This window comes from Streptosporangium sp. CA-115845 (assembly GCF_050943795.1).
GTDB lineage: Bacteria > Actinomycetota > Actinomycetes > Streptosporangiales > Streptosporangiaceae > Streptosporangium.
This window is the reverse complement of record NZ_CP191988.1, coordinates 7979483-8036109: the sequence shown is the minus strand read 5'-3', so window position 1 is coordinate 8036109 and position 56627 is coordinate 7979483. Positions and strand designations below refer to the sequence as shown.

The window sequence follows — 56627 nt, the reverse complement described above, 5'->3', positions numbered from 1 at the left end:
AATTTCCCCCCGGGGCGCCCGGGGCGCCTGAGCTCCTGGTGCGGCCCAAGGTCGTCGACGCCGTGAACACTCTGCCCGGCGCGGTGCTGCAGTACCAGTGGACCGTCAGTGCGATCGTGATCGCCGTGCTCACCGTCGTCTCGGTGGTCGCGGGCTGGTGGCTGGCCGGACGGATGCTGAGCCCGCTGCGGCACATCACCGCCACCGCGCACCGGCTCTCCCTGTCCAACCTGCACGAGCGGATCGCGCTGGCCGGTCCCCGCGACGAGCTCACCGACCTCGCCGACACCTTCGACGCGATGCTGGAACGGCTGGAACGGTCGGTGGACAGCCAGCGCCGTTTCATCGCCAACGCCGCCCACGAACTGCGGACCCCGCTGGCCGTCCAGCGGGCCGCGATCCAGATCGGGCTGGAAGACCCGCTGCCGGGCCGGCTGGTCCCGGTACGGGAGAAGCTGCTGACCGCCAACCGGCGGACCGAGCGGCTGATCGACTCGCTGCTCCTGCTCGCCCAGGCGGAACACGGTCTGGACGGCATGGAGCCGGTGGCACTGGACTCGCTGATCCGCCAGACGGTCGAGGAGACGGCCGCCGACGGTGTCGTCATGGGTGTCGTCATCACCGTGGACACCCGGCCGGTCGTCGTGGCGGGCGACCCGGTGCTGCTCGGCAGGCTCCTGACCAACCTGCTGCAGAACGCGGTCCGCTACAACCGTCCCGGCGGGACCGTGCACGTCGGCCTCACCGCGACGGGCGTGCTGACCGTCCGCAACACCGGCCCGGAGGTACCCGCGGAACGGATCGCCGAGTTGTTCCAGCCGTTCCGCAGGCTGCACTCCCGGACCAGGACCGCCGACGGCGCCGGTCTCGGCCTGTCCATCGTGCTCTCGATAGCCCGAGCTCACCGTGCCGACCTCACCGCCCGCCCCAACCCCGGGGGCGGGCTTGAGCTGACCGTACGGTTCCCCGTCCGCACCGGTACGGAGCCCGGCGACCACCGGGCTCCGTGATCGGTGCGGGCCTACTTCAACAGGGTCAGGGCCTTCGCGACGCCCGGGTCGCGTCCGGCGGACAGGTCCGCGGAGGTCGTCGGGGCCTGGTGGTCGGGGGCGACGCCGATGGTGTTGACGACCTCCCGGTTCGCCCCGATCTCATGGATCTTGGGCAGGATGAGGATGCTGCCGTCGTCGAGCAGGTAGCCGGCTCCGGGGCCGGACACCGCGCCGGCGGTACGGGTGCCGACCAGGGTGCCGAGATGGAGGTCCTTGACCGTACTGGTGAAGGAGTCGCACGCCGAGGCGCAGTTGCGGTCGGTGAGCGCGACCAGGGGCAGGCCCAGCAGCGGCACGGTGTCGTCGCTCCGGTTGGCGGTGCAGCGGTCGCGCACGTCGCACCAGTAGCTGGTGGCCTTGCCGTGCGACCAGGCGCCGAGCAGCCTGGCGACCTCCTGCGGGCTGCCGCCGCCGTTGCCGCGCAGGTCCAGCACCATCCCGCGCAGGGTCGTCTTCTCCCGCAGGGAGGCGATGGCCTGCAGGACCTTGTCCGCCGCGCCGGGGAAGAAGGCCGGCAGCCTGACGTAGGCGACGGAGCCGGACAGCAGCCTGGACTCGACCTTCGGCTCCGGTCCCGAGACGGGCGCGGGCGTCACCGAGGCGGTGACGGTGCCGCCGGTGGAGGGACGGCGCAGGGTGAGCCGGATCGCCTTCCCCGCCGGGGGCGTGATGATCCCGTCAAGGACCCCCTGGGAGAGCACCCCGTTGACGAAGAGCGGCACCTCGTCGACCGCGACGAGCTCGTCGCCCGGCCGGATCCCCGCCTTGGCGGCCGGGCCGTCAGGAAGAACGTCGGTGACGAAGGCCGGCGGGGTGGCCGCCGGATCGGCCACTCCCGGAGGACGGATGCCGGAGAGGCGGGCGCCGAGCGACACTCCGCGCGGGGTCGGACGATCCCAGTTCGCGTGGTTGTCGTCGAGGCTCCTCACCATGCCGCGCATCGTCGCCTCCGCGACCGCCTGCCGTACCTCGGGAGCGGCCGGCAGCGTGTCGACGACCTTCTGGTAGACGGCGCGGAACGCGGCCCAGTCGGCGTCCTTGCGGCCGGTGAGTGCCGGCAGGGTGGCGTTCGGCCGGTCCAGCCCGCGACGTTGCAGCTCCTGGGTGAGTACGGCGAACGCGGGCACCAGCAGCGTGCGGGAGTCCAGGATCGGGCCGCTGTAGTAGTTGGCGAAGACGCAGCGGTACGCCTGTTCGATGGTGGTGACGGTGGTCGGTTTCAGCGCCGGAGGTCCGGACGGGCCGGACGGAGGCGTGCACGCCGGTGGCCGGTCGACGGCCGCGCGGTCGGCGCTCGCGCCGGCGGCCCCGGAACCGATGAGAGCGGCCAGCGCGACCGCGACGACGAACGATTTCCTGTTTCTCATGCCGCCGAGCATCGCGATCATGCTGTTGCCGGGAGGTGAACGCGAACGTTAACGCCGCCGTAGCGGTCCCCCTGGTAGGGAGCAGGCCCGCCGGCCGCGGCGGTTCAGTCGGGAGCCTGACCGAGGGCGGTGGCCAGTTCCTCCCCGGCCCATCCGGTGCCGTCTCTCCAGATCGTCGCGATGTCGAAGGCGGTGCTCAGCACCGCCGGCGCCCACGCGGGCTCGGGGGCCTGGGGGAGCACGAGGAAGAGGTGTTCCGCGCGGTCCCCGCCGACGTGCTCGACCTCCATGATCCGCAGTACCGCCTCGCGCATCCGCTCGTAGGTGTGCCCGCCCTCTCCCAGCACCTCGTACAGGACCGCTCCCCGCGGGCCCTTGCAGACGATGTCGGCGAGAGGGGACTGCGAGGGGGCGAGCCTGGCCCCGTGCAGTTCGGCGATGAGCCGGTAACGCACCTGCTCGTGGACGTGGCACTGCCTGTCGGCGCCGACCCGCTCCTCCAGCGAGGAGACGAAGGACCGGAAGCTCTCATCCGTGGCCGGGGTGTCGGGCCTCATCGTGGTGTTCTCCTCGGCGGTGGTGGGTTCCTCCGGTACGGGAGGTGTTGAGGTGGTGGGTTCCTCCGGTACGGGGAGTGCCGACCCGTTCTGCACCGTGATCGTGGAAGTAGCCGGTTCTCCCGGTGCCGCGAACGCCGGGGCCTCCGGTCCGCCCAGCACCGCGGGGAGCGGCGCCGCGTGGACGACGGTGAGCGACTGGGTGCACCTGGTGATCGCCACATAGAGCCGGCGCGGCCCCGCGGGCCCCTGGTCGGCGATGGCGGCGGGTTCGACCACCACGACGTGGTCGAACTCCAGGCCCCTGGCCATGGTCGCGGGCAGCACGCTCACCGGCGGTACGTCGTCCGCCGCGACGGCTCCCTGCAGCGCCGCGACCTTCCGCTCCAGCTCCTCCAGCAGCGCGGTGCCGTCGGGGGCGATCAGCGCGACCGACCGTGACCGCTCCAGGTCGGCTGTGGCGAGATCCAGCGCCCGCGCGAGGGCCTCGTCCGCCAACCGCTCGGGTCCGGTCCGCGTGATCGTCAGCGAGGTCTCATCGGCGGGGCGTACCGACACCGGGACCGTGGTGGACAGGGACACGGCCCTGGCCAGCGGCGCCGCGAACCGCATGACCTCGTCGGGGACCCGGTAGCCCACGGCCAGCTCGGCCAGGTGCCAGCCGTCGTGCCCGCTCAGGATCCCGGCGAGCCGTCCCCACACGTCGTACTGGCGGGTGCCGGTGGTCTGGGCGAGGTCGCCGAGCACGGTCATCGAACCGCCGGGGCAGCGGCGGGCGATGGAGCGCGCCTGCATGGGGGTGAGATCCTGGGCCTCGTCCACCACGATGTGCCGGTAGCGGCGCGGCTCGTCCCCGGACAACAGGTGGCGCAACTCCTCAAGGCAGACGAGGTCGTCGAGAGTCCAGGGCTCCTCGGAGGCACGGCCCACCCGGGGGCGCAGCACCGCCTCCCGCTCCTGTTCGGTCAGCACGCCGGGAGCCGCCGCGTGGATCGCGTCCGGGTCGTTCAACGTCCTGCGCAGGATGGTCTCGGCGTTGAGCGCCGGCCACACCGCGTTGATCAGAGAGGCCACCCGGCCGTGCTTCTCGATCCCGGACCGCAGGGTGCCGTCCGGGCGCTGCCCGGGAAGCGCCTTGGCGTACCTGCTCAGCAGGCGGTCGACGAACGTGTCGACGAACTTGCGGCGGCGGACCAGGTAGGGGCCGCTGGAGTCGCGCGCCTCGACGGCGAGCGCCTCGATCTCGGCGCCGGGAAGCGTCAGCGCGGCTCCCCGGTACGGGGTGCTGAAGACGTCGTCGCTGATGTGCGAGGCCGGCGCCTCGGGCCGGATGCCGCTCTCGACGACGCGGCGCAGCACCTCGGCCATCCGCTCGTCCGACTTGACCAGGTGCGCCGCGGGAGTGTCGACGGCGCGGACCTCGCCGTCCCAGAGCCGCGCCACCTCCACCGTCGCCACCCCCCGGCTGCCGAGCCTCGGCAGGACCTGGCTGACGTAGCGGAGGAACCCCCGGTGCGGTCCGATCACCAGGACGTCGTCCGGGGCGAGCCCCCGGTTCGTCGGATCCAGCAGCCAGACGACGCGGTGCAGGCCGACCGCGGTCTTGCCGGTCCCCGGGCCGCCCTGCACGACCAGCACCCCCGGCCGTCCGTCGGAGACCAGGTCCAGCTGGTCTCGCTGGATGGTCTCCACGATGTCGCGCATCAGCCCGTCGCGGGCCCGGTCGAGGTCGGCGAGGAGGAAGGCGTCGGCGTTCTCGCCGGGCGGCTCCTCGGTGGGGGAGACGGCCTCCGGGACCTCCTGGAGTCTGCGGTTCGCGACCCGGGGCCGGATGTCGTCGAGGTAGTCGGTCACCGTGCGCCCGTGCAGGCGCAGCTTGCGGCGGAGCCGGATCTCGCCGGGGCGGGAGGCGCGGGCCTTCATCCAGCGGACCGCCTGCTCGGTGGTCCAGCTGATCACGACGAGGTCGCCCTCGGCGTCGCGGACCGCGCGGCGTCCGATGCGCCAGGTCTCCCGGCCGTCCGGGTCGTCGGCGACGTCGACACGCATGAAGACGAGCGGCTGCTCGCCGAGGTCGTCCTCCACCCCGAACTCGGGGGGAACGTCCGGGACGAAGGGGAGACCGGCGTCGGGGTGCTCCTGGCCGTGCGTGCTCCTGACCCGGTCGGCGCCGAGCCGCCTGCGCTCGACGCAGTCGTAGGCGTGGTCGACGGCGCGCTGCTCCTCGGCGATCACGGCGATGCGCTCCTCGTGCGGGATCACCAGGGCACGGATGCCCGCGCCCGTCCCGGCTGTCCGGTCGCCACTCGCCGCTCCGGCGGCGCGGTCACCACTGGCCGCCAGGGCGACGGGGTTGCCGCCCCGGGTCAGGGTGGCACGGTCGACGCTGCCCATGTTTCCTCCGAGGTCGGTGCCCGGCGGCACTGCTGGACTGGGGGTTTCCCTCGACGGGACGCGCGGCCCGAACCGGACCGGAGCGAGGGGACTCCGCTCGGTAATCCGATCGAGTGTGCGCCGCGTCACACTCATGGACCGTAGACCATTGTCCAACAAATGTGAACTGAACGCACAAAGATTTTTTATGTGAATCTGAGTTCTCGGTTTGATCTTCGCGGTGGAAGAGCATCCCGGACCGGACACCGGTTGTGCGGCGTCCCCCCGCGAAACGACCGTGGTCGTCCACCGCGTACGGACCGGACCGTGACCGCCGAGTCGCTCAGCCGCGTGGCAGCCGCCGGAGAGTTACCTTGAAATCATGACGAACTCCTCGATGCAGGACACGCGGTTACGTCGATACTGGGACCGGCAGGCCGACTCGTACGACCGGCGGATGGAGTTCGTCGAGCGCCGGTTCTTCGCCGGTAGCCGCCCGTGGCTGTGCGGGCAGGCGTCCGGCGACACCCTGGAGGTGGCGGCCGGCACCGGCATGAACCTCGCCCACTATCCGGACGACGTCCGGCTGACCGGGGTGGAGTGGAGCGCCGACATGCTCGCGGTGGCCCGGCGCCGGGCCGGGACTCTCGGCCGGGCGGCCGACCTGCGGCAGGGCGACGCGCGGGCGCTGACCTTTCCCGACGAGAGCTTCGACACGGTCGTCTGCACGTTCTCGCTCTGCGGCATCTCCGACGAGCGGGCGGCGTTGGAGGAGATGGCCCGGGTGCTCAAACCGGGCGGCCTGCTGCTCCTGGCCGATCACGTGGCCTCGTCGTCCTGGCCGCTGCGGCTGGCGCAGCGGCTGGTCGACCTCTTCAGCGTGCCGATGGCCGGCGAGCACTACTGTCGCCGGCCACTGCCGGGGGTGCGCGAGATGGGATTCGCGGTGGAGCGGCACGAGCGTTTCAAGCTCGGCACCATCGAGCGGTTCGCGGCCAGGAAACCGGCCGCCGGTTGACGTGCTCCCTGGCCTGAAGGACCCTGTTGCCCAATTCGTTTCGATCTCCGCGACCCGCGCGTCCGGCGCCGGATAACGGCGCCGGACGTCGACCGGCGGCAACGCGCCGGCCCGCAATCCGGTAGCGGCTTCCGCTCAGCCGAGCGCGTGGCCGACGGTGGCGTCGATGTGGCCGGGAATCGGGTCGTGCCGGTCGCCGACCGACGGGGTGCCGGTCGGTTCGAACATCAGGATCGAGGCACCCCGCGCCGACGACGGCCGGTGCTCGACACCGCGAGGTACGACGAACACCGCGCCCTGTGGCAGTGTGACGACGCGTTCACCGGTGTCGGCATCGCGCAGCGCGATGGACAACTCGCCGTCGAGCACCAGGAAGAACTCGTCGGTGTTCTCGTGGGCGTGCCAGATGTGCTCGCCGGACACCTTCGCGATCCGGACGTCGTAGTCGTTCACCCGGGTGACGATCCGCGGGCTCCACAGCCTGTCGAAGCCGGCCAGCGCGGTCCGCAGGAGGACTGGTTCATTGTTCATGAGGCCATCGTGGTGGGTGGCGCCCGGGCGGCGTGAGTGCTAGGAATCGCATATGTCGCATGGATCCTCGCAGGGGCACCGGGTGACCGTGATCGTCGACGACGGCTCGAACCCGTTCGAGCTGGGCGTGGCGACCGAGCTGTTCGGGCTGCGCCGCCCCGAGATCGACGTGCCGTGGTACGACTTCACGCTCAGCGCCGCGCTGCCCGCCGTCCGCATGCACGCCGGAATGTTCACGCTGTCGGACGTGGCCGGGCTTGACGCGGTCGACGGGGCAGACACCGTGATCGTGCCCAACCGGCCGGATCCGCTGGTGGAGCCGGCCCCGGAGGTGCTGGACGCCATCCGGCGCGCCGCCGGGCGGGGCGCCCGGCTGGTGAGCTTCTGCACCGGTACGTTCACCCTGGCCGCGGCGGGCGTCCTCGACGGTCGCAGGGCCACCACGCACTGGCGCTGGGCGGAGTCGTTCACCGCCCGCCACCCCGAGGTCCGGCTCCAGCCCGACGTGCTGTTCGTCGACGACGGCGACGTGCTGACCGCGGCGGGCAGCGCGGCGGCGCTGGACCTCGGCCTGCACCTGATCCGCCGCGACCACGGCGCGGAGGTGGCCAACACGGTGAGCCGTCGCCTGGTGTTCGCGGCGCACCGGGACGGTGGTCAGCGGCAGTTCGTCGAACGGCCGGTACCCGCCGTACCCGACGCCTCCCTCGGCGCCGTGCTCGCCTGGGCGCAGGAACGGCTGGACCGGCCGCTGACCGTCGCGGACCTGGCGGCACGCGCGGCGGTCAGCTCCGCCACCCTGCACCGGAGGTTCGCCGCCCAGCTCGGCATCACCCCCCTGGCCTGGCTCACGGCCGAACGGGTGGCGCTGGCCTGCCGGCTGATCGAGCGAGGCGAGCTCCGGTTCGACATGGTGGCCCGGCTCAGCGGGCTCGGCACCGCGTCGAACCTACGGACCCGGATGCGGCGGCAGACCGGGCTCAGCCCACTGTCCTACCGGCGGCGGTTCGGGACGGACGCCGAGCCGGCCCCGGCGGGCTGAGAACCTCGGTCAGTTGGTACGGGTGTTGGGGAGGTGCTCGCCCAGGTAGCCGATCCAGATCCTGCCGGTGGTGCCGGCGGAGTCGTCGTGGAAGTACATCCGAGGGGCCGGGTACCCGACGGACCGGAGCTTGATGTGCGACTCCATCAGGATCTGCCCGCTCGGATGCACCTCGGGCGGGACGGCGAACCTGCGGGGGGCGCTGAACTTGGCACGGGTGACCACGCTCTTCGACTCGCGCATGGAGAGCATCCCGGTGGGGATGGTGCGGCGACCGGGAGAGTCACCGGCGCACCAGTCGTAGAAGCCGCCCGCGAACCTCCCGCTGGACCGCGCCCCCGCGAAGTCGTCCAGGGCGCGCAGCGCGTCCCACGCCTTCGCCGCCCAGGTACGGCACTGGATGTGATGCTCCAGGTCCAGCCGGGCGGCGGCGCCGTCGGTGTCGCCGACACCGATGTGCCGCAGGCTCTCGCGGGCCTCGGCCAGCACCTCGGCCAGGCCGCCGGGTTCGAACACCGGATCGTCCTCGGTCATCCCGTACACCGGCTCGCCCGCCTCGGCGAGCCTGCGCTCCAGCCAGCGGACCCGCTCGGCGAGCTTCCTGGCGCTCGTGACGGCCTCGGCGTACTCCTCGTTGAGCAACCGGTGCTCGTCGCGGAGGCTCCTCTCCGTCTCGCCGGCGGGCCCGTCGCCGCGCCGTTCCGCGACGAGGTCACGCAGGCCGGAAAGGTGCGCGCCGAGCACCCGGATCTCGCGGAGCACCTGGCCGGAGTCGCCCGCGACCTGCGACGAGGTGGCGAGTCCCAGCGCCGTCTCCAATTCCCCGCGCAGCTCCTTGACCACCATGTCCGCGACACTCTGGGCGGTCTCCACGGTCGTCCTCGTGGCCTCCACGGTGGCCTCCACGGTGGCCTCCACAGTGGTTTCCACGGTGGCCTCGACGGTGGCCTCGACGGTGGCCTCCGCGGCGATCTTCGCGGGGGCGACGGTTTCGGCCTTCGGGACGGCAGGACGCCTGGTCATGGCCATCATCCGCCGCCGCATCTCCTCACGGGCGAAGTCGACCTTCGAGGGCCGGGGCGCGGCGGCGTCGGCGATCTCGCCCAGTTCGGCCCGTCCGGCGAGTACGCGGTGCACGACATCGAGCGTCCGCCGCACGTCGTCGGGGACCTTGCGATGTGCGGTCTCGCCGATCACCCCGTCGACGATCCGGTCGAGGGCGGCGGCGCCCCGGCCGCGGATCGCGGCGTCGCCCATGGGCGGGTGCCGGCGGGGGTAGTGCTCCCCGGCGGGATCGAAGGGGGCGAAGTAGGTGCGGATCGCCCCGCCGAACACGCCCAGCTCCGGGCCCATCGCCTCGTTGAACCGGTCCTGGGCGCGTAGGTCGGCCAGCCGTACGACCAGGCCCGCGCCGGCGACGCCGTCGGCCAGATGATCAGCGCGCTCCCGCGCCACCTCGGGGTCGCGAGGGTCCGCGGAGACGACCAGTATCGGTACCCGGCGCCGGGGCTCGGTCATCACCGAGACGAACCGCTGCACGTCGTCCTCGGTGAGGAGCACCGCGGCGCCCTCCACCTGGACGGCGCCGTCACTGATTCGCGCGGTGTCCAGGTACGCCGGGAGGAAACCCGGCGCCTTCACCATCGCCGGTTCCGGTTGCTGTTCGGCTCCCTGCTTCCCGCGCTGCCTCGCGCTCCGTCTCCCGGTCCGGTCCGGCTCCCGCCTCGCGGCCGGGTCAGGTCCCCCGTGCTGCTCCACGGTGACGACCACCCATCCGGTCATGTTCGGCGTCGATTCGGCGTAGGTCACCCGGGTCCGCAGGCGCCCCTGCCCGTACGGCTCGTCCAGCGTGTAGCGGCCGCAGTCGCCGCGCCGCTCCATCACCAGCCGGGCCTCGCCGGCCTCGGCCTCGTCCTTCACCACCGCGGCGCTCGGCGGCGGGAACCCCTTCGGTACGACCCAGTCGGAGAAGCTGCGGCGCAGCCGGATCGAGATCGGCGGGGTGGGGTCGCGCAGCACCGCCTGATATAACCGCGTCACATTCGACGTCATGATCACGACACCTTCATCAACATCGGGGGGTACGGCTCGCGTCCGGTGCATGGACGTCGGCGCGTACGAGGTTGGATGTCAGCGAGGCCCGAAGGTTCCCGCAGGTGCGCATAGTGCGGCATGAACGCTTATTTGGGAGGGGGTTCCGCAATATCGGTGGTTAATGGGGTGGTATCGGGTGCTTTGGCGATACGGAACCTCCGGCCGCCACGGATCCGGTTGTTTCTTCCTCGCCGGACGCCGCCAATCCGGCGGCGGAAAGGGACACGGTTCGCGTCCGGCCACTCACGGAACCGGACTCCGGCCTCCTCGCCATCCTGGATGATCTCGGTCAGGGGAGTACGGCGGCACCACTGACGTCTTCGAAACGTCGCACCCGTCGGAGGGTCCACTTTTGGCCCTCCATGTCGGGTCCCAGCGGTACGACGGGCCGGTCGTCGTCGCCCGGGTCGGTCAGGTAGGCGGAGCGGCCCCTGGAGATGGTGACCTGGTTCTCGCCGGCATCGGTGAAGGTCCACGGGATTTCGCGAGCCGGCTCGCAGGGCAGCGTGGCGGCCCGCGGAGGATAGATCAGCTCCAGCTCGGCGAGCCCTTGGTTTTGAAGGTCGAGGATTTCTCGGCGATGCCGACCGGCCGGCGCACGGTGTGCGAGACGACGCGGCGACAGTCATGAGAGCGCAAAAGACGATCACCCAAAATGCGGTCGAATGCAGTGATGTCCAATATGGAGATATGGCTGTATTTATACCTCTTTGTCGTAGTGTGGGGATCTCCCGCGCCGTACGACGGAGGAATCGGCATGGAAATCAAGCCACAGGCAGTTGTCATCCCCAAGGAAACCGACCATCTTGAGCAGGGAAAGTACGGCCCTGTCTTTCCGAGGACCCCGGCGTGCTACGGGTTCACCATCATCGCGAAGGTAAAGCCCGGCCGCGCCGAGGCGATACGCAACTACGGTTACACGCTGGCCAAGGCGCTGGAAGGCGACCCCGATCTCCTCGCGCCGCTCAAGCTGCACTATCTGCGCTGGGTGCTCTTCGACGACGACACACGTTTCATGTACCAGGGCATCTTCGACACCGACTTCGACAAATACACCGAAGACGCCATCATGCTGTTCAGCAAGGCGGGAGTGAGCACCGCCTTCGAGAATCTCGAAGGTTTTCCCGAAGACTGGAGAACCAACCCGGAGGCATTCATCGGGTTCGTGCGCGAGCACCACTGCCCCAGCTTCATCGAGTACGGGGAATATCCGTACGTCACCGCCGACGAGATCAAAAAGGCTCTGCGCATCAAGGGGGCCCTTTCGGAGATGCTCGACCAGCTGCAGTGATATCGGGCCACCTCCGCGTGTTCCGCTGTAGATCGGAGATGGAATGAACGAATTCAGGACCGCGCGTACCTACAACCAGAACCACGTGCCGCGCGAGTACACCCCGGGTCGGCGACGGGTGAGCATCTACGTCGCATGGAGCTATCCGGCCGAGGCCGGCCGGAACCCGGCCGAGCTCGACAACCGGTTTTCCACGATGACCGAGGTCCGGCGCGTGGCCTGGCCCGCCTACGAGGAACCGAAATGGTCCGATCCGATGCGGTTCCAGCAGGGCATCGCGGGGACACTGGAGCTGTTCTTCTGGGCCTGGGTGCCGTTCCAGCAGTTCGTCGAGGAGACCACCGGGTACCCCGTGCCGGTCTATCAGCGCGTCGACCAAGCCGGTTTCCAGACTCCGCTCGACGACCGGGTGCTGGCCGACACCGACACCCTGTTCGTGTTCGGGCTGGATCACATGATCACCGGGCAGGACGCCGCGCCCGAGGAGATCGAGGCACTGCGCGAGTTCCTCAGCCGGGAGGGAACCTGCCTGATCCTGGGGCCGCATCACGACGTCGGCGCCTCGGAGGACCTGGCCGTGCGCAACGTCGAGTACTACCACCACGGCGACCTGCTCGTCCCCCGCCAGCAGCGGTTCGGCAGGTATACCCGATCCTTGATGGAAGGGCTCGGAGTGCCCGTCGAGAACCGCTACGGGCTGCGCCCCGCGGTGCGGGAACCGGGCAGGATCGCCCCGCTGTCCATCACCAGGGATCTGGACACCAAGGGGTGGCTGGACGGGGTGACCACCTTCAACTTCCACATGCACCTGCCGCACTACGCCGTGACGACCGACGACCCGGACGTCATCCACGTGCTGGGCAGGCAACCGATCGACACGTCCAGGCCGCACCCGTTCACGGAGGCCGGGAACACCGAGTTCAACATGTTCCTGTGGATGCCCCCGCGCGGTGGGCGGGCCGGCGACATTCTCATGGCGGACTCCACGATCTTCAGCGCGTTGTTCGGCGGTGACGAGAGCCTGCGCAATTTCTGGAGAAACCTTGTCTCGCTCAAGTAGTCCCACGGAAAAGGAGGTGTTCGTGACCGGGCAAACGCACGTCACGCTCGAACTCGACGACATCCAGCGCGGGGTTCTCAGCCCTCGCCCGACCCCGTACGCCGCGACGTACATCCTGTTCCGGATCGACGACCGCGCGCACGGGCGGGAGCTGATGCGGCGCGTGAGCGCGGTGGTGACCTCGGCCGCCGACTCGATGAGTCCCCTGGGCGAGACCTGGGTGAGCGTCGCGGTCACCTATCACGGCCTCAAGGCCCTGGGAGTGCCGCGGGAATCGCTGGAGACGTTCCCCTGGGAGTTCCGGCAGGGGATGGCCGCACGGGCGAAGGTGCTGGGCGACACCGGAGAGAGCGCCCCCGAGAACTGGGAGGCGCCGCTGGGCACGTCCGACGTCCACGTGGTGCTCACCGCGCTCGCGCCGGACAGCGCGCGACTGGAGGCGGCCATCGACCGCGCCCGGCCGGCGTATCGCGACCTTCCCGGCGTGGTCATGATCTGGCGGCAGGACTGCTACGCGCTGCCCGGAGAGACCGAGCCCTTCGGCTACCGCGACGGCATCAGCCATCCGGCTGTCGAGGGCAGCGGCATCGCCGGGTCGAACAAGCTGGAGGTGCCGCTCAAGGCCGGCGAGTTCGTGCTCGGCTACCGCGACGAGATGGGCGGCGTCCAGGCCCTGGAGCCCGAGGTACTGGGCCGTAACGGCACCTTCGTGGCCTTCCGCAAGCTCCACCAGCGTGTCGCCGTGTTCCGGCGGTACCTGAGGGACAACTCGAACGGCCCCGAGGACGAGGAACTGCTGGCGGCGAAGATCATGGGACGCTGGCGCAGTGGCGCGCCGCTGGCGCTCAGCCCGCGGCACGACGACCCCGACCTCGGCGCCGACCGAGGCCGCAACAACAGCTTCGGCTACGAGCAGGACGATCCGGTGGGGTTCACGACTCCCTGCGGCAGCCACATCCGCCGGGCCAATCCCCGCGACGCCGCGGTGGCGGGAGCGCCGAGGCTGCACCGGATGATCAGACGCGGCACCGCGTACGGCCCGCTGCTGCCCGACGGGGTCCTGGAAGACGACGGAGCCGACCGCGGACTGATGTTCACGTTCATCGGAGCGAACCTCGGGCGGCAGTTCGAGTTCGTCCAGTCGCAATGGATGAACGACGGCGTCTTCTTCGGCGCGGGCGACGCGAGAGATCCCATCGTCGGATCCAACGACGGCCCGGGCGACTTCACGATCCCCCGGCGGCCGGTACGGCGGCGCCTGCCGTCGCTGCCGCAGTTCGTCGTCGTACGTGGCGGCGAGTACTGCTTCATGCCTGGACTGCGCGCCCTGCGCCGGCTCGGCGGTCTCGAAGGCTGAGGTACGGCGACGGGTTCCGCCCGGGGACGGTCGCCACCGGGGTGGAGGGGGCGCATGGAAACGCTGCATCTGGTGACCAACGCGGTCACCGTGATCTTCATCGCGACCACCATGTTCGCGGCCGGTCTCGGAGCCACACTGCCTGCGTTGCGCGCCATCCTGGCCGATCTCCCGCTGCTCCTGCTGGCGCTGTCGGCCAACCTGGTGGTCATCCCGCTGCTGGGCTGGGGGGTCGCCGCGCTGTTCGGCCTGTCTGCGGCGCCCTTCATAGCGTTGGTGCTCGTCGCGTCCTCACCGGGCGGGCCGCTCGGGGCGAAGCTGGGCATGGTGCAGAACGGAGACGTGGTCGCGGGCGCGGCGATGCAGGTGCTGCTCGCCACGGTGGGCAGCATCACCTTCGGCCCGACGGTCAACGCCATCCTCACCGCGGCCGAGGTCGGCGGGGGAGTCTCCCTCGATGTCGCCGCGCTGGTGCGGACCGTGGCCGTCCTGCAGCTCGTGCCGTTCGCCGTCGGACTCGTGCTGCGCCGCTACGCATCGCCCATGGCGCGATCGTGGCATCCCGTCGTCGTCAAGGTGTCGAACGTGACGTTCATGATCGTGCTGGCGGGCATGCTTCTGGGCAGCTGGCATGACGTCGTCGCGCTGCTCGGCTCACGCGCGCTGCTCGCGGGGTTCGTCCTGTCCGTCGCCGCGTTCACCATCGGCACATTGCTGGCCACGGGATCGCCGGTGCGCCGTACCACCATGGGGGGCGTCGCGGCGGTGCGCAACGTGGGGCCCGCGCTGGCCGCCGTCGGCATCGCCTTCGGCAACCAGCAGGCGGTCCTGGGAGCGCTTGCCGCGGTGCTGCTCAGCGGCCTGGCCGCGGCCGTACCGATCGCCGCGCTGCTCAGCCGCGGCCGCGGCGGCAGTACCACCTGAAACGCACGGTCCCGCCGGCATCACCGCACCATGCCGCATGATCCCGCTGCTGGATGCCCAGGCGGGCGAGTGCTGGCACCTGCTCGGTGACCATAAGCGAGCGGTGAACCAGGCGGAAGCAGCCGTGACCTCGTTCAGCAGGCGCCTTCCTCGATCCGCCCAGATCAACCAGGTGAACGTCGCCAGGGCATACCTGAAAATGGGCGACGGCGGCGCGGGTCCGATCACCGGAATCGCAGTGTGGAGGCCCCGTCGTTCACGGCGGGGAGGAAACGCGGGAAAACAGTGCCGCCCGGTAGCGATGAGTGACATATCCGGTGCGTGCCGGTGACATGGTGGCCCGGCCGTGGCGCTGAGGGCTGGCTGAATGCGTCGAGGCGATGACGGCAGTCGGCAACGAATATGCATGCAAGATGCATGCTAACGTGGAGGTGTGGGAATCATACAGATTCGAGACGTCCCCGAGGCGACCGAGCGGACGTTGAAGGCGCGGGCCGAGCGTGAGGGTAAATCGCTGACGGCCTACCTGCGTGATCTGCTGAACGAGGAGGCGGCCACCCCGGCGCTGGACGAGGTGATGGCCAAGATCGCCGCCGATGAGCCGGTGCCGTACGACCCCGATTTCGTCCGCGAGACGCTGCGCGGGGACCGCCGGTGAGCCTGGTCGTGGACGCCTCGATCGTTTTCCGCCTGCTGGCCAACGTGAAGGGCGACGACCTGCTCCGTCGGCGGTTGGCACGCAAGGTGCACGCCCCGGCGTTGATCGACATGGAGATCGCCTCGGCGGTGCGCGGTCATGTGATCACCAGCAAGCCGGAGGTGCGGATCTCTGAGGTGCGGGGCCGGATCATGCTGGAGCGCTACGCCCAGCTGCGGATCGTCCGGCATCCGATGCTGCCTCTACAGCCGCGGGTGCTGGAACTGCGCAACAACCTCACCGCCTACGACGGCATGTACGTGGCCCTTGCCGAACTACTGGGCATGCCGCTGCTGACCGACGATGCCAAGTTCGCCGGTGCGACGGGACATCGAGCGGAGATCCACCGCTACCCACCCCCGCTGCCGTAACCACGACCGGAGAAAACACGAACGCAGGGCTCCCGATTTCCGGGCGCCACTTCCGCGCCCCAGAGGACACGACACCGCCGGCATCCAGCCCGCTTTCCTTCGGCCGTCAGGTTCGAGGCCGGACAGGAGGGGATTCAACCGATCGAGAGGCGGTTTCAACCGCCGACGCCCGAGTGGGTACGGTGTCAGCCGGGCTGGTCGCTGTCCTTGTGCTTGCCCCAGCCGTGCCATTGGTCGATCTCGATCCAGGCGCTGACCCGGCCGCGGTCCCGCTGCGGATACCTCTTCCCGAGGTACTGCTGGGCCAGCCGGTCGATGTCGGTCAGGTCCTTGTCGTCGTGTATGTCGGCGACGTGCCCGATGATGCTGACGTGCGTGTACCAGTTGCCATCGTCGAGCACGGTGAGGCTGACCCGGGGGTCGTCGCGCAGGTGACTCAGCCGCTTGCGGCCCTCGTCCATGTTGACCAGGATCCGGCCGTTGTCCCAGAGGTACCAGGTGGCGGTGGACACCGGCCGGCCGTCGGGCTTGAGCGTGGTGATGACGGCCGGATTCGGCCTCTTCAGCATGGCGACTGCTTCCTCGGGAAGCGGCGGGTTCGACATGATCTCTCCTCCTCGCGTCGGCGTCTCACGCCCCGGACGGTGACGGTCACCCGACCTTCCGTACGCGGTCCGTTCCGTGCTGGGACGCCGAGGGAACGCCTGTCGAGGCCGGAATCCCCGGCCCCGGACAACCGGCCGCAGGAGTGAGAGTGCCCATCCCAGGTCGAGCCGCAAACCCTCGACCTTGGGACTTTTCCCAGATCAAGGCCGGTGCGGTGCTCATCAAGGGCAAGACCTGCCCGTTGTGACCCCGCTGCCCCCGAGGAGAGCGAGCCGCTGCGGCGTCACGAACGGCAAGCCCTGCCCTCAGGGTATGGACGGCGAGCGGGCGAGCCGGAACCCCAGGTCGTCGATGCGGAAGGTCGGGTGGCTCTTGCGGCGGCACGACGCCCGGCATCCCCGGGGATGGTCGTAGAGACCTCCGCCCCGGAACACCCGGTACGGGCCGTAGACCTCGGGGTCGTAGACGTCCCAGCACCACTCCCACACGTTGCCGATCATGTCGTACAGCCCCCACGCGTTCGGCGCCCTGGTCCCGACGTCGTGTACCTCGTCGCCGGAGTTCCCGCGGTGCCAGGCGATCTCGTCCAGTTCCCCGTAGCGGACGCCGGAGGTCCCGGCCCGGCACGCGTACTCCCACTCCGCCTCGGACGGGAGGCGGTAGCCGCCGGTCTCCCGGTCGCAGACCACGTCCTGGCCGTCGGGGTCGTCGCCCATCGAGTAGCAGGGGTCGAGTCCCGTTGCCCGGGAGAGCAGGTTGCAGAACCGGACGGCGTCCAGCCAGGAGACCTCGGTCACCGGCGTCCTCGGCCCCGCCGTACTCGCGGGCGCCTCGCCTCGGACGGCGCGGTACAGCTCGCGGGTCACCGGATACGGCGCCAGCTCGAAGGCCCCGAGCTCGACCTTCCAGATCGCCTTGGTGCCCTCGTCCCGCAGGAAGACGCTCCCGGCGGGAATCTCGACCATGTGCTCGGCGGTTGCCAGGCGCGGCGTCGACTCGGAGCTCATCGCAGGTCCCATCCCACCCGATCGGTCCGTGTGAACGACGTGCGGACACACCTGTTCGCGAACGCTACCAGGGGTGCCTGGGGCGCGGTGGTCTCCTGCTCCGTGGACGCGGCCCTCAGATATTCCAGACGGTGAGGCACAGGATCGGTGCCGTCAGGATCGCCAGGGGGCCGCTGAGCAGGAGGCTGGCCGCCGAGTACGCGGCGGCGGGCGCCCACCGCGTCCGGGGTTCGGGCGCCAGCAGGCGCTGCAGCCGTTCGGCGACCCCGGCCTCGGCCAGCGCGAAGGAGCCTGAGCCGGAGGCCGCGGCCGGCTCGGCCATCCGAACCAGGGCCCTGGCCAGCGGCAGCTCGCCATGTGCGTGCCGTGCGTGATCGTCGGCGATCATCTCGATCAGTACGGCCACCGCCTGGCGGGCGGTCCGCACCAGGGGCAGCCGGCCGAAGGCGTGATCCAACGCGACGAAGGGCAACAGGACCAGGTCGTGGCGGCCGTGGACGTGAGCTCTCTCGTGCTTGAGGACCGCTTCGAACTCCTCCTGATCGAGGAGATCCACGGTGCCCTGACTCAGCACGACGCGCCCGGTTCCACCGGGCACGCAATACGCCACCCGCTGGGAGCTCGGCAAGATGTAGATGTCGTGGTCCGGGAGGTGATCGGCTACGACATCGACCAGGAGTCGCTGTCGGCGCCGGCTGTTCACGGAGACGACGGCCGCCCTGACGGTGTGCGCCAGCAGCCAGGCGAGCACGGTGATCGACCAGATGAGCGCGGCGATGTGGACGGGCCCGAGGCCGTCGAGGCCGTGCCCGCCGACGAACCGGGTGACCAGGGTGTGCATCCCGTGCGGGAACACCGCCTCCAGCGGCGCGGCCGCAGCGACCAGTCCGATGCCGATGGCGCCGAGACCTCCCGCCAGCCCGATGGCCTGCCAGAGCACCAGAGCCGCTCGCGGGTTGCGCCGTGCCCAGTCCGCGGAGGCCAGCGGCCGGGCGATCCGGCCCCCCAGGATCACCGGAATGAGCGCCACCCCTGCGGCGACCAGCCAGATGGTCACGGCTGCCCGCCGTCCCTGGCCTCAAGGGCCTCGCGCAGTGCCGCCGCCACCTTCGGGGTCACCGTGCCGACGAAGCGCTGGACCGCCGCCTCGACGTCGCCGGCTTCCTCCAGGGCGGCTCGCATGGCCTCGGCGACCACGGCGTCCTTCTCGACCGCTGCCCGGTACAGGTGCGCGCGACCGACTCGCTCCCTGGTGACCAGCCCTTTGGTCGAGAGTCGTACCAGGACCGTCAGTACCGTCGTCGTGGCCGGCTGCGAGGGCAGGCCGGCGGCGAGGTCGTGGGCGAACACACCGTCGGGGTGCTGCCAGAGGGCTTCCATGATCGCCCGTTCGAGATTGCCCAGGCGCACCATGGAGTCTCCTGCCGTCGAGTGGTTCTGCGGACATTGGAAGGCTATCGAGGCTTACCGGAATGGGGTTCCCCGCCGGGGCGGCTCTGGACTCGTCGTCAGATCAGGGTGCTCCAGTAGGACCAGAACCGCACGCCGATCAAGGTCACGAGGGTGAGGAACCAGACCGTCAGGATCACCGTGTGGTAGCCGGCGATTCTCCAGGCCGCCGGGCGGTGGCGAAGGTTGTGCAGCGTGACGTACCCGAAGAGGGGAATCGTCACCGCCCAGACGACCATGCAGTAAGGGCAGAGGGCGCCGATGACGTAGAGGCTCTGGTAGATCAGCCAGTGGACAAACACCACGCCGAACGTCACACCCGCCTGCAGGCCCAGCCAGAACCAGCGCGGAAGGCTCACTCCCGCCATGAGCACCGCACCCACGGTGGTCACCACGGCGAAGGACGCGATGCCCAGCAACGGGTTGGGGAAGCCGAACACCTCTGCCTGGGGTGTGATCATCACCGAGCCGCACGACAGGATCGGGTTGATGCTGCACGTCGGCACATACGCCGGGTCCTTGAGCAGCGCGATCTTCTCGACCGCCAGGACGAAAGCGGCGATCAGGCCGAGCGCGCCGCCGACCGTCAGCAGTCCGGGGAGCAGCCGGGGGAACGGGGTGTCGCGCCTCTCGGTGGGCGCCATGGCCTCAGCGGGCGAGTGCCGCATCGAGGGCCGCCTTGAATTCCTCCTCGGACCGGGGCTCGATCTTCTTGCCGTTCAGGAAGAAGGTCGGGGTGCCCTGCACGCCCACGGCCTGACCGTCGGCCATGTCCTTCTTGATCCGCTCAAGGGTGGCGGAGTCGTGGTAGGCCTTCTCCCAGGCGGCCATGTCGAGGCCGAGGTCCCGGGCGAGGCCGCGGAAGGTGTCATCCGCGGGGACCTGCTTCTCGCCCCATTGCCGCTGCGTCTCGTACATGCGCCGGTACATCGCCTCGAACCTGTTCTGCTTGGCTGCGGCCTCGACCGCACGGGCCGCTCGCTCGGCGTTGAAGTGGCCGGGGAGCGGGAAGTACCGGGCGACGAAGGTGACCTTTCCCTCGTACTGCTTGCGCAGGTCCTCCACCAGCGGGAAGTAGGCGCCGCACGCCTCGCATTCGAAGTCGAGGAACTCCACGAGGGTCACTCTGCCGTCCGGCGCGGTATGGAGGCGGTGGCTGTCGGCGCGTACGAACCGGGTCTCCCCGGCCGCCACCGCGGTGCCGGATCCGGTGACGGTCTTGCCGATGACCACAAACGCCGCTGCCACCACCGCGAAGGCCGCGATCACCACCAGCGTGATCCTGAGGTTGCGCCTGCGCGCGTCCTCCCGCTGGTTCTCCGCCCGGATGGATTCGGTCTTCGATCGCCGCGCCTGAGCCCGGTCTTCAGAGCTCGTCACCGTAGTCCTTTCACCGCGACCCATGTGAGGTCGTGCGCCAAGTCAAACTTCTATCTAATGTAGAAGATCGATGGAGTGCCCTGTCCCGTAGGGGCGAAGTGCCGCCCGCTGCTTCGGCTGAGGGGGGCGAGCCTCACTGTGCCGGGTGGCATCAAGGTCCCGCCGGTCCTTCCTCGGGAGGTCCGCGAGGGCCGGCCGTCATGGGCGACATGCGTGGCTCTCGGTCCGATGGCCGTGGCCCGGAGCGGAATGCCCGCGATCATTCCCGGCGACGGCGGTTCCGATGACTCTTGCGCACCGGCGCGGCCGGATGAGAATGTTGCACGCCTGAACAGATGCTCATATGAATTGCAGGAGGACCGGCATGGGAACCGGACACGGGCATGGACATGGACACGGACATGGACACGCGGCCGGTCGCCACCGCTGGCGACTGGCGCTCTCCCTCGTGCTCATCGGCACGTTCTTCGTGGTCGAGCTCGCCTACGGGTTGATCTCCGGCTCCCTGGCTCTGCTCTCGGACGCCGGCCATATGGCGGCCGACGTGGTCACGCTCGGCGCGGCGCTGGTCGCCACCCGCATCGCCACCCGGCAGGACACGACCGGTCGCCGCACGTACGGCTCCTACCGGGCGGAGGTGTTCGCCTCACTTCTGGCGGTCGCGCTCATGCTGGGCGTGGCGGCCTATGTCGTGATCGAGGCCATTGGGCGCGTCGGCGGCCCGGCCGAGATCTCCGCGGGACCCATGCTCGTCGTCGGCGCCCTCGGCCTCGTGATCAACCTCATCGCCTTGTTCCTGCTGCGCTCGGGAGCCGACGAGAGCCTCAATGTCAAGGGCGCCTACCTCGAGGTCCTCGCCGACACGGCCGGATCGGTGGGCGTCATCGCCGCCGGATGGCTGGTCGCCACGACCGGGCAGCCCTTCTGGGACACCGTGATCGCTCTGGCCATCGGCGCTTTCGTCGCTGTCCGCGCGATCTCCCTTGGCCGTCAGGTCTTCGCCGTACTGGGCCAGCACGTCCCCGAGGGCATGGACGCCGCGGCCGTGGCCGCCGACCTGGCCGCCATCGAGAGTGTCCGCGACGTGCACGACCTGCACCTGTGGACGTTGACCTCCGGCATGCACGTCGCCACCGCGCATCTGGTCGCCGACGACCAGGGTGACAACCACGCCGTTCTGGACCGCGCGCGCGACCTGCTGCGCTCCCGGTACGGCGTGGCCCACGCCACGCTCCAGGTCGAGCCCGGCGATCACCGAGGCTGCGACGAAGTCGGCTGGTGAGTCCTGCCGAAGGAGCTGTGGATGCCGAGGAGACCTCGCTGATCGACAGTCCCGCGCCTCCACCTGAGCCGCGGTAACGAGTCTGGACAGAATCGGTGCCATCCGGGCCGGTCCCTTAGCCGTGGCCGCCTCGCGGGGCGGCTGATCCGGCGAGCCCCGTTTTCCGCACGTGCCGCATCGTTGCAGGTGAGCAGCTATATCTGAGCCACTGCAGCGGGTAATCACCCCAGGTCGATCGGGGTCATGTGCTAGCCGCGGGTGGATATCTGCTGTACGGCCCAGCTGTTGCCGTCCGGGTCGTCGAAGAAGACGAACCCGACGTTGTCCAGGGGGTCGGGTTCGGGATTCCGGTTCTCGCCGAGGACCCGGATCTCGCTGACCTCCACCCCTCGCTCGACGAGCTGGGCGCGCGCCGCGTGGAGATCCGAGACGACCAGTTGCAGGCCCTGGAGCGAGCCCGGCGCCATGTCCGTGAGCCCCGTCCCCACCACGATCGAACAGCCGGAGCCCGGGGGGCAGTTGGACGACGTGAACGTCGTCGCCGACCTTGGTGTCGTGGTCCACGGTGAAGCCGCGGCGCTCGGCGTGGCAGGCCTTGGCGCGGTCCACGTCGGAGACCGGCACGACCACCACTTCCAGGGTCCAGTTTCCTCTCGGCGACGGGATGATTTCCAACGCACGTCCATCAGCCGCCCCCCGACAGATCCACGAGTCGGGAACCACGTCAGGAACCGCTCCCGGGCCTTCTTTCCCGGAGGTCGGCCTGGAGGAGTCCGTAGCCGCCGGTGACGCGCCAGTCCGGGGTGTCCACGTCGAGGGTTCTCAGGGTCTCCGGGGGGATGCCGACGGCCACGTCGGATTTGAGGGTGCGGAGCGCGGCGGGCATCCGTTCGACAACCGTACGCTTCATGCCTCTCGTGTTGCCCGCCGAGGAATCCGCGCCGGACGGTAGTTCGGTGATACCGATTTCTGTCGGATTGAAATGCTACTAATCGCCATCACAGTGATTCCAATTATTTGTGGAGCTGCCAGATGGCAACGGTCACCTTCAGGGATGAGACCGCGACGGGAAAGCCGATAGAGGAGTTCACCCTCCCCGACCTGCCGGAGAGCATCTCGGCGCGGGAGCTGGTCCGGCTCCGGGTCCGCGAGGAGGTCGCCCGGTACAACGCGGCCCCCGCCGCCCGGTTCAACGGCCTGGTCCGTCCCGAGGACGCCGAGGTGGAGTTGAACGGCTACCGGATGGGCGCGAAGCGGCGGATCGACTGGGAACGGCAGGCGGACACCGCCGAGCGGGCGTTCGGCCGCAACGGGTTCCTGCTGCTCGTCGGGGAGCGTCAGATCGACGACCTGTCCGAGATGATCGACCTGACCGTCGACCCGGTGGTGTCCTTCATCAAGCTCGTCCCGCTGGTCGGGGGCTGAGGAATGGGCGTCATCGACGACTTCCCCAGCTCTCACGACTATGTCTTGCGCTACCTGGACGAGGCGGCCCGCGACGCCTTCGCCCGCTTCGACGCGGCCTTCGAGGCGGGGCGGGAACTACCCGACGCGGAGAGCGACCCGAGGCTGTTCGGCCGCTGGGCGCAGCTGCGGCTCGGCAACGGGCACCACGGGGTCGACCACTACGACGAGCGCGTGCTGCGCGTGACCCGGCCGGCCGCCGACGGCGACACCCCGTGGACGTTTGATGACGTCCGTTTTCTCTGGATGGCCGCCAACGGGCTGATGGTCCGGGAGCACACCGACTATCCGGAGCTGTACCGGCTTCCGCTCGCCGCGATCCGGCGGCTGGACTACCGGGCACGCCGTCAGATCCTGGAGGGGACATTGGACTGGTTCCGGCAGTACCACCGGCCGGTCTGGGACGTTCTGCACGACCAGATGGAGGACGTGCTGACCGAACCCGCGGAGAACGGCCCGGCCGGTGTGGTGCGGAACGTCATCTGGGACTGTGACGCCGTCGCCCGCAGGCTGGCGGAGGAGTACGGCGCGCGCCTGGCCGCCCCCGAGGTTCTGCCCCTGTTGCGGCACTGGAACAGTGCCCGATCCGCCAAGCCCAGCGGGAAATGGCTCAGGACCGCGGAAACGCTGCTGACCCCCGAAGCCGTCGGCCTCGTCCGCGAGATCCTCGTCCTGGTGGCGGCTCACCGGGAGAGGCAGGAGGAGAACCTTTACGGGTGGCGGGAGACCGTCTTCCTGCACGAGCGCACCGCCGTGCCGGTGCGCGGCATGGTGTGGACGTGCGCGCTGATCGACGAGCCGTGGGTGGCCGCACTCCTCGGCGACGTCGCGCTGACCTGCGGGACCGGGATCGGCGGGTCGGGCGCCAACAGCCGCAGCGAGCGGCTCGCCAACGCCGCGGTGAACACGCTGGCCCGCCGGGGCGGGCTGGAGGTGGTCGCGGCCCTGGCCAGGGTCCAGGTCAAGGTCCGCAAGAAGAGCGTGCTGGGCAACGTGGCGCGCACCCTGGACGCGGTGGCAGCCGAGGCGGGTTGGAGCCGCGAGCAGTTGCTGGACCGCACCGTGCCGGCCTTCGGGCTCGGCCCTGACGGGGTACGGGAGGAGAGGATCGGCGACTGCCTGGTACGGCTCCGCGCGGACGGCCCCGCGCTCCAGTTCGTCAACCCGGCCGGCCGGACGGTCAAGTCGGCGCCGCAGGCGATCCGCCAGACCCCCGAACTGGCCGCCCTCAAGACCACGCTGAAAGACCTTAAACAGGTACTGCCCGCCGAGCGGTTCCGGCTGGAGCGGGCGCTGATCGAGGAACGGCTCTGGCGCTGGGCGGAGGTGACGGAGCTCTTCCTCGACCACCCGATCACCGGTCTGTACGCCAGGAATCTCATCTGGCAGGTCCGCCAGGGCCCGGCCGGGCTCCCCGTCCGGACCGATTCCGGATGGGAACTCACCGACCCGCGGGGACGCCGCGTCCAGCCGGACCCCGACACCCCGATCCAGCTCTGGCATCCGATCCGCGAGGCGGCCGAGGAGGTACGGGCCTGGCGCGACCACCTGCTGGAGCACGGCGTGCGCCAGCCGTACAAGCAGGCGTTCCGCGAGGTCTACCTGCTGACCCCGGCCGAGGAGCGGACCCGCGTCCACTCCAACCGGTTCGCCGGGCACACGCTCCGCTACGGCCAGGCCAAGGCGTTGCTGAACCAGCGCGGCTGGAGCGGGCTGTCCATCGGTCACTGGGACTACGAGTGCGGCGGCGACCAGGGCGAGGCGATCAAGGCGCTGTCCGGCTGGCGGGCCCGCTGGGGCATGTACGTGGCCGGCGACCCGGAGGCCGACGAGTGGGGGACCGCCTCCTTCTGCGCCACCGAGCAGATCACGTTCTACCGTGACGGGCAGGAGGAGCTCTCCGGCCACGACTGGGCCGGGAACCGCGTCGCCCTTGATGGGGTGCCGCTGACCGAGGTGCCGCCGCTGGTGCTGTCGGAGGTGTTCCGCGACGCCGACCTGGCGGTGGGGGTCACCTCGGTCGGCCTCGACCAGCAGGCCGTCGCCGGGCACGAGGAGTACTGGCACTCCTACGGGTTCGGCGAACTCACCGAGACCGCCGGCACCCGGCGCGACGCGCTAGCCCGGCTGCTGCCCCGGCTGAGGATCGCCGACCGGGCCGAGCTGACCGACCGGTTCCTGCGGGTACGCGGGGACCGGCGGACCTACAAGATCCACCTGGGCTCGGGCAACATCCTGATGGAACCCAACGACGCCTACCTGTGCATCGTCCCCGGCCACGACCGCGACGCCGGGTCCGTCTTCCTGCCCTTCGAGGAGAACGGCGGCATGCTGTCGGTCATCCTGTCCAAGGCGTTCCTGCTCGCCGACGACACGGCCATCACCGACCCGTCGATCACCCGCCAGCTCGGCAGCTGAGAGCCGCCCGGGGGACGGGGCGCCCCCGGACGCGGACGACCGCGCCGGGGGAGGACCCGGCCGAGATCACGGCGCACTCAGGAGAGCTGACGGGTGGCCAGCTGGGCGAACAGGCCGTCCTGCATGGCCAGTAGTTCGTCGTAGGTGCCCTGCTGGACGATCCGCCCCTCGTCCACGACCACGATGCGGTCGGCGGCCACCACCGTGGAGAGCCGGTGGGCGATCACCACCCGGGTGGCGTTGAGCCGGCGGGTGCTCTCGGCGACCCGGCTCTGGGAGGGATTGTCCAGCGCGCTGGTGGCCTCGTCAAAGAAGACGATGCGGGGCCGGGCGACCAGCGCCCGAGCGATCATGAGACGCTGCCGCTGGCCGCCCGACAACGTGCTGGTGCCCTCGGAGAGCACGGTGTGCATGCCCATCGGCATGGCCCTGATGTCGTCGGCGAGCCCGGCCATCTCGGCCGCCGCCCAGGCGTCGTCCACCGTGTGGACGCCGCTGCCGACGATGTTGGCCTGGATGCTGCCCGCCTGCAGCGCGCCGTTCTGCAGCACCACCCCGCACTGGCGGCGGACGGCGGAGACGTCGAGTTCGGCGAGGTCCTGGCCGTCGTAGAGCACGGTGCCCGACAGCGGAATCTCGAAGCCGAGCAGCAGCCGCAGCACCGTGGACTTGCCGCTGCCCGAGGGGCCGACCAGGGCCACGAACTCGCCGGGCTCGATCGACAGGGCGACCCCGTCCAGGGTCAGCGGACCGTCCTGGCCGTAGCGGAACGACACCTGGCTGAGCGCGAGCCGTCCGGACAGGTCGCCGGGGTCGGCCTTGGTGCCGTCGGTCTCCGGCCGGGCCTCCAGGATCGGCTTGATGTTCTCCATCATCGGCACGACGCCCATCGCGGTGACGGCGGCGGCGGTGAACTGGAGGCTGGAGGCCAGCAGCAGGCTGAGCGCGGTGAAGAACGGCAGGAAGGTGGCGACCGAGATCTGGCCCGCCATCGGTCCCGCCACCACCGCGAACACGACCCCGGTGCAGACCAGCGGGAATCCGGCGTTGAACGTGGTCACCGCGTTCTGGATGCGACGGGCCGAGGCGGTCAGCGAGCGACCCCTGGTGACCTCGCGCGTCCACTCGGCGAACGCCCGTTCCTCGGCGGCGGCGGCCCGCAGCTTCGGCATCGCGGTGAGCATCTGGAAGACCCGGGCCGACATGGTCCGCTCGTGCTCGTAGGACTGCCGCTGCCAGCGGAGCTGCATCCGCCCCGCGACGATGGCGAACCCGAGCCCGAACAGCATGAGCCCGGTGGCGACCAGGGCCAGGCGCACATCGTAGAAGTAGACCAGGACCAGGTTGGCCGATCCGGTGAGCAGCCCCAGCGTGGCCGTGGTCAGCATCCCGGAGAGCATCTCCTGCGCCGAGCTGATGCCCAGCACCGTGGTGCCCAGCTCACCGGTGGAGTAGCGAGCGAAGAACCCGGCGGGCAGGGAGAGCAGCCGGGTCCACAGGCCCGACTGCAGGGCCGAGGTGGTGCGGCTCTCGACCCGCAGCACCGCGATGTTCTGCACCACCGACAGGGCCGCGATCACGAACCCGGAACCGATCACCACCAGGGAGCCCTGCACGATGAGGTCGAGTTCGGCCCGGACCGTGAACACGCCGAGCACCTTGCCCGTCATGATCGGGACGAGCAGTCCGAGCAGCGCGACCAGCACCCCCATGGTGGCGAACCGCAGCAGGTCACGGTAGTTGCCGCTGTCGAGGAGCCCCAGGCGCAGCAGCGCGCCGACGGTCTTGATCGAGGCGGGCAGCGGCCGGTACAGCACGTGCGCCCGGTTCTCCAGGTTGCGGGCGACGGCCGCGGTGACCGGGGTGAGCACGCCGTCGTCCACCATGACGTAGCCGCGGCCCATGGTCAGCAGCGCCACCGGGCGGCCCGCGGAGTTGCTGCCCACCATGGGGCCCAGGTCCTGCGTCCACCACGGGCCGTCCAGCCGTACGAGCCGGGTCCTGACGCCGGAGGCCAGCGCTATCGCCTGCAGGTCGCCCACCGGGCGGTCCTGGCTGCCGCGCCGCACCGGCGGCCGGACCTCGAACCCCTGGTGCGCCGCCACCAGCCGGGCCGCGGCCAGCGCGGGCGGATCGTTGGCCACGTCGGCCAGTTTCACCTGGACCTCGGTGTCCCGCAGCACGGCGTCGAAGCTCCGTACGGCCTGCGTCAGCACGGTGCTCTCGCGTTCCCGCAGGCCGGTCAGGGCGGTGCGCTCCTCCTCGCGTCGCCGTTCGATGCGTTCGTCGACGGTGTCGAGCAGCCGGACGGCGTGGGCGGCGAGGAACTCGCAGAGCAGGCCCTCGTCGAAGACCGAGTGCAGCGAGCGGGTCCGCAGCCGGGTCCTGGTGCGAGCGACGAGCCAGTCCCTTTCGGTCAGGCAGACGTCGCTGCCCGCGCCGAGCACCAGATCGTTGCCGCCGACCTCCACGTCACCCGCCTCGACGCGCACGCAGCGCACGCCGTCGACCGATCGCACGGCACGGCCCGCGTCCAGCTCGGCCGTCCCGCTGACGGGCAGCGGGACGAACTGGCGGGGCGGCAGGGGCGCGGGCAGCGCCCGGGCCAGCAGTTCGATGCCGCGGCCGAGCCCCTTGACCAGCCAGGCGGCGGCCTCGGCGGGCAGGTCGTGCAGCACCGCGACCGGGACGTCGGCGAGCACGGCGCCGGGCACCGGGCGGGCCACGACCACGTGGCGCGGCCCCGACCGCACCCCGCAGGCCAGCACCGTGCCCGCCTCGGCCCGGCCCAGGAAGTTCCAGCGGCCGTCCAGCTCGCCGTCGGCGGTCCGGACCGCGAACAGGTCCACCAGGCCCGACTCGACCAGCAGCATCCGCCCGGGGTTGTCGAGGATCGTGAACCGCTCGGTGCCGAGGTCCAGCGGGATGGCGATCCCGGCGAGAGCAGCGGGGCTCACAGTCCTCCTCCGGTGTTGAACAGCCGGGTGTAGATGCCGTCGGCGGCGAGCAGCTCCTCGTGGATGCCGCGCTCGGCGACCTCGCCATGGTCCAGGACGATGATCTCGTCGGCGTCGCGGATGGTGGACAGCCGGTGGGCCATCAGCAGGCAGGCGCAGCCGCGGCGGCGCAGGTTGTCCATGATGACGTGCTCCGTCTCCGGGTCCAGGGCGCTGGTGGCCTCGTCGAGGATCAGCAGGGTCGGCTCGGCGGCCAGGGCGCGGGCCAGTTCGAGCCGCTGCCGCTGGCCACCGCTGAAGTTGCGGCCGTCCTCGCGGACGAACGAGTTGATCCCGCCGGGACGGGCCAGCACGGCGTCGTAGACGGCGGCGTCGCGGAGCGCGTCGAGTACCACCTCGTCGGGGACCGCCTCGTCCCACAGGGTCAGGTTGTCGCGTACGGTCCCGGCGAACAGCACGATGTCCTGGTCGACGTAGGCCATCGAGCCGGCGAGCACGGTGCGCGGGATCTCGTCCAGCGGGTGGCCGTCGAGCAGGATCTGGCCGGCGCGTGGTTCGTACAGGCCGGTCAGCAGGCGGCCCAGGGTGGATTTGCCGCTGCCGGAACCGCCCACGATCGCGACCCGGCTGCCCGGTGTCATGCTCAGCGAGAGGTTCTTGATGACCGGATCGCTCAGCGGGCCGTACCCGAAGGTGACCTCCCGCAACTCCAGGCGGCCCTCCAGGCGGGTGCCGAGTTCCGTCTCGCCGCCGGCGCGCTCGAAGCAGCGGGCGATCGGGTGCCGCTCCACGTCGTGGATGCGCTTGGCGTCGGCGCTGAGGTCCTGCAGGCGGCCGCCGAGGTTGGTGAGCTGGGTGACCGGCCTGCTCAGCGCGGCCAGCAGGGTCTGGAAGGAGATCAGGATGCCGATGCTGAGCACGCCCTCCACCACCCGCAGCCCGCCGATCAGCAGCATCAGGCCGGTGTTCACCGTGGCCAGCAGGGGCGGGACGACGACCAGCACCGCGGTGGGCACGCCGAGCCGCTGCTGCGCGGAGACGACCTTGGCCAGGAAACCCGCCCAGCGGGTGAAGGCGTCGGGCTCCGCGCCGGTGGCCTTGACCGTCTCGATCATGCTGAGCGTGGCGAAGGTGGTGCCGGTGAGGTTGCCACGGTCGGTGCGGAGTGCGGTGACCGCGTCCTTGCGGGCCCGGGCGACCCAGCGCAGCACCAGGATGTTCAGCGCCGCCATGCCGACGCCGATGACGCCGAGCAGCACGTCGTAGCGGACCAGCAGGGCGGCGTAGAACGTCACCAGGACCATGTTGATCACTGTCAGCGCGAGGTCGCGGGAGAGGATCTCGGCCACCGTGTCGTTGGTGGAGATCCGCTTGGCGACCTCGGCCGGTCGGCGTTGCAGGAAGAACTCGATGGGCAGCCGGAGCAGGTGACGGAAGAAGCGGGCGGAGCCGACCAGCCCGACCCTGATCTCCAGCCGCAGCAGGTAGTACTGCTGCACCGAGGTCAGCACGAAGATGGCCGCCGCGGTGAACACCATGACGATCAGCAGCGGTGGCAGGATGTCAGGGGAGTTGCCGCTCAGCACCCGGTCGATGAACACCCGGTAGTAGGCGGGGCCGGCGATGCCGGGCAGCAGCAGCAGCGCGCTGGCCAGCAGCACCAGCGGCAGGGCGCGTCCGGACGGCAGCCGCCACTGGAGCAGCGCCTTGCTGAGCTTGGCGCGTTCGCCCCCCGGCGTGAAATCGGGGCCGGGTTCGAAGGTCAGCATGATCCCGGTGAAGCCGGAGTCGAACTCCGACCACTCCATCAGCCGCGGACCCGACGACGGGTCGTTGACCGCGACCATGGTGCGGCCGAACCGGGTCACCAGTCCCTCGACCACGATGAAGTGCTGGAACGCCCAGAAAATGATCACCGGCCCGCTCTGGTCGCGGAGCAGCTCGGCCTCGACCTGGAACCCCTTGGCGATCATTCCGTAGGAGCGGGCCGCCGCGAGCATCGAGGATGCCTTGGACCCGTCCCTGGACACCCCGCACCGGCCCCGCAGCTCCTCAAGCGGCACGTGCTTGCCGTAGTGGCCCAGGACCATCGCCAGCGCGGCCGCACCGCACTCGACCGACTCCATCTGGATCACGGTCGGCACCCGGTGGCGGCTCTTCCTGCGGGGGCGCGGGGGGCGTGGCTGCTTCCTGGGTGCGGGCCTGGCGGATTCCGCGGGGTTCAATGTCGTGTTCGTCATCGGTGCCTCCTCCGCTCAGCGCCCGAGTACCAGGTCGAACGGCGTCTGCTCGCCCAGATGGATGGAGGCCGACACGGTCACCTGGGAGTCGAGCTGCACGGGCGGTCCCTGCGCGGTCGACCAGGTGTATCCCGAATGCGAGCTCCGGTCGGGGATCAGGTCCACGATGATCATCAGGGGGGCCTGGACCGCGGCGTATCTCCTGGCGGCCAGCTCGCCGCCCACCAGCCCGGCCAGCGCCTCACCGGTCAGGGGGTAGCGGCTGACCGAGGTGACCCGGCCGCGCAGCAGTCCGAAGGCCGCGGCGGGCGCGGTGGACACCTCCAGGTCGACCGGGCGGCCGGGGGCGATCCACGCCGCCCGGTCGGCGGGTACGAACACCATGGCGACCAGGCGGTCGTCGGGCAGGTCGGTCCGCTCGACCGTGGCGACCGTGGTGCCGACGGCGACCACCTGGCCGTCGCTGACCGTGATGCCGACCACCTGGCCGGTGAACGGGCTGGCCACCTCCTGGGTCTTGCCGTCGGCGTCCTGCAGCTCGGCGACGGACTGGCCGACGATCACCCGGTCGCCCGGCCGGACCAGCACGCGGCGGGCCAGCCCCGAGTAGTGACTCTGGATGCGGGCCGTACCGCCCGGGTGGGTGAGGACACCCGGGGCGGCGACCGAGATGCGCAACTCGCCGACGAACGCCCAGACCAGCCCGCCCGTCATCACGATCATCACGACGAAGACCGCGATCCAGCCCCGGGGGGTGGCCAGCAGGGTGGGGGAGTCCAGCTCGTCGGGTTCGCGCATCCGTTGCAGCGCCTGATAGCGGAACCTCATCGCGGTCTACTCCTCCGTCCGGGGCCGGGAGCCGAGTACGAGTTCCCCGACCGTGCCCTCAAGCAGCGGGTCGCGTCCCGAGGCGGTGGCGAAGGCCGCGGCGTCCCCGCCGCCCAGGCCGCACACGGCCAGGTCCATCGCGGTGGCCACCAGGTAGAGGGTCTGGTAGAGCACGCCCACGTGTTTGAGGACCAGCGGGTAGGCGACGGTCTCGTACTTCCACATCACCCGGCCGAACCGGGCCGCCACCAGCAGCACCACCTGTGGATCCGCCTCCAGCATGGCGGCGCCCCGAGCCTGGCCGACCAGCGCCTCGGTGGCCTTGCCCGGCTCGGCGACGAGCTCCAGCTCGTGCCGGTCGGTCGCGTAGTGCCACAGGCCGGGCGCCAGTCCCTCGCACGCCGTCACCAGCGGGTAGACCTCCAGCTCGTGTACGGCACCGCCGCTCGGATACGGCCGGTCGGCCAGTTCCTGGCCGTCGCCGCCGGTCATGGTGCCCCGCCTGCGCAGGCTCCGGTAGAGCAGCTCGCCGAGCTGGGCGAGGGTGATCGGCCTCTCCTGGCCGTGGGCGCGGATCGAGCGGCGCCGTTCGAGCACCTCGGTGAGCGACGGATCCCCGGCCGCGATCTTTTTCAGGTCGGGCACCGGCAGCGCGACGGTCCGGGTACCGGCGGGCGGCGGGGAGACCGGTTCCGGTGCGAAGCGGTCCTTGATGGGATAGGTCCCGCCGTATCCGCCGACCGAGGCGGGGAAGCGGGTACGGGAGTGGAAGGCCAGGTCGGCGGGGTGCCACTGGGCGTAGGGGCGCTCGGCCACCTCCACGTCCTCATCGGGACCGCCCGGCGCCAGCAGGCCGGCCGTGGCCAGCAGCCGCAGCACCGGGGCGGGCACGGAGGTGCTCCAGGTCGCCAGCTCGCCGAGCAGCCCGGCGGCCTGCGGCATCAGCTCGACGGCCAGGTGACGGCCGGGGGTCTGCAGGGTCAGCGTGCCGTTCACCACCCGCGCCTCGGCGAAGCGCGACAGCCGTACCGGGCCCGCGGGAGCCGCCGCCGGCAGCGTCGGGCCCCGGCCGACGGAGAAGAGCCTGGCCACCACGGTGCCGTCCACCGCCGCGGCGTGTTCGAGCAGCCCGGAGGTGTTCAGCCCGCGGAACAGCAGGTGCCAGCGGAGCAGTCCCGCCTCGCCGTCCGCCGTGGTCACCGCGCCTGCCAGGGCGGCGTCATCGTGGTCGCCCTCGGCCAGCAGCTTCAGGGCCGCGCCCTGTCCCGGTGACAGGTTCCTCAGTTCGAGAGCCGTGCTGGTCAGTTGGATGCGCTCACCGGAGAACGACGCGTCCCGGCGCAGCCGGGAGACGATGATGGGGTTCATGGGGGGACCGTTCGCTTAGAAGAACACGTTCCAGGAGTTGATCTCGTCCTGGGGGGTCGGCCGGTCGAGCCAGCCGAGCCGTACCGGTGCGTCGTAGAGGCGGCCGGGTGCCAGGCGGCGCCAGAAGTGCCGCAGGCCGGGCGCCATCACCTTGACGACGTTCAGGTCCAGGTCGGGACGGGTCTGGTCGAGGACGATCACTTCGGATCCCGCCGCCTCGATCGAGTCCACGCATCGGCGCACGCACACGGCCAGGTCGGTGGGGGCAGGCGGGCCGACGGTGACCGGCGCGAGGTCCTCCGCCGGCAGCAGCCAGGGCTCCCCCTCCAGCCTGGCCTCCTTGCACCAGGCCAGCATCTCCGGGTCGTCCACCCGGTAGAGCGTGTTGCCCTGCTCGTCACGCCGTTCCACGGTCGGCAGGAACTGGTTGAGCTCGGTGAGCGCGCGGAACGCCGCGATGCGCGGATCGGGGTGGCAGCCGAAGCCGACCATGATGTCCTCCACCTCGTGGCGACGCCGGGAGACCGCGGCGTACACCGGGATGCCCACGTCGGTGGTGAGGTCGAGCATCCACAGGTCACGGTCCATGGCCCCGTAGAAGTCCCGCAGCTCGCCCACGTAGGGGTCGTTCAGCGAGTCGAGGTCGAAGGCGGGGCGGCGCAGCCGGTTGTACCACCACAGCGCCACGGAGTCGCGCTCGACCAGCTCGCAGATGCCCTGCAGGATGGCCTCCTCCAGGGTGTTGCCCGCCGCGCTGCCGTTGGAGTCGGCGATGCAGAAGAAGTGGCGGTAGAGGTCGGGGTGGCCGTACCAGGCGTAGGCGGCGGGGACCAGCCGTTCCTCGTCGCGGGTCAGCGACCAGGCCCGGGACCAGTCGAACGGCACGTTCTCCTCGAACGGGTCGGGCACCTGCTGCAGCCGGTGCGCCGGGTCGGCGTTCCACTCCTTGCGCCCGGCCCGCTGCTCGTCGGAGAAGAGCAGCAACCGGTCGGGGTGCACCGTGGTCGCCGGATCCAGGTCGGCGTAGGCGGCCTGGACGACCACCTCGTCCCCCCGCCAGACCCCCGAGTACCGTTCGATCGCCTCGCAGACCGCGCTGACCTTCGCCTGGATCTCCGAGCGCCCCTTGCCGCCGCTCTGCCCGCGCAGGTTGCGGCGGAGCAGGTCCATGCTGTCGTTGACCATGGCGAAGTTGTGGCCGGCGGCGTAGCTGTAGGTCAGGCCGCTGGGGTCGGCACCGATCGAGACCAGCTTGGTGATCGCGCCCAGGTGCGGGCTGATGTGCCGCTCCAGCCGCGCGAACGTCTCCTGTGGCCGGTCGACCCGGTAACCGCCGTCGGTGACGTGGTTGGCCTGCCGCGGGGCGAGCACGATCTTGGGGTTGCCGTCGGACGGCGTGCCGCACGAGGGACACTGCGGCTGGCGGATCAGGATGTGCCTGCTGGTCTCCATGGTCGCCAGGTCGAGGGCGACCAGCTGACCGCAGAGCGCACCCGGCTCGCCGGTCGCCACGATCCTGGCGACCTCGGCCGCCAGCATCCCGGCCAGCGCCAGCGGTCCGGCCGCGATCTGCGCGCGCACCGGGTGGAACGGCGTCCGCTCTCCCCGCTTCCCCGCCAGGTAGCGCTCCAGCTGGCGGTTGCCGCTGAGCCGTTGCGCCAGGCACGACCAGCAGCCCGTGTGGTCGGGATCGAGGAAGGGGCCGAGCCACGGGCTGACGCCGCCCGGTTTGGCCAGCAGCCAGGGGAGCCCGGATGCCAGCTGCGAGGCGTTGCGGCGCTCCAGGGCCGGGTCGAGGTAGTCGTCCACGAGCACGACCGAGACCCCCTCGGCGGGCACCTCGTCGATCGCGCCGGTGAGCACCTTCAGCCCCAGCTCGGTCAGCGCGGCCAGGACCGGTGTGGCGTCCACCCCCTCGGCGGCCGCGACGGTGACCGGCGTGCCCTTCGTGACGGCCGCCGGATCGATGCCCAGCGCGTCCCAGTAGGCCAGCACCTTCTCCGGCAGGTCCGGCCTGCCCTCCGCGAGGTGCCCCGCCGCCTCGTAGCGGCGCAGCGTGGTCAGCACCGTGGTGAATGGAACGCTCCCGGACAGCTCCTGGACGATCTCACTCACACTCCTGCGGCCGTCGAGGTAGGGGAGCACCGCCACGGCGGCCTTCCCCGGCACCAGGAAGTCCTTCCCCTCGGCGAACAGGAAGACCCGGGATCCGTCCACGACCTCGACATGGAAATGGGCCTTTAGTCGTGGACTCTCCATCAGCATCCGCCTTTTTATAACAAGCTCTCGACAACCCTCTTCAGTGCGGATTTAAACACGGGGGGACCCGGATGGTGAATGCGCAAAAAATCGTACGCATCGCGCGGCCGATACTTAGGGCGCCGACGTATTCGCCTCGGTATCACCGCGCCGGACGCCCGGGATCGGCGCCCGTGGCCCACTCCTGAACCGGTATCGCCGAGAAAGACGGGCACCGAACCCGTTGAGATCCGTATCGGGAGAATGGGACGATGAGGCATGGCACCGCTTCTTCACAGAGACAGAGAACTGGCTGTCTTCCGAGAGGCTCTCGACGAACTACGGGCCGGCCGCCCTACCGTCGCGGCGATCCTGGGCGGAAACGGAATGGGCAAGAGTTCCCTGCTCGGCGCCATGACTGAAATGCTTCCCCCGCGCAGTCTGGTGCTGCGGGCACGCTGTCATCCGAGCGAGAGCCATTTCGCCTACGGTATGGTCCGCCAGCTCTTCGACCCGGTGATGTCCGCCGGCGAGCGGCCCCGCGGGCAGTTCGACCGCGCCGCCGACGACGACGGCGCCGCCACCCAGGACCTGCTGATCAGCCTGTTCCACATGACCCGCGACCTGGTCGCGGAGCAGCCGGTGGTCATCGCGATCGACGACCTGTCCTTCGCCGACACGCCGTCGCTGCGATGGTTCTCCTACATCGCGCGCCGCCTGGACGACCTGCCGGTGATGATGATCGCCACGCTGCCCGGCAGCCCCCCGGCCGGTCTTGGCGCGGATCTGGCCAAGCTGCCGTACGCGCGGTTCGTCCAGCTCAGACCGTTCTGCGCCACCTGCACGGCCGACTTCGTCGCCGAGGCGCTGGGTGCGCCGCCCGATGTGGAGCTGGCCGCGCTCTGTCACACGCTCTCGCAGGGGAACCCGCTGGTGCTGCGCCAGCTGACCAGCCGGATGCGGCAGGCCAGGATCAGTCCGGGCGAGCCCGACCCCGACCAGGTGCTGGAGATCGGCACGGCGGCCCTGTCCACCACCGTGCTCGAATGGCTGCACGACCACGACCCGGTGGCCTACGAACTGCTCACCCAGCTCGCCGTCATGGGACCGGACACCGACGTCACCGTGGCGGCGATCCTGCTGAGTCAGGGCGAGCCGCAGATCCGGCAGGCCCGCCGGGCCCTCGCTCAGGCGGGTCTCATCACGGCGGGGCCGCCCGTGCGGTTCCACAACCCCCTGATCCGCACGGCCGTACTGTCGCGCATCGACAACCAGACCCGGATCGGCCTGCACGAACGCGGGGCCGCGCTGCTGGCCAGGCTGGGCGCGCCGGCCGCCCAGACCGCCGAGCACCTGATGCTCACCGATTCCGACTGGGGCGTTCCGGTGCTGCGCAGGGCGGCCACCGAAGCGGTCGCGGCCCGCGAGTACGACGACGCGACCCGTTACCTGCGCCGCGCGCTGGCCTGCTCCGACGATCCGGCCACCATTCACGAGCTGACCCTGCAGCTCGGCACGGTCGAGCTCCGTCACGACCTGGACGCCTGCGTCCGGCACGCGGAGACACTGGTCAGCACCGCGCCCGACCCCGCCAGGCGGGCCAGGTCGCTGCTGAACCTGGCCAGCCCCGCGCTGGTCGCCAGCACGGTGGGGGTCCGGCCGTTCGTCACCGTGGCCCACGAGCTGGCGGCCATGGCGGACCCGCCGAGGGAGCCGCTGCTCCGGCTGACCGCGCAGGGCGTGCTGTCCGGGTACCGCGCCGGGTTGCGCAGGTCGGTGCGGATGGCCTCCTCGGGCGTGCCGGACTCGGCCGCGAAGGAGCTCGCCGGCGCGCTGGCGGCGATGGTCGCGGCGAGCGGGCGATACCCGGGCACCGCCAGGCGGCTGGCGACGCGGGCCACCCGGGAACGCTCCCGCCGGGATCGGCCCGCGGGAACCGGGCTGGTGGGCGCCGCGCTGGCGTTCGGCTGGACGGGGCACCCGGAGGAGGCGCTGGCCGTGTGCGGCAGGATCCTGCAGGACGCCCGCACCTGGGACCAGCCGGATCTGCACACGCTCGGGCTGCTCCTGCGGGCCGATATCGGTCACCGGCGGGGCGACTCGGCCGACAGCCTGCGGGACGCGCTCGACGCGCGGGAGGGGGCCGAGCGGATCGGCGCGCGGGTGCTGACCACGGCGGCGCGCGCCTGTGGCGCGCGTGCCCTGATCCGGATGGGCCGCGCGCAGGACGCCGCGGAGCTGGTACGTGAGATGACGATACCCGCGGACGCCCATCCGCTGATCAAGAGCCTGATCCTGGAGGTTCAGGGACTGATCGCGGCGGCGGCGGGCGACCACGTCACCGCGCTGAGCCTGTTCCTCGACTGCGGGCACCGGCTCTCCGCCCGGGGCATCACCAACCCCGCCTGCCTGCCCTGGCGCGCGCACGCCGCCAAGGCGTACAACGCGCTGGGCGAGCACACCGCGGCCCGTACGATCGCCGCCGAACCGTCGGCGAGCCCGGAGCACGCGCCGGACGCGCCGCCGCCGCAGGCCCAGATCCTGCTCACCCCCGCCGAGCAGCGGGTCGTCGAGCTGGTACGGCAGGGCATGAGCAGCATGGAGGTCGCCGAGCGGCTCTGCCTGAGCAAGCGCACCATCGACACTCACCTGGGCCGCATCTACCGCAAGCTCGGTATCCGAGGGCGGCACCAGCTGGCCGCCGCCCTCGGACTGTGACCGGCCCCTGATCGGCCGCTGATCAGTGCGGTGACACCGGCTCGGTGGACCGTCCGATGCCCAGCCTCGGCTCGGTGACCAGGTACAGCCTGGCGGTCGTGCTCCCGGCGCCGGTGGTGTTCTCGTGGTTCTGGCCCGCAGTCAGCTCGCCGGCCAGCACCATCGCGTCCAGCGGGGCCGCACCGCCGACGCGGGTGGCGTCGTCCAGGTCGGTCAGGCCCGCGGTGATCGAGGCGAAGGCGCCGTCGGGGGGTGCCTGGCCGCCGCCGGCGCGCTTCCTCATCAGCTCCGGATACTGGCCTCTGGCCAGGCGCTGCGCCAGCCAGAAGTAGCTGTTCCTGCCCCGGTACTGCTCGTAGAAGCCGGCGACCATGGAGAACATCCGGCCGTAGGCGTTGCGGTAGTGGGACTCGTAGAATCCCAGCGCCTCGCGCTCGGTGACCTCCCCCGCGTGTGCGGACAGGACGGTCGCGGCCGCCAGCATGCCGCTGTACATGGCCAGGTGCACGCCGGTGGAGAGCAGCGGGTCCAGGAAGCAGGCGGAGTCGCCCGCCAGGAAGTAGCCGGGGCCGCAGAAGCTGTCGGCCGAGTAGGAGAAGTCCTGCTCGACGCGGACCTCGCCCTGGAAGTCGCCGCTCGCCACCAGTTCCGCCACCGTCTCCGACTCCGCGACCAGGGTCAGGAACATCTCCTCCAGCGAGGAGAAAGCGGACCTGCGGGCCAGGAACTGGTCCTTGTGGGTGACGAAGCCCACGCTGTAGACGTCGCCGCTGAGCGGGATGACCCAGTACCAGCCGTTGGGGGAGGAGATCACGTTGATGCCGCCCCTGGGAGTGCTGGGCAGCAGGGCGCCGCCCCGGTAGTAGGCCCAGATGGCGACGTTGCGGAAGACGTCGTGCGGCCGCCGGTCGCGGAAGTGCTGTGCGGAGAGCACGCCGGCGCGGCCGGAGGCGTCCACCACGAAGTCGGCCGCGGTCTCCTTGCGGTGCCCCTCGTGTACCCATTCCACGCCCACGGCGCGGCCGTCGTCGAAGCCGACCTTCTTCACGCGGGCCCCGTGGACCACCTCCACGCCCTGCTCGGCGGCGTGCTTGAGCAGGACGTCGTCGAAGTCTGCGCGGTCCACCTGCCAGGATCGAACGTGGTCGCCGAAGAGGTCCGGCCAGTTGATCGTCCAGTCGCGCTCCGCGCCCCAGCGGAGCAGCAGGCCCTCCTTGACCTGGTAGCCGCGGGCCTCGACCTTCTCCCGGGCTCCGACGAGGTCGATGATGGCCCGGCAGGAAGAGGAGATCGACTCGCCGATGTGGTACCGGGGGAAGAAGTCCCGTTCCAGCAGGCGCACCCGGGCGCCGGCCCGGGCCAGCAGCGCCGAGGAGATCGCTCCCGCCGGGCCCCCGCCTATAACCACCACGTCAGGCGCCATGGAACACCCCTCCCGCAGGAAAACCGCTAACCGTTGAATCCTCGCAAAGCGGGGTTAATATTGTTAATACGTATTTATACGCATTTATGGATTAATTCAGGTTGGTGAGGCCGAAGACCGCGCCCAGCGGGTCGGCGAGCAGGCCGCTTTCCAGCGGGCGGGCCCCGGCCGCCAGGGCCGCCGCGACGGCAGCGTCACCGGCGCCGTCACCGGCAGCGTCACCGGCACTGGCACCGGCACTGGCACCGTCGCCGTCACCGGCACCGTCGCCGGCGCCGGCGCCGAAGAACGGCACCCAGCCGGTCCTGGCGGAGGGGCGGATCACCAAGGGCGCGTCGCCGTACAGGCTCCGGTAGAACTCCGTCGCCGCCTCCTGGCGGGAGGTGTGCAGCTCGCAGGCGCACAGGGCGCCGGGCTCGTCCACCAGGACCACGCCCTCGTCCCTGCCGCCCTCCCAGAAGCCGACCGCCGCACCTGAGGGGTCGACCGCCAGGCAGAGGCGGCCGTTCTCGCCCGCGGGCACCGGGCCCATCACGATCCGGCCGCCCAGGCGCCCGACCTCCGCCCGAGTGCGGCCGAGGTCCTTGGCAGCCAGGTAGACGTTCCAGGACGAGCCGAAGGCTGGGCCCATCGGGCTGGGACCGAGGCCGCCGATGATCTCTCCGCGCAATGTGATCAGGTGGTAGCCACGACTGTTCTCCCTGGTGAACTCCCAGCCGAAGAGGTCACCGTAGAACTGTTTCGCGCCGGTCAGGTCGACAGTGATGTGATCAACCCAGCACGGTGTTCCCGGGCCGTACGCGGTCCGCCGGGGCATGGGGGCTCCTTTTTGATCCTGTCGTCGATGAGCGCCGCGGCCTCCTCCGCGCCGCCGAACTCCGGCATGAGCAGCCGGTAGCGGGGCGCGTCGGCCAGTTCGGTGGCGGCCGGCGGCCAGATGTGCGGCTGGAACGACCAGGGCTCAAGCCTGCAGCGGTCGTCGTCTCCCTGGCAGAGCCTGACCAGCGTGGGCGGGGCGAGCCTGGCGGTGATCGGGACGGGCGGGCCCAGCCGCTCGGGGCGGAGCAGAACGGACTCCCCGGCCAGTGCGGGATGAGCCTGCCGCCAGGTCGCCGGGTCCGGCTCCTGGCCGATCAGCCCGCCGCTCCTCGCCGACTCCAGGGCGCTGCCGCGCAGGTCCAGCGGGATGTGGAAGGGGCGCGTGTGCCCGGTGGTCCGGTCGACCACGAGGAGTTGCCCCGACACCGGCCGCCAGGACCGGCCGGCCAGTGCGGCCGCCACGCCGGCGCCGGGCGAGCAGGCACTGCCGATCAGCGCGACCGTCACGTCGTCCTTGGCCATGACGACGGCACGCATCACCAGGTAGAGGTGGTCGAGTACGGCGAACGGAGGAAGCGGTGGCGGCATGGTGCTCCATCCTCGGAACACGCGACGCTGCAGCAACATCCCGTCGGGACGCTGGATCAGCAGTTCTCCCTCCGCGGCCTTACTGGTGAGAAGCTTCACGACCAGTTGTGGTTCGCCGGTCTCCACCAGATGGGGGCCGAACAGGAACGCCAGGTCGGTGGGGTCGAGTTTGGTCAGCACCATGATGGTCATACCGAAGAAACTCAATAACAGGGGCAACTATCCCCCCCTTACGGTTGTCCTAATCCAAGCATTTCTACAATCAGGTCAAGCAATGTCTACTCTCTCAGATAACGCCAGTCCCGCAAATACCGCTTTAGCCGACATCTCCGGACGTTCAAGTAGGGGGAGGTGTCCGGAGTTATGAATCGTATGAACGTCGCATTGTGCCACCATCTTTCCTAGCGTTTTGGCATTGTCCACGAAGACAGGCATGTCCGAATCTCCGATGATCACCGTGGTCCTGGCCCTGATCCGGGTCAGATCCTCGGCCGAGTGCCGATATGCGGTGAGCCCCGCCATCGCCCCGCTGTCCAGCTCGGCCCAGGAGTGAGCGCCGATCACCTCCCGTAGCCGGGCACGCAGTTCCGGATGGGCCTCGGTGCCGCGGAAGATGTCCGGCGGGGAGCTCATCCACAGCTCGGCCATCTGCTCCCGCGCGCCGCCCGCCCTGCGCAACATCATGAGCTCCAGGTAACGCCGCCTGGCCGCGGGGTCGGGTGGCGCACCGCCGAGCGTCGGCGCCGCGAGCACCAGGTGCCGCACCACCTCGGGCGCCTCCAGGGCCATCTGCAGCGCGACGCAGGAACCGAAGGAGAGCCCCACGACCCGGTCCGCCCGCTCGGCCGAGGCGATCTCGGCCAGCCGTACCGCCAGGGCGGGCAGCGTCACACCGGGCCGCAGCGGCTCGGAGCCGCCGTGACCGGGGAGATCCACGCCGATGTGCCGCCAGCCGGGCAGCAGCCTCCACAGCGGTTCCCACAGGGTGAGGTCCATGGTGTAGCCGTGCACCCACAGCACCGCCGGACCCGTCCCCGACTCGACCACGCGCAGCCCGTTCACGCCGGCTCCCGAAAGCCCGCGCAGAACCTCCGGTAGGCCACCACGGCCGCGTCCCCGCCGTCGAAGCGGGGCACCACCTGCGGATTCAACCGCTCCCAGACCACCGCGTCCTCGGCCAGCGCCCGCTCGCTGCCGCTGATGAGCAGTGGCAGCTCGCCCTGCTGCTCGGGGCGGACGCCGATCGCCACCCGCGCCACGCACCCGCCGCTCTCCCGGGGCACGGCGGCGGTGACGATGACCTGCTCCCACCCCGGCGGCCCGAACCGGGTGACGACCACCCCGGGACTGTAGGCGCAGGCCAGGAAGCGCGCCCGGGTGACCGAGGGACCGGAGGTGCTCCCCGGCTTGGCCCCCATGACGAACTCGCCCTCGATGACCAGCTCGCCCTCGTCCCCGTCCCGATGCGCCATCCCGCGGAGCCGCGGCACCTTGTGCACCTCGGTGAAGTGGTCGATGTCGAAGGCGTTCTCCACGATCATCACCGGATCGACGTCCACCGGCCTGACCACGGCCGCGGTGAGCGGGTGGGTCCCGCCCAGCTCCTTGATCGCCCGGGTGAGTCCCCGGTCGTCGTCAGGGGTGTCCGCGAGCCGTACGAACACGGCCTCGCCGGAGACGATCACCTGGTGCTCGCGTACCGACCACCGCCTGGTGGTGTCGCCCAGCGCGATCCGGCGGCCGTGGAACGGGCAGACCAGGCAGTCACCCGAGAGCCGTCCCCCGTAGCCGAGGTGCGCGCCCCGATGCGGGCAGTCGGCGTCGAAGACCCGGATCCCCGTCTCGTCCCGCACGGCCACCAGCCGCCGGGTTCCGATCTCCAGGGGGGTCACCTCGGCTGTCAGCTCGGAGGTGAAGGCCGGTAGATACCAGCCGGAATGCGGTGTCCCCAACTGCGCCGTCATCAGCCCATCGCCTCCAGGAGCCGGTCGGCGGCGAGCACCCCGCTGGCGATCGCCCCCTGAACCCACGGCAGCCGCGTTCCCGAGACCGTGGCCTCGCCCGCGAAGAAGAGTGTGTCGGCGACCGGCTCGGCCCAGCGCGCGGGAGCCCGCTCGGCGCCGAGCAGCGGCGCGCTGAACGCGCCCCGGCTCCACGGGTCGGCCCCCCAGTCGGCGATCCGGGTGCCCAGCACCCGGGCCCCCGCCGCCCAGGGCAGCGCCACCGTGAGCATGGCCGACAGATCGGGGCCGGTGGCGGCCCGCACGCAGGCGGCCGCCGCGTCCTTGGCCACGATCAACGCCTCGGGGCGCCCCTCGCGGCAGCTCACGAAGCCGCTGACCCCGTCGGCGTCGAACACCGACGCGGTCTCCGGCGCGGGCACCGACAGGGTCGCGACCACGCAGCAGCCGTCACCCGCCGCCAGGTCCCGGGCGGCCTCGATCTTGTGCTCGGGCAGATCCTTGATGGTGAGCGTGCCGTGGGTCACCACGGCGGGCGGCACGGTCACCACCACCCGCTCGGCCTCCACCGTCCCGGCCTGTGTCAGCGCGGCGACCCGTCCCGGCGACCAGCCGAGCACCTGGACCGGGCGTCCGGTGTGCACCTCCAGCCCCGCCGCCAGCCGTCGCGGCAGCAGGTCGAACCCGCCGGACACGACGTACTCGCCCCGCCCGGTGTCGTCCCCCCGCTGGGCCGCGGCCACCCCGGCGGCGCTGAGCCGCTCCGGGTCCGCGGCCCAGATCTGCCGGAACCACTCGCTCGCCACCGGGTGAGGCCCGCCGACGTCGCCGAGCCAGTCGTGCACCGACCCGCCGGCCTCGGCGCCCTCCGCGTTCAGCCTGGCCTCCAGCGACCAGGGCGGATGTGGCGTGCGGGCCAGCGCCCCCATGGGACGGCCCACCCGCCCGCTGATCACCCGGGCCGCGGTCGGCCGCGGCGCCGTCCCGGTCTGCGCGAGCCCGTGGACGGGGTTGCGGTCACCGTGGACGACCTGCGCGCCCAGCTCCAGCGGGGGTCCGCCGTCCGCGGGACGGAAGGTCAGTATCCGCCCGCCGATCCGTGACCTGGCCTCAAGGACCACGGCGCGCACCCCGGCCCTGGCCAGGCGGTCGGCACAGGTCAGCCCGCTGACGCCGGCGCCGATCACGAGGACCTCAGCACGCATCCCCGCCTCCCAGCCGCACCGGGAGGGCGCGCAGCCGCCGGGGGATCAGCGTGGCGGCCCAGACCGGCTCCGGATCGGCCAGCGACGCGGCGGGGAACCGCTCGGCCAGCCGGGCCAGCAGCACCGCCCCGGTCTGCCGGACGAGCTGCGCCGCCAGGCAGAAGTGCGGCCCTCCGCCAAAGGCCAGGTGCGGGTTGGGCGTCCGGTCGAGCACCAGTTCCCCGGCCCTTTCGAAAACGGCCGGATCCCGGTTGGCGGCGGCCACGATCGCCAGCACCCTGGCCCCCTGGGGCACCTGCCCCCCGGGCAGCGCCACGTTCCGGACCGCGACCCTGGCCGTGAACGGAATGGGTGCCTCCAGCCGCAGCAACTCGTCCATCGCGATGCGCGCCGGCTCCCGGCCGCCCTCGCGCAGTACGGTCAGCGCCTCGGGCCGGGGCAGCAGCCAGTACAGCGCGTTGCCGATCGCCTCGGCCAGCGGCTGCCACCCGCCCACCACGGCCAGCCCGAGCACCCCCAGCATCTCCCGTCTGCTCAGCCGGTCGTCGGCGGCCAGCCGGGCCAGCGGGCTGGGCGGCGCGGCCGCGCAGTGCGCGTCCAGGAACCGGGTCAGCTCTCCCATGGCCGACCTGCCCAGCGCCGCCACCTGCGGCCCGGCCAGCGGATCCAGATTGATCGAGGCCGCCTGGGCGAGCTGCGCGAAGACCCCCCGGTCGCTCTCCGCCAGCCCGAACAGCCGCAGGAAGACCGAGGTGGCCAGCGGGCTGCCGATCTCCGCGACCGCGTCGGCCACGGTCCGCTCCGTCAGCCGGTCGAGAAGCCCGTCCACGTCGGCGGCGATCGCCTCGGACACCGACGCGATCGCCGCGGGTCCGAGCAGCAGCAGCCCCGGCGCGCGCAACCGGGTGTGATCGGGCGGGTCCGTGGTGAGCATCGACGGCGGCAACTCCTCGTCGCGCGCCCGCCCCTGCTGCCCGGCACTCGCCGAGAAACCCTGGTCACGCAGTACGGCGGCGCAGGCGGCGTGCCCGGTCACCAGCCAGAGCCGCGACGCCGCGTCGTAGTGGACCGGAGCGCGGGCGCGCAGCCAGTCGTAGGCCGGATAGGGATCGGCCCGTCCCGCGGGGGAGAAGGGGTGAGCCAGGTGGGCAGGGAACCGGATCTGGGTGCCTACCGTCACGCGTCAGTCTCCCTTGCGATCGCTTACCTGATCAGCGCACACGCGCGCTGCGCCAGCCGAACGTCAGCGCGGTCAGCAGCAGGCCGCCGACCGCCCACAGTCCGAGGACCAGCGCGATGCGGCCGAGTTCCCACCCGCCCGCCGGTTCCACGACGGTGAAGCCGTCCGGCAGGAACACCGAACGGAACCCCTGCGCCATCCACTTCACCGGGAAGAGCGCGGCCGTGTTCTGCATCCACTCGGGAAGCTGGTGAAAGGGGTAGAAGACCCCGGAGATGAACTGCAGCACCATGAACACCGGCGTCACGATCGCCGCGGCGGACCGGCTGTTCGGGATGGCCGCGCTGTAGGCGATCCCGGCCAGCGCGCAGGTGACGGTACCCAGCGTCAGCACCCAGGCGAGGGTGAACCAGCGGTGCGCGGTGCTCGGCCAGGGCAACCCGAACGCGGTCACCGCGATGCCGAGCAGCAGCACCGTCTCCACCACGGTGGTCACCACGACCTTGACCAGCTTGCCGATGAAGTAGGCGGGCTTGGGCATCGGCGTCATGGCCAGCCTGCTGATGAGGCCGGTGTCCCGCTCGATGGCGATGTTGATGGCCAGCCCGGAGAAGGCGGTGCTCATCACACCGGCGGCCACGATGCCCGCCATGAAGACCTGCCGGAAATCGGTCTGGGTGCCCTCCACCTTGCCGGTGAAGATCGCGCCGAACACCACGAGCAGGATCACCGGAAAGAAAAGGGTGAAGACCAGGGACTGCCTGTTGCGGAAGAACGACTTCAGCTCGACCGACGACCGGGCGGCACTGGCCCGCCACAGCCCGGGCAGCAACCCCTCCCCGAGTTTCCGGCCGGGGGCGCGAACGGAATCGGTGACGCTCACTTGTTCTCCTCCGGCTGTTGTCGATGCCGGTCGATGAGGTTGAGGTAGATCTCTTCCAGGGTGGGACGGTGCACGATCAGTTCGGGCAGCTCGGCCTCGGCCCAGGACGCCAGCAGGCTCACCAGCCGGGTCGGCTCCGAGGTCAGCACGGTGACCAGGTCGCCCGCGCCCGTCGGTCCCGGTTCGAGCACCGCTCCACGGGGCAGCTCGGGGAGTTCCCGGTCGGCCAGCGACTCGGAGCGCCGGAACGACACGGCGGCCGAGGTCGTCGCACGCCCACCCAGCTCGCCCGGTGGTCCGCAGGCCACCAGCCGGCCGCCCGCGATCACACCGACCCGCGCGGCCAGCGTCTCGGCCTCGTCCAGGTAGTGGGTGGTGAGCACCGTGGTGCGGCCGCGCGCGGCGAAGAACCGCACCAGGTCCCACGCCTCGCGGCGGGCGACCGGATCGAGCCCGGTGGTGGGCTCGTCCAGAAAGATCAACTCGGGGTCGCCGATCACGCCGACCGCCACATCCAGACGGCGCTGCTGGCCGCCGGAGAGTTGCGTGGTCTTCTTCTTCTCGTACGGTCCCAGACCGACCATGTCGAGCACCTGCGTGGGCGGCAGCGGCCTGGGGTACATGGCGGCGAACTGCCTGACCACCTCACCCACGGTGAGATCGGGGTAGGCGCCGGTGGACTGGCCGACCACCCCGATACGCGCCCGCCATTCCCGTGGGTCCCTGGCCGGATCCTGGCCGAGGACCTCCACGTCTCCACCGCTCCGCCGCCGTACTCCCGTCAGTATTTCGACGGTCGTGGTCTTTCCCGCGCCGTTCGGCCCGAGCAGGGCGAACACCTCGCCGCGGTGTACCCGCAGGCTCAGATCGGTGAGCACCAGGTGCTCTCCATAACGCTTGTTCAGGCCGGTGACGGCGACCGGGTCGTTTTCCGCGGCGGCGGAAACCATCGACTTACTCCTCCGATGGAGACGGGAACGGGAACGGCATGGCGATTTTGGAAATTGCGAATGCTGGAAATTCTGGAGAAGCGGTGAATCAGGTGCAGCAGCAGCACGGGCAGCAGCAGTAGTAGCAGGCGGCCGCGTCGGCGGCGCCGGCCGCGATGTCGGACAGGTCGCCCTCGCTGAGCTCGGCCGCGTCGACCACCGGGGTCTCGGGGATGTGCAGCTCGTACTGGCCGGTCGCCAGACCGACCTCCCAGAGGCCGACCTGGACGTCCAGGTTGCCCTCCTCGTGCCCCTCGGGGATGTGGCGCACGATGACGATCTCGGCGTCCTCCGGGATGGTCAGACCGGACTCGGCCAGCGCGGCGCGCGGGTCCGCGTTCAGCCGGGCCGCGTACTCCTCGTCCGACCAGGCGGTGATGAGGGTGCGGGTGTAGGCGTTGATGAATTCCGCCCGCTCCTGCGGTTCGAGCGCCATGTCATTCTCCCTCTGTTTGTTTACCGCTGCTTTCTGCGTCGGCAACTGAAAGGACTGTCGCATGGCGCGCGGCACATACCAAGACTTAAGTTATTCGCCATTGATGTAAGTATTGATACGTTCATCAACGCAGTGTTACATTAGCAGCATGCCACAGTACGGATGTGCTCATCAATGACATTCAATACGTATATCCGGTACTCGTGAATACGTATCGGAGATACTTAAGCACCGTTAAGCGGAGGCGTCGGTGACGACTATCGGCACGCAGCTGCCCCCGGGCCCGCCAGGCCCGGTGGACATGGAACGCATGCGTAGCGACCCACTGGGGTTCGTGACCGGCCTGGCCCGTCGCTACGGGGACGTCACCGGCCACCATGCGAACGGCGAGACCGTGTTCATGGCGCACCGCCCGGATCTCGCCCGGCACATCCTCAAGGACAACGTCGGCAACTACACGAAGGAGAACACGCCCGACGACCACATGCTCCGCCCGCTCCTCGGAAACGGCCTGCTCACCAGCGACGGCGCGGAATGGGCGCGGCAGCGCCGGCTCTGTGCCCCGGCCTTCCGCCGCAGCGCGGTCGCCTCCTTCGACCAGATCATCACCGACGAGACCTCGGCGCTGCTGGCCCGCTGGCGTGCCGCCGCGGAGACCGGCGCACCCCAGCCGATCGACCACCACCTCACCTCGCTGACCCTGTCGATCCTGACCCGCGCGGTGCTCGACGTGGACCTCGGCGCGGCGGGCGACGGGTTCGGCCGCGCGGTGGACGCCGTCAATCGCTTCATCGGCCACTACGTACCCGACCCCGACCCCGACCCGGCGGACACGAGCCGCCGCCGGCGGGAGTACGCACGCGCCCGCGCCCTGCTCGACATGATGACGCGCACCGTCATCGCCTCCCGCCGGGCCGCTCCCGCCGCCACCGGCACCCTGCTCGACACCATGCTCGGCGCCCTGTCCGACACCGACCTCCGCGACCAGGTGCTGACCTTGGTCATGGCCGGTCACGAGACCACCGCCAAGGCCCTGACCTGGACCTTCTATCTACTGGACCGCCATCGGGAGGAGGCGGAACGCATCCGGGCCGAGGTCGACCGGGTGCTGGGCGGACGCCCGCCCACGGCCGCGGACCTGCCCGACCTGCCGCTCTGCCGCCGGGCCGTACAGGAGGCGATGCGCCTGTACCCCCCGGTCTGGCTGATCTCCCGCCGCGCGACCGGCCCCGACGAGCTCGACGGCCATCCGGTACGGCCGGGCACGCTCGTCTGCGTCAGCCAGTGGGTCCTGCACCGCGACCCCCGCTACTGGGACCGCCCGGATGCGTACGTACCCGACCGCTTCGACGGCGTCGACCTCCCGAGTCATCTGTACCTGCCGTTCGGCGGCGGCGAGCGCGTCTGCATCGGCCGGCACCTGGCGCTGATCGAGGCGACGCTGGTCCTGGCGATGCTGTCGCAGTCGGTACGGCTGACGCTGGAACCCGGCTTCCCGGTGGAACCGGAGGCGCTGGTGACGCTACGGCCGAAGCACGGCATGCACATGATCGTGAGCCCCCGATGACCACTCTCCCCACGCCCCCGCATCCCCGGGCCACCGTCACCGACCGTGGCACCGTCCTCGACACCCCGACCTCGGACGCCGGTCCGTACCGTCCCGCCACCCCGCCGAAACCGTTCGCGGGTTCGCCCGGCCCCGCGAACCAGCTGAATTCCAACACCCCGCCCCCGAGTGCCGGTGCGTACGACCCCGCCACCCCGCCGAAGCCGTCCGCGGGTTCGGCCGGTCCCGTCAGCCGGCCGAATCCCGGTGCCCCGGCCCCGAACGCCGGTTCGTACAACCCCGCCACCACCACCGCGGGCGGCCTGGCGGGAGAGCTGGCGCGGCTGGAGGCGCAGGCGGAGCTCTCGTTCGACGAGGAGCTGAACCTGCTGCGCGAACTGGGCCTGAGCGCGTCGGGCGGCCCGCTGGTCGAGATCGGCGCGGGGTCCGGCGCGATCACCAGGCGACTGCGGCGGGCGCTGCCCGAGTTGGCACTGGTCGCGGTGGACATCGACCCGGACCTGCTCGCCCATGCCGAGGGCGCCGACGCCGAACTGATCGTCGCCGACGCCGCCGACCTGCCCCTGGAGACGGCGAGCGCGCAGTACGTACTCCTCAGGTACGTCCTTCAGCACCTTCCCGACCCCGGACCGGCCCTCGCCGAGGCCCGCAGGATCCTCCGCCCCGGTGGCCGCATCCTGGTCACCGAGGTGGACGCCTCCTGCTGGGGGCTGGCCGACCCGGTCTACCCGGAACTGGCCGCGATCCACGCCAAGATGGCGGCGACCCAGCAGGCCGCCGGCGGTGACCGCACGATCGGCCGCCGTCTCACCCGGCTGCTCCGTGACGCCGGCTTCACCGAGGTCGCCCTCCGCCCGTTCGTCACCACCAACGACACCCGGCCCACGGATGACTTCGCCCCGCACCTCGGCCCGGGACGGCTACAGCCGCTCGTGACCGCCGGAGTGCTGTCGCTTCGCGAGTTCGCCCTCGCCGCCGACCGCTGGAACCGGTTCCGCGCGGATCCCAACGCCTGGGTGATGCTCCTCGGGTTCACCGCGGCCGGTACCGCCCCCGACGCCTGTCAAAACGGCCGTCACCCCACCGAAGGAATCCAGTGAACACCAACGTCAAGATCTTCATCACGATCTTCTGCTACATCAGCGCGGTGATGGGCCTCGTCACCGCGGTCATCCAGGCCAGCACCACCCCCGCCAACACCCCCGGAGCCATTGGTTCCGGAGTCGTCGGCGGCATCTTCCTGGTAGCCGGAGTGGCCCTGAGCCGCAAACCCCGCTACTAGGGATCTCCTGAAGGAGCCCCCCGGAGGCGTCGACTCCGAGCCGGACGACCACGGCCTCGGGCGCTCGCGCGGTGGGCTGACCACCAGGCCGCACCTGGCGGTCAAGCAGGGACAGAAGCCGCTGTCCCTGCTCGTCACCGCGGGCCGGCGGCACGACCGTGCTCTCTCAGCCGGCGTGGAGGATCCGAAAGCGATCGGGTTCCGCCGGATCTCGATCAACGACGTGGATGGGCGGCCAAGCCCATTGCCAAACGTTGACGCCTGGCGTGCGGGAGAACTGGATCTGCCCGCGGGTGCCTTCGACTGCGACGCGCGGCCAGGATTCGGCAGTGCGCGCCCGGTCCACGCCGTGAGACCGCAGCACCTCGGCGAGAACGGTGACCGTGTCGTAGCCCTCGAAGGCGACGAAGGAGGGCGCTTCGGCCAGCCGCTCGCGCAGGGCCGTCCCGACTCGTGCACCGAGTGGGCTGAGGCGCTCGGGCAGGTAGCGCAGGAACGGGATCGCGGCGCTGTCGTCGCCCAGCGACCTCGCCCATTCGGCGAACTCCGGTTGCCCGGCCGGAGCACCGATCATGATCTCGGCGAGGCGCTGGTCGCGGCGGACAGACTTGACGATCGACACTGCCGGCTCCGGGTGGCCGACCAGAAGAAGGAGGACTGTCGCGCGATTGTCGAGGAGTTCGTCGCACACGGCCGTGGGGGTGAGCGCGCGCATGTCGAGTTCGATGACGGTGCCGCCGCGGGGAGCGAGGTGGTCCCGCAGAATGCGGGTGCCGGATGCCCAGTAGACACTCGGCTCGGCCGCTACGGCGATTCGACTGTGGCCCGCGCCGAGGAGGAAGTCCGCGTAGATCCGCCAGCCGTGGGACTGCGCCGGGGCGAGACGCGCGACCCATTCCGTTGGCTGTTCGGTGAGCGCGTCGAGAACCGCCGACGAGCAGAGGAACGGCAGGCTGAGGGCGTCGGCCCTGGCGGCAGCTGCGCGAGCGACGACGCTGTGATACTCCCCCGCCAAGGCGGCCACGCCCAGGCGAGCCAATTCGTCGACGGCCGCCGCGGCCCTCTGTGGATCAGCCGCGGTGTCTCGGACCACCAGTTCGAGTGGTCTTCCGACGATCCCGCCGGCGTCGTTGACGTCGCGAACGGCCAGTTCGAGTCCAGCGAGCAAGTGCCGGCCTGCCTCGACCCAGCCAGGCCGAGTCAGCGGAACGAGAGCGCCGATCCGGACGGGTGATCCGTCAGTCCGCTCCGCTCCAGGTGGTGATGGTGGCGTATTCATGCGTTGGCGTTTCCCATGTGATGACTCGGTGGCAGTTTGCCCGGATGGCAGGGTATTGCCCACCGGCAGCGACGGCTCCAGTCGCTCCCGCCGGCCGTTCGGCAGATCACTGCGTCCCCCGGACCGTGATCATCTACGATCTTGATCCACTTTCGCAACAGACCCTGGCCGCGTTCGACACCTCCGCGGCGGGCGGCCGGCAGCAGGGAGGTGTCCCGGTGTGCCGTCCTGCCGGAGTGGGTGATCGCGACGCCGGGCGGGGATCGGCGGCGAGTTCGTGGCCCGTCACGGACGTGCCGGGCTCACCGTCGAGGACCTGGTATCGACGGGAATCCCGCTTCCCTGGCCGGGTGTCCCCGGAGACGTGGCGGAGCAGCCGTGGGTGACGAAGTAGATCTCCATGGAGATCGACCCGCTCGGGGCGGAGAGGTCGTGGAAGTTCCGGGTCACGGCCGTTCCGAAGATGCGCGGGTACGTCTCGCGGATGGCCGTGTTGACTCGGGTGGCCAGCTGGACGCCGCCGCTGGCGCCGCCGTCGGAGTCGGAGCCGAAGGTCAGCACCATGCCGACGCGCCGTCCGGCCAGGTCGCCTTTCTGCCTGCGCAGTTCCTGGCGGACCTGTGCGGCCAGGACGCCGTCGGCGGCGCCGGGGGTGACCCGGAACGAGAGCGTGACCGGTTTCGCCCGGACGCCTCCGACGAGGCCGGTGCAGGGGAACGGCGAGGGGCCGGGCTTCTCTCCAGGTTCCTCCGTGACCGGGCTCTTCCTCTCAGGGGGCTCCCCGGGCTGGTGTTCTCTCTCCGAGGTCTCCTTCTCCGGGGCCTTCTTCCCCGGAGGCTTCTCGGCTGAAGGCTCTCCGGCTGAAGGCTCTTCGGACGGGGGCTCTTCGGCCGGGGGCCGGGTGGAGTCAGGCGGGGACTGGAAGGGGTCCGGTTGGAACCGGGCGGTGTCCGTCACAGGGTCGGTGGGTGAGGGGGGTGGTGCCTGCGCTCCCAACATGATGATCGTGAGTCCGAGCAGCAGGTCGGCGAAGAGCCAGCCGGCCATCAGGGTCGTGCTGGAGGTTCTTCGGCGGGCGGTCACTGCGGGGTCCGAGCTCTCCGGCGTGAGTCCGGCTCGTCGTCACCGCTGTCGTCACCACTGTCGTCTGCGGTGCCGTTGCCGGTGGCCTGGGTGTTGTCGCCGCCGTCGGCCCGGACGCCTCCGCTGTCCCCGCCACCGCTGGGGCCCTCGCCGATGCCGTTCTCCCCGTTCTCCCCGTCCTCGCCGGGACCGCCGGCCGGGAGAGTCCAGAGGCCGTCGGCCGGAAGCCGCAGCCTGGTGCTCGCCCGCTCCGAGTCGGTGACCTCGTGCTCGGCGAGCTCCTTCGAAGGCAGGTCGGCCAGCGCGCCGGCGAGCGCGGTGGGAAGCCGGTCGAGCACTTCCCGCGTCCGCTCCAGCAGGGCGACCGTCTCGATGGTGGTGTCGATCCGGGAGGCATGCGTCCCGGTGGCGGCGGACCAGCTCTCCAGGGCCTCCCGGATCTCCGTACCGGCGCCCTCGAAGGTCCGGTGAAACTCCCTGGCCGTGCCCGAGATGGTGTCGGTGACCCGCGCGCCGAGCAGGTCGACCGCCTTCTCCGTGGACGAGCCGACCGAATCGATCGAGATGGCCGCGCGGTCGACGGCGTGGCCGATGCCCGCCGTCGCGCCGACCAGCTCGTTGATCCGGAGGTCCAGGCCGGAGACGCTGCCCTGGACCAACTTCATGGACCGTACGAGTTCGTCGTTGAACGCCTGGCGCATGTCGAGGGTGGTCCGGGAGATGGTCGTCGACAACTGGTTTCCGGCATCGGTGACGGCCTGGCCGGTCGTGGAGCCCGCAGTGTCGATCATGGCTGAGAACCGGGCCACCGCCGAGGCGAGGTCGTCACAGGTGTTGTTGACGGCGGCCAGGTGCCCGCCCAGGTGCTCGACGGCGTCGCGCACGTCGATCGCGCTGCCGGCCAGCGCGTCCGTGGTCTTGCGGGTGGCCTCCAGGGTCAGGGTGAGCGCCTCGACCAGCTCGGTGTGCACCTTGCGCGCCGTGGTCCCGACGAAGCCGATGTCGGCCGCCGCCTTGTTGAGCTCGGCCCCGAACCGCTCCGGCGAGGAGAGCCGGACCTGGCCGAGCACCAGGCTCGCCTCGGTCAGCGCCCCGCGGAGCCGGACGCGGAGGGCGCGGAGCTCCCGCTCCGCGGCGTCCTCCCTGGTGTTCCGCGTGATGTTCTCGAACACGGTCCAGCAGATGAGGCAGAAGATGGCCGCGAGGGTGCAGAGCGCGATGTTGTCGAACTCGAAGAACCCGGGCAACCTGCCGTCGAAGCCCTGCTGCCACATCTCCAGGAAGGGCCGCCGGGCCGCGTCCAGGCCACCGGCCGCGAGGACGTCGCCGTAGGCGCCGGTGGCCATCATCAGGCCGAGCCAGGTGATGAAGATCGGTACGAAGACGAGGGCGGGGCCGATGGCGCCGCCGAGCCCTCGTCGCCATCCCGGTCTCCTCGGCGATGACGGTTCCCCGTCCACCAGGATGGTGTCGTCGGGGGAGAAGGCGGCGAACAGGTCGACCTCGCACCAGTGTCCGGCCATGTCAGGATCGGTGACCGCGTGCGCGAGATCACGTAGCTGGTCCTGACGGGCCGTCAGGTGGGGGTGATCGGCAAGCTCGCGAAGCTCGCCGGCAAGCTCCAGGTCCGTCACGGACAACCGACCTCCTCTCCTGATGGCGCCGAGCGCCTTTTCGGTAATCCGGATGGACCGATTCACGCCTCCGAGAGGCGTGATCATTTTGGCATATGGCGCGTATGTCAGCGGAAGGAACGGTCCGAGACGGAGGAGAGCGCGCTGGACTAACGACGTGCCAACTGCCACGAGGGTGTCAGTGGGCGGACCGGGCGGTGCGCCGCGGGCAGTGATTCGCAAGAGGGTTCCAAGTCGTCTCGCGTATCACTGGTGACGGATCACCCGAGCCGGGAAGAACCCGCGCCGGGAAGCACCGGGAAGCACCGGAAAGAGGAGAGACGATGCGCAGGATCGTCCGTGGAGCGCTGCTGGCCACCGCGCTCGTGCTGGGACTGCCCGCCACGGCGAGCGCGACGGCCCAGAGCGACTTCTATCTGGGGACGGTCAGATCCGGCTCCGGGCATTCCGGGTACGCCAAGGCGCAGCTGTGGGTCACCGGCTTCAACCAGAGCCACTTCACCGCGTACGGCAGGATCTACGACCGAGACCGCCACCCCGGTCACTGCGCCTGGGTCCGCGCCAGGTTCCACTACCAGAAGGGCGGGCCGTCCTGGTCGCCGGTGCGCTGGTCCTGCGCCTCCTCCGGGTACACGTTCAAGACCAAGGGCCAGGTCAAGTGGATCGACCTCAAGGTCTGTGTCTACCAGCCGAAGCGGAACGCGCTCTCGCACTGCCGGGTCGAGACCATCAGGGACGAGGACCTCGCGAACTGACGCACCTGCACGAGGAGGCCGGCATCCAACTCCACGTGCTCGACAACCTCTGGAGATTCCGGGACACCGTGACCGTGAGCACCCTGCGGCCGGTGGCGCCGACCCGAGTGGGGCCCAGGACAGCGGGCTACGGCTTGCGCGCCACAGCCCCGTGCGCGTCGATCCAGGGCGCGTCGTCGGTGTCGGGCCGCCAGCGTGTAATGGGCGCCAGCCCCGGCTCGACCAGCTCCATATCCGCGAAGCACTCGGCCAGCTGGTCGAGCCGACGCAGGTAGTACGGCACGGCTCCGCTCTCCGCGAGCTTCTCACTGCCCTCGTTGACCGTCTTGCCGGTGTCGGTCCCGTCCCAGAGCACCAGGTAGCTGCCGGAGGGCACGGCATCCATGACGCGCGAGACGATGGAGCGCATCACCGCGAAGTCCTCCACATAACCGAGGACGCCCATGAACATCACGGCGATCGGCCGGGTGAAGTCCAGGACGTTGCGGGCGTCCTCCACGATCAACTCGGGCTCGTGATAGTCACCGTCGACATAGGCGGTCACTCCCTGCGGAGTGGTGTTGCGCAGCAGCGCCCTGGCGTGCACCAGCACCATGGGGTCGTTGTCGGTGTAGACGATCCGCGCATGCGGTATGACCTGCTGAGCCACCTCGTGGGTGTTCTGCATCGTCGGCAGGCCGGTGCCGATGTCGAGGAACTGGTCGATTCCGGCCTCTGTGGCCAGGTGACGCACCGCCCGGATGAGGAACTTCCGCGACTGCGCCGCCATCGTCACGATCTCGGGGTAGACCGCGGCGACCGCGTCGCCGGCGGTCCTGTCCGCCTCGAAGTTGTCCTTGCCGCCCATCCAGTAATTCCAGATCCGCGCCGCGTGCGGAACCTGCGGCTGGATCTTCGCGGCCAGGTCGCCGCGCCAGGGGATCAGAGGATCAGCCATGTGCTCGAACTCCAGAGGGAGGGGGGAGGTGACGAGAGCCGCGCAAAAGCGATCATAGTCCTCAGCGGCTGCGCGCACCGCTGGACAAGGCATGAAGGCCACGAGAGATCTATTTGTGATGAGCAACGGAGGCGATCCACAAGGTCCACGGCCTCGTCTGAGCGAGGTCCAGATCAGTTGGCACGACGGTGGGCGCGGACGGCGCCGTACGGCACGGTGAACTCCGCTGGTGCGGCGAACACCGCGGTCAGGTCCATGAAACGCAGGCGTGGAGAACTCGATTCGCGGCATCGGGTGAAAGAGGGTGACCGGACCCAGGAAACGGAGTTCACGCTTGAGTGCGGAGACAGATCTGGACGACGCGGAGGTGATCAGGCGTGCCCGGCGTGATTCCGCCGCCTTCTCGGTGCTGTTCGACCGGCATGCCTCCGCCCTGCACCGTTACGTGACGCGGCGCCTGGGGGACTCGATGGCCGACGACATCGTGGCCGAGACGTTCCTCACCGCCTTCCGGCGGCTCGGGCGCTACGACACCGACCACCGCGACGCTCGCCCCTGGTTGTACGGCATCGCCGCCAACCTCATCGGCAGGCACCGCCGTGCCGAGGTCAGGGCGTACCTCTCGCTGGCCAGGACGGGGGTGGACGAGGTGGCCGAGAGTTACGCCGACCGGGTGGAGGCCCGGGTGACGGCCTCGGCGGCGCAGCGCGATCTGGTGAGGGCACTCGCCGCGTTGGCGTCGAAGGATCGCGAGGTGCTGCTGCTGATCGCCTGGGCGGATCTCAGCTACGAGGAGACGGCGCGGGCACTCGGCATCCCGATCGGCACGGTGCGCTCGCGCCTGCACCGCGCCAGGAGGAAGACCCGTGAGGCCCTGGGCGGGGTCGATCCGTCCGCTATCTCGGAGGAGGCCGGCC

49 protein-coding genes (2 of these 49 running past the window's edge) are annotated in these 56627 nt (G+C 70.6%); 18 read left to right on the top strand and 31 right to left on the bottom strand.

The genetic code is table 11. From position 1 onward, the window contains the following. Positions 1-1010, top strand: the 3' portion of a protein-coding gene (locus ACQP0P_RS38450; protein WP_433365236.1) for a sensor histidine kinase. The gene continues 178 nt to the left of window position 1, outside the view; 1010 of the gene's 1188 nt are visible here — the last part of the coding sequence; the start codon falls outside the window, past its left edge; the stop codon is at positions 1008-1010. Between the two features lie 11 nt (positions 1011-1021). Here ACQP0P_RS38450 and ACQP0P_RS38445 read toward each other — a convergent pair whose 3' ends face one another. Further along, entirely contained in the window at positions 1022-2419 is a 1398-nt protein-coding gene (locus tag ACQP0P_RS38445; RefSeq protein WP_433365233.1) for a S41 family peptidase, read from the bottom strand. A 104-nt stretch (positions 2420-2523) separates the two neighbouring features. Next, complete coding sequence (locus ACQP0P_RS38440) at positions 2524-5370, bottom strand: HelD family protein (protein WP_433365230.1); 2847 nt, start codon at positions 5368-5370, stop codon at positions 2524-2526. 361 nt (positions 5371-5731) lie between these two features. On the opposite strand from ACQP0P_RS38440, the gene ACQP0P_RS38435 reads away from it, so the two are divergent. Beyond that, on the top strand, positions 5732-6367 hold the full coding sequence (locus tag ACQP0P_RS38435) for a class I SAM-dependent methyltransferase (protein WP_433365228.1): 636 nt from the start codon (positions 5732-5734) through the stop codon (positions 6365-6367). A gap of 135 nt (positions 6368-6502) precedes the next feature. Here the strand turns inward: ACQP0P_RS38435 and ACQP0P_RS38430 are convergent, their stop codons facing one another. Further along, positions 6503-6898 (bottom strand): cupin domain-containing protein, encoded by a 396-nt coding sequence (locus tag ACQP0P_RS38430; RefSeq protein ID WP_433365225.1) that lies wholly within the window; start codon positions 6896-6898, stop codon positions 6503-6505. Between the two features lie 52 nt (positions 6899-6950). Here ACQP0P_RS38430 and ACQP0P_RS38425 point away from each other — a divergent pair, with 52 nt between their 5' ends. Beyond that, positions 6951-7940: a helix-turn-helix domain-containing protein gene (locus tag ACQP0P_RS38425; RefSeq protein ID WP_433365223.1), complete on the top strand. Its 990-nt coding sequence runs from the start codon at positions 6951-6953 to the stop codon at positions 7938-7940. Between the two features lie 9 nt (positions 7941-7949). On the opposite strand, the gene ACQP0P_RS38420 is transcribed toward ACQP0P_RS38425, so the two are convergent. Continuing rightward, entirely contained in the window at positions 7950-9992 is a 2043-nt protein-coding gene (locus ACQP0P_RS38420) for a hypothetical protein (RefSeq protein ID WP_433365220.1), read from the bottom strand. A 799-nt stretch (positions 9993-10791) separates the two neighbouring features. Between ACQP0P_RS38420 and ACQP0P_RS38415 the strand changes: the two genes are divergently transcribed. The 6 genes from ACQP0P_RS38415 to ACQP0P_RS38390 all read left to right on the top strand — a co-directional run bounded on the left by ACQP0P_RS38415 (position 10792) and on the right by ACQP0P_RS38390 (position 15734). Continuing rightward, positions 10792-11325 carry a hypothetical protein gene (locus ACQP0P_RS38415; protein WP_433365217.1) on the top strand — a complete coding sequence of 178 codons (534 nt, stop codon included), beginning with the start codon at positions 10792-10794 and terminating at the stop codon, positions 11323-11325. A 43-nt stretch (positions 11326-11368) separates the two neighbouring features. Next, positions 11369-12385, top strand: a complete 1017-nt coding sequence (locus ACQP0P_RS38410; protein WP_433365214.1) for a hypothetical protein — start codon at positions 11369-11371, stop codon at positions 12383-12385. 22 nt (positions 12386-12407) lie between these two features. Then, on the top strand, positions 12408-13742 hold the full coding sequence (locus tag ACQP0P_RS38405) for a Dyp-type peroxidase (RefSeq protein WP_433365211.1): 1335 nt from the start codon (positions 12408-12410) through the stop codon (positions 13740-13742). 54 nt (positions 13743-13796) lie between these two features. Further along, the gene (locus ACQP0P_RS38400; RefSeq protein WP_433365208.1) at positions 13797-14666 is read left to right on the top strand and encodes a bile acid:sodium symporter; all 870 of its coding nucleotides are present in this window, start codon (positions 13797-13799) and stop codon (positions 14664-14666) included. A 433-nt stretch (positions 14667-15099) separates the two neighbouring features. Then, entirely contained in the window at positions 15100-15324 is a 225-nt protein-coding gene (locus ACQP0P_RS38395; protein WP_433365205.1) for a FitA-like ribbon-helix-helix domain-containing protein, read from the top strand. Next, entirely contained in the window at positions 15321-15734 is a 414-nt protein-coding gene (locus ACQP0P_RS38390) for a type II toxin-antitoxin system VapC family toxin (RefSeq protein ID WP_433365202.1), read from the top strand. Before ACQP0P_RS38395 ends, ACQP0P_RS38390 begins: the two co-directional genes overlap by 4 nt. Before the next feature lie 185 nt (positions 15735-15919). Here ACQP0P_RS38390 and ACQP0P_RS38385 read toward each other — a convergent pair whose 3' ends face one another. From ACQP0P_RS38385 to ACQP0P_RS38360, 6 genes are all read right to left on the bottom strand, one after another. Beyond that, a complete protein-coding gene (locus ACQP0P_RS38385) occupies positions 15920-16339 on the bottom strand; it encodes a PPOX class F420-dependent oxidoreductase (RefSeq protein ID WP_433365200.1) in 420 nt (139 codons plus the stop codon). A gap of 306 nt (positions 16340-16645) precedes the next feature. After that, positions 16646-17347 (bottom strand): formylglycine-generating enzyme family protein, encoded by a 702-nt coding sequence (locus ACQP0P_RS38380; RefSeq protein WP_433365197.1) that lies wholly within the window; start codon positions 17345-17347, stop codon positions 16646-16648. Positions 17348-17462: 115 nt separating this feature from the next. After that, positions 17463-18404 carry a M56 family metallopeptidase gene (locus ACQP0P_RS38375; protein WP_433365194.1) on the bottom strand — a complete coding sequence of 314 codons (942 nt, stop codon included), beginning with the start codon at positions 18402-18404 and terminating at the stop codon, positions 17463-17465. Then, a complete protein-coding gene (locus ACQP0P_RS38370) occupies positions 18401-18760 on the bottom strand; it encodes a BlaI/MecI/CopY family transcriptional regulator (protein ID WP_433365191.1) in 360 nt (119 codons plus the stop codon). Before ACQP0P_RS38370 ends, ACQP0P_RS38375 begins: the two co-directional genes overlap by 4 nt. 95 nt (positions 18761-18855) lie before the next feature. Beyond that, on the bottom strand, positions 18856-19440 hold the full coding sequence (locus tag ACQP0P_RS38365; RefSeq protein WP_433365188.1) for a vitamin K epoxide reductase family protein: 585 nt from the start codon (positions 19438-19440) through the stop codon (positions 18856-18858). Between the two features lie 4 nt (positions 19441-19444). Next, positions 19445-20176 carry a DsbA family protein gene (locus tag ACQP0P_RS38360; RefSeq protein ID WP_433365185.1) on the bottom strand — a complete coding sequence of 244 codons (732 nt, stop codon included), beginning with the start codon at positions 20174-20176 and terminating at the stop codon, positions 19445-19447. Between the two features lie 364 nt (positions 20177-20540). On the opposite strand from ACQP0P_RS38360, the gene ACQP0P_RS38355 reads away from it, so the two are divergent. Continuing rightward, positions 20541-21458, top strand: a complete 918-nt coding sequence (locus tag ACQP0P_RS38355) for a cation diffusion facilitator family transporter (protein WP_433365182.1) — start codon at positions 20541-20543, stop codon at positions 21456-21458. 248 nt (positions 21459-21706) lie between these two features. On the opposite strand, the gene ACQP0P_RS38350 is transcribed toward ACQP0P_RS38355, so the two are convergent. Both ACQP0P_RS38350 and ACQP0P_RS38345 read right to left on the bottom strand, forming a co-directional pair. Beyond that, positions 21707-21925, bottom strand: a complete 219-nt coding sequence (locus tag ACQP0P_RS38350) for a hypothetical protein (protein ID WP_433365179.1) — start codon at positions 21923-21925, stop codon at positions 21707-21709. A 257-nt stretch (positions 21926-22182) separates the two neighbouring features. Further along, complete coding sequence (locus ACQP0P_RS38345; RefSeq protein ID WP_433365176.1) at positions 22183-22368, bottom strand: hypothetical protein; 186 nt, start codon at positions 22366-22368, stop codon at positions 22183-22185. A 122-nt stretch (positions 22369-22490) separates the two neighbouring features. Between ACQP0P_RS38345 and ACQP0P_RS38340 the strand changes: the two genes are divergently transcribed. Both ACQP0P_RS38340 and ACQP0P_RS38335 read left to right on the top strand, forming a co-directional pair. Beyond that, a complete protein-coding gene (locus ACQP0P_RS38340; protein ID WP_433365173.1) occupies positions 22491-22883 on the top strand; it encodes a hypothetical protein in 393 nt (130 codons plus the stop codon). Between the two features lie 3 nt (positions 22884-22886). Then, entirely contained in the window at positions 22887-25340 is a 2454-nt protein-coding gene (locus tag ACQP0P_RS38335; RefSeq protein ID WP_433365170.1) for a DUF4132 domain-containing protein, read from the top strand. A gap of 77 nt (positions 25341-25417) precedes the next feature. Here the strand turns inward: ACQP0P_RS38335 and ACQP0P_RS38330 are convergent, their stop codons facing one another. The 5 genes from ACQP0P_RS38330 to ACQP0P_RS38310 are packed head-to-tail and all read right to left on the bottom strand — an operon-like array spanning position 25418 to position 34998. Then, a complete protein-coding gene (locus tag ACQP0P_RS38330; RefSeq protein WP_433365167.1) occupies positions 25418-28297 on the bottom strand; it encodes an NHLP bacteriocin export ABC transporter permease/ATPase subunit in 2880 nt (959 codons plus the stop codon). Further along, on the bottom strand, positions 28294-30537 hold the full coding sequence (locus ACQP0P_RS38325; protein ID WP_433365164.1) for an NHLP family bacteriocin export ABC transporter peptidase/permease/ATPase subunit: 2244 nt from the start codon (positions 30535-30537) through the stop codon (positions 28294-28296). The genes ACQP0P_RS38330 and ACQP0P_RS38325 overlap by 4 nt, the downstream gene beginning before the upstream one ends. A 15-nt stretch (positions 30538-30552) precedes the next feature. After that, the gene (locus ACQP0P_RS38320) at positions 30553-31365 is read right to left on the bottom strand and encodes an HlyD family efflux transporter periplasmic adaptor subunit (RefSeq protein WP_433365161.1); all 813 of its coding nucleotides are present in this window, start codon (positions 31363-31365) and stop codon (positions 30553-30555) included. A gap of 6 nt (positions 31366-31371) precedes the next feature. Further along, a complete protein-coding gene (locus ACQP0P_RS38315) occupies positions 31372-32733 on the bottom strand; it encodes a SagB family peptide dehydrogenase (RefSeq protein ID WP_433365158.1) in 1362 nt (453 codons plus the stop codon). Positions 32734-32748: 15 nt separating this feature from the next. Then, entirely contained in the window at positions 32749-34998 is a 2250-nt protein-coding gene (locus tag ACQP0P_RS38310) for a TOMM precursor leader peptide-binding protein (RefSeq protein ID WP_433365155.1), read from the bottom strand. 252 nt (positions 34999-35250) lie between these two features. Between ACQP0P_RS38310 and ACQP0P_RS38305 the strand changes: the two genes are divergently transcribed. Continuing rightward, the gene (locus tag ACQP0P_RS38305) at positions 35251-37689 is read left to right on the top strand and encodes an ATP-binding protein (protein ID WP_433365152.1); all 2439 of its coding nucleotides are present in this window, start codon (positions 35251-35253) and stop codon (positions 37687-37689) included. 22 nt (positions 37690-37711) lie between these two features. Here ACQP0P_RS38305 and ACQP0P_RS38300 read toward each other — a convergent pair whose 3' ends face one another. From ACQP0P_RS38300 to ACQP0P_RS38255, 10 genes are all read right to left on the bottom strand, one after another. After that, positions 37712-39112, bottom strand: coding sequence for an NAD(P)/FAD-dependent oxidoreductase (locus ACQP0P_RS38300; RefSeq protein ID WP_433365149.1), 1401 nt, complete (start codon positions 39110-39112; stop codon positions 37712-37714). 91 nt (positions 39113-39203) lie between these two features. Continuing rightward, positions 39204-39929 (bottom strand): VOC family protein, encoded by a 726-nt coding sequence (locus tag ACQP0P_RS38295; protein ID WP_433365146.1) that lies wholly within the window; start codon positions 39927-39929, stop codon positions 39204-39206. Continuing rightward, positions 39863-40711: a hypothetical protein gene (locus tag ACQP0P_RS38290; protein WP_433365143.1), complete on the bottom strand. Its 849-nt coding sequence runs from the start codon at positions 40709-40711 to the stop codon at positions 39863-39865. Before ACQP0P_RS38290 ends, ACQP0P_RS38295 begins: the two co-directional genes overlap by 67 nt. 75 nt (positions 40712-40786) lie before the next feature. Next, a complete protein-coding gene (locus tag ACQP0P_RS38285) occupies positions 40787-41581 on the bottom strand; it encodes an alpha/beta fold hydrolase (RefSeq protein ID WP_433365140.1) in 795 nt (264 codons plus the stop codon). Next, complete coding sequence (locus tag ACQP0P_RS38280) at positions 41578-42483, bottom strand: Rieske 2Fe-2S domain-containing protein (RefSeq protein ID WP_433365137.1); 906 nt, start codon at positions 42481-42483, stop codon at positions 41578-41580. Before ACQP0P_RS38280 ends, ACQP0P_RS38285 begins: the two co-directional genes overlap by 4 nt. Further along, positions 42483-43685: a flavin monoamine oxidase family protein gene (locus tag ACQP0P_RS38275; RefSeq protein WP_433365134.1), complete on the bottom strand. Its 1203-nt coding sequence runs from the start codon at positions 43683-43685 to the stop codon at positions 42483-42485. Before ACQP0P_RS38275 ends, ACQP0P_RS38280 begins: the two co-directional genes overlap by 1 nt. Beyond that, on the bottom strand, positions 43675-44865 hold the full coding sequence (locus ACQP0P_RS38270) for a cytochrome P450 (RefSeq protein WP_433365131.1): 1191 nt from the start codon (positions 44863-44865) through the stop codon (positions 43675-43677). Before ACQP0P_RS38270 ends, ACQP0P_RS38275 begins: the two co-directional genes overlap by 11 nt. A gap of 31 nt (positions 44866-44896) precedes the next feature. Continuing rightward, on the bottom strand, positions 44897-45748 hold the full coding sequence (locus ACQP0P_RS38265; protein ID WP_433365128.1) for an ABC transporter permease: 852 nt from the start codon (positions 45746-45748) through the stop codon (positions 44897-44899). After that, positions 45745-46698, bottom strand: coding sequence for an ABC transporter ATP-binding protein (locus tag ACQP0P_RS38260; protein WP_433365125.1), 954 nt, complete (start codon positions 46696-46698; stop codon positions 45745-45747). The genes ACQP0P_RS38265 and ACQP0P_RS38260 overlap by 4 nt, the downstream gene beginning before the upstream one ends. Positions 46699-46786: 88 nt before the next feature. After that, positions 46787-47173, bottom strand: a complete 387-nt coding sequence (locus ACQP0P_RS38255; RefSeq protein WP_350912396.1) for a hypothetical protein — start codon at positions 47171-47173, stop codon at positions 46787-46789. A 250-nt stretch (positions 47174-47423) separates the two neighbouring features. Between ACQP0P_RS38255 and ACQP0P_RS38250 the strand changes: the two genes are divergently transcribed. From ACQP0P_RS38250 to ACQP0P_RS38240, 3 genes are read left to right on the top strand one after another with little or no spacing between them, the layout of a single operon-like run. Continuing rightward, on the top strand, positions 47424-48740 hold the full coding sequence (locus ACQP0P_RS38250) for a cytochrome P450 (protein WP_433365121.1): 1317 nt from the start codon (positions 47424-47426) through the stop codon (positions 48738-48740). Beyond that, entirely contained in the window at positions 48737-49840 is a 1104-nt protein-coding gene (locus ACQP0P_RS38245) for a methyltransferase domain-containing protein (RefSeq protein WP_433365118.1), read from the top strand. Before ACQP0P_RS38250 ends, ACQP0P_RS38245 begins: the two co-directional genes overlap by 4 nt. Beyond that, the gene (locus ACQP0P_RS38240; protein ID WP_030913265.1) at positions 49837-50022 is read left to right on the top strand and encodes a hypothetical protein; all 186 of its coding nucleotides are present in this window, start codon (positions 49837-49839) and stop codon (positions 50020-50022) included. The genes ACQP0P_RS38245 and ACQP0P_RS38240 overlap by 4 nt, the downstream gene beginning before the upstream one ends. Before the next feature lie 166 nt (positions 50023-50188). On the opposite strand, the gene ACQP0P_RS38235 is transcribed toward ACQP0P_RS38240, so the two are convergent. The 3 genes from ACQP0P_RS38235 to ACQP0P_RS38225 all read right to left on the bottom strand — a co-directional run bounded on the left by ACQP0P_RS38235 (position 50189) and on the right by ACQP0P_RS38225 (position 54024). Next, positions 50189-51301: an ABC transporter substrate-binding protein gene (locus ACQP0P_RS38235; RefSeq protein ID WP_433382307.1), complete on the bottom strand. Its 1113-nt coding sequence runs from the start codon at positions 51299-51301 to the stop codon at positions 50189-50191. A 285-nt stretch (positions 51302-51586) separates the two neighbouring features. Then, the gene (locus ACQP0P_RS38230; protein ID WP_433365115.1) at positions 51587-52348 is read right to left on the bottom strand and encodes a hypothetical protein; all 762 of its coding nucleotides are present in this window, start codon (positions 52346-52348) and stop codon (positions 51587-51589) included. Positions 52349-52380: 32 nt separating this feature from the next. Then, the gene (locus ACQP0P_RS38225; RefSeq protein WP_433365112.1) at positions 52381-54024 is read right to left on the bottom strand and encodes a hypothetical protein; all 1644 of its coding nucleotides are present in this window, start codon (positions 54022-54024) and stop codon (positions 52381-52383) included. Between the two features lie 317 nt (positions 54025-54341). On the opposite strand from ACQP0P_RS38225, the gene ACQP0P_RS38220 reads away from it, so the two are divergent. Beyond that, entirely contained in the window at positions 54342-54773 is a 432-nt protein-coding gene (locus ACQP0P_RS38220; RefSeq protein ID WP_433365109.1) for a hypothetical protein, read from the top strand. Positions 54774-54900: 127 nt separating this feature from the next. Here ACQP0P_RS38220 and ACQP0P_RS38215 read toward each other — a convergent pair whose 3' ends face one another. Further along, positions 54901-55710, bottom strand: a complete 810-nt coding sequence (locus ACQP0P_RS38215; RefSeq protein WP_433365106.1) for an SAM-dependent methyltransferase — start codon at positions 55708-55710, stop codon at positions 54901-54903. A gap of 334 nt (positions 55711-56044) precedes the next feature. Here ACQP0P_RS38215 and ACQP0P_RS38210 point away from each other — a divergent pair, with 334 nt between their 5' ends. After that, positions 56045-56627: the 5' portion of an RNA polymerase sigma factor gene (locus tag ACQP0P_RS38210; RefSeq protein ID WP_433365103.1), read on the top strand. It continues 8 nt past the right edge of the window; the window shows 583 of its 591 coding nt (coding positions 1-583); its start codon is at positions 56045-56047; its stop codon lies beyond the right edge, outside the window.

What these genes read in the sequence shown, in the direction of transcription:
- ACQP0P_RS38245 (WP_433365118.1), top strand. Translation starts at nt 48,737, where the DNA reads ATGACCACTCTCCCCACGCCCCCGCATCCCCGGGCCACCGTCACCGAC.
- ACQP0P_RS38280 (WP_433365137.1), bottom strand. Translation starts at nt 42,483, where the DNA reads ATGACGGCGCAGTTGGGGACACCGCATTCCGGCTGGTATCTACCGGCC.
- ACQP0P_RS38290 (WP_433365143.1), bottom strand. Translation starts at nt 40,711, where the DNA reads ATGACCATCATGGTGCTGACCAAACTCGACCCCACCGACCTGGCGTTC.
- ACQP0P_RS38365 (WP_433365188.1), bottom strand. Translation starts at nt 19,440, where the DNA reads ATGGCGCCCACCGAGAGGCGCGACACCCCGTTCCCCCGGCTGCTCCCC.
- ACQP0P_RS38440 (WP_433365230.1), bottom strand. Translation starts at nt 5,370, where the DNA reads ATGGGCAGCGTCGACCGTGCCACCCTGACCCGGGGCGGCAACCCCGTC.
- ACQP0P_RS38295 (WP_433365146.1), bottom strand. Translation starts at nt 39,929, where the DNA reads ATGCCCCGGCGGACCGCGTACGGCCCGGGAACACCGTGCTGGGTTGAT.
- ACQP0P_RS38415 (WP_433365217.1), top strand. Translation starts at nt 10,792, where the DNA reads ATGGAAATCAAGCCACAGGCAGTTGTCATCCCCAAGGAAACCGACCAT.
- ACQP0P_RS38220 (WP_433365109.1), top strand. Translation starts at nt 54,342, where the DNA reads ATGCGCAGGATCGTCCGTGGAGCGCTGCTGGCCACCGCGCTCGTGCTG.
- ACQP0P_RS38305 (WP_433365152.1), top strand. Translation starts at nt 35,251, where the DNA reads ATGGCACCGCTTCTTCACAGAGACAGAGAACTGGCTGTCTTCCGAGAG.
- ACQP0P_RS38230 (WP_433365115.1), bottom strand. Translation starts at nt 52,348, where the DNA reads ATGGCCGGCTGGCTCTTCGCCGACCTGCTGCTCGGACTCACGATCATC.
- ACQP0P_RS38435 (WP_433365228.1), top strand. Translation starts at nt 5,732, where the DNA reads ATGACGAACTCCTCGATGCAGGACACGCGGTTACGTCGATACTGGGAC.
- ACQP0P_RS38445 (WP_433365233.1), bottom strand. Translation starts at nt 2,419, where the DNA reads ATGAGAAACAGGAAATCGTTCGTCGTCGCGGTCGCGCTGGCCGCTCTC.
- ACQP0P_RS38430 (WP_433365225.1), bottom strand. Translation starts at nt 6,898, where the DNA reads ATGAACAATGAACCAGTCCTCCTGCGGACCGCGCTGGCCGGCTTCGAC.
- ACQP0P_RS38335 (WP_433365170.1), top strand. Translation starts at nt 22,887, where the DNA reads ATGGGCGTCATCGACGACTTCCCCAGCTCTCACGACTATGTCTTGCGC.
- ACQP0P_RS38380 (WP_433365197.1), bottom strand. Translation starts at nt 17,347, where the DNA reads ATGAGCTCCGAGTCGACGCCGCGCCTGGCAACCGCCGAGCACATGGTC.
- ACQP0P_RS38325 (WP_433365164.1), bottom strand. Translation starts at nt 30,537, where the DNA reads ATGACGAACACGACATTGAACCCCGCGGAATCCGCCAGGCCCGCACCC.
- ACQP0P_RS38400 (WP_433365208.1), top strand. Translation starts at nt 13,797, where the DNA reads ATGGAAACGCTGCATCTGGTGACCAACGCGGTCACCGTGATCTTCATC.
- ACQP0P_RS38275 (WP_433365134.1), bottom strand. Translation starts at nt 43,685, where the DNA reads ATGCGTGCTGAGGTCCTCGTGATCGGCGCCGGCGTCAGCGGGCTGACC.
- ACQP0P_RS38355 (WP_433365182.1), top strand. Translation starts at nt 20,541, where the DNA reads ATGGGAACCGGACACGGGCATGGACATGGACACGGACATGGACACGCG.
- ACQP0P_RS38370 (WP_433365191.1), bottom strand. Translation starts at nt 18,760, where the DNA reads ATGGTGCGCCTGGGCAATCTCGAACGGGCGATCATGGAAGCCCTCTGG.
- ACQP0P_RS38320 (WP_433365161.1), bottom strand. Translation starts at nt 31,365, where the DNA reads ATGAGGTTCCGCTATCAGGCGCTGCAACGGATGCGCGAACCCGACGAG.
- ACQP0P_RS38255 (WP_350912396.1), bottom strand. Translation starts at nt 47,173, where the DNA reads ATGGCGCTCGAACCGCAGGAGCGGGCGGAATTCATCAACGCCTACACC.
- ACQP0P_RS38340 (WP_433365173.1), top strand. Translation starts at nt 22,491, where the DNA reads ATGGCAACGGTCACCTTCAGGGATGAGACCGCGACGGGAAAGCCGATA.
- ACQP0P_RS38385 (WP_433365200.1), bottom strand. Translation starts at nt 16,339, where the DNA reads ATGTCGAACCCGCCGCTTCCCGAGGAAGCAGTCGCCATGCTGAAGAGG.
- ACQP0P_RS38420 (WP_433365220.1), bottom strand. Translation starts at nt 9,992, where the DNA reads ATGACGTCGAATGTGACGCGGTTATATCAGGCGGTGCTGCGCGACCCC.
- ACQP0P_RS38260 (WP_433365125.1), bottom strand. Translation starts at nt 46,698, where the DNA reads ATGGTTTCCGCCGCCGCGGAAAACGACCCGGTCGCCGTCACCGGCCTG.
- ACQP0P_RS38315 (WP_433365158.1), bottom strand. Translation starts at nt 32,733, where the DNA reads ATGAACCCCATCATCGTCTCCCGGCTGCGCCGGGACGCGTCGTTCTCC.
- ACQP0P_RS38300 (WP_433365149.1), bottom strand. Translation starts at nt 39,112, where the DNA reads ATGGCGCCTGACGTGGTGGTTATAGGCGGGGGCCCGGCGGGAGCGATC.
- ACQP0P_RS38425 (WP_433365223.1), top strand. Translation starts at nt 6,951, where the DNA reads ATGTCGCATGGATCCTCGCAGGGGCACCGGGTGACCGTGATCGTCGAC.
- ACQP0P_RS38410 (WP_433365214.1), top strand. Translation starts at nt 11,369, where the DNA reads ATGAACGAATTCAGGACCGCGCGTACCTACAACCAGAACCACGTGCCG.
- ACQP0P_RS38235 (WP_433382307.1), bottom strand. Translation starts at nt 51,301, where the DNA reads ATGAATACGCCACCATCACCACCTGGAGCGGAGCGGACTGACGGATCA.
- ACQP0P_RS38350 (WP_433365179.1), bottom strand. Translation starts at nt 21,925, where the DNA reads ATGGCGCCGGGCTCGCTCCAGGGCCTGCAACTGGTCGTCTCGGATCTC.
- ACQP0P_RS38215 (WP_433365106.1), bottom strand. Translation starts at nt 55,710, where the DNA reads ATGGCTGATCCTCTGATCCCCTGGCGCGGCGACCTGGCCGCGAAGATC.
- ACQP0P_RS38345 (WP_433365176.1), bottom strand. Translation starts at nt 22,368, where the DNA reads ATGAAGCGTACGGTTGTCGAACGGATGCCCGCCGCGCTCCGCACCCTC.
- ACQP0P_RS38310 (WP_433365155.1), bottom strand. Translation starts at nt 34,998, where the DNA reads ATGCTGATGGAGAGTCCACGACTAAAGGCCCATTTCCATGTCGAGGTC.